A 46,647-nucleotide genomic window follows, 5' to 3' on the forward strand; every position below is an offset into this window, starting at 1 on the left:
CTAATTATACCAGGAACACGGCCCCCGAGCGCATTGCTCAAATTTGATGGTGCTGCTTTTCTAAGTTCCTTCATGTTAATATTGGAAATGGCTCCTACCACATTGGCTCTTTTCTGAATACCATAACCCACCACCTGGATTTCTGCAAAAGCAGCCGCATCCTCCGTCAGGCTCACCTCCATTCTGGCCAGTCCGTTAAGTCTTACTTTTTTTGTCACAAAACCCACATACGAAAAAATCAGCATCACTTTCGCATCCGGAACCTGGAGGGTAAATGTACCGTCTAAACCGGCAATTGTGCCAATGCTGCTGTGCTCCACCCTTATCGTTGCGCCAGGCAGGGCCGCACCTTTATCATCACTCACCGTTCCCTGTAATTGGATCTCCGATCCGGCAGCAGCTGTTTCAGGCAATACGACAATGTCATCCTCTTTTTTAAGCAGGATATTGTTTTCAACGATCTTAAAGGTATAAGGCAGGTTTTTGAAGCATTCCTTCAGCGTTACCTCAATCGGCGCATTTTTTACCTGTATATCAATCTTTATCCTGGTCAGCTCTTTATCTGTATACAAAAACACATAACCCGTTTGCTTTTCAATCGTCTGAAATATTTTTCCCAGTGCTGCATTTTTCTGGTTCAGCGTAATCTGACCGTATCCTTTGATACTGATATGAATAAAAGCTATGGTTATCAATAACGTTATTAATTTCATAACCAGGGAGAGAATATTTTAGTTAATCACTATGGTCTTTTTACCTTTATGAAATCTAGAATCTATTATTTTATAATCAATTTTAAAATAGCTCAACATTTCAAGCACCTTCGATATATTTACATTTCTATGCATTTTTCCGGAAAATGCAGTTTCAGAATCAGTTCCTTTATATTCCACATCTACATCATACCATCTTGAAATCTGTCGCATCACCGTTTTCACATCAGCATCTTTAAAGTAAAAATAGCCATTTTTCCAGGCAATGGCCTCTTCAACATCAACATTGGCCACATGGATCATACCCTTTGCCGTTACAGCCTGCTGTCCTGGCATAATTGTACTTACATTTTTACCTGCAAAAACCTTAACTCTGCCTTCCAGCAAAGTAGTATTTACGGACACTTCATCTGCGTAGGCCATCACATTAAAATGAGTACCCAATACCCGCACATTGGTTTCTCCGGCCTTTACAATAAAAGGGCTAGCTGCATTTGCTTTTACTTCAAAATAAGCTTCCCCTGTAATCTCCACATTTCTTTCTTTATTCGCAAATGACGTAGGAAACTTTATAGATGAAACGGCGTTTAGCCAAACGCCGGTACCATCCGGAAGAATGACATGATATTGCCCACCTTTTGGTGTGCTCACTGTATTGTAGGTAACGGCAGTTTTAGTACCAGGTCCATTTTTCAGCACATCATACTTCAACTGGCCATTGCCTGTTTTACTTACCGATGTATTGCCCTCACTAGCAAGTATGCCTTTTTTTGCCTGGTCTAAAATAATAGTCGAACCATCAGCCAGCGTCAGTACTGCTCTATCACCGCCGGGCATCACATCAGTAATCGTTTGCTGTTTACCTAAAGGTGCCGGGCTAAACTTCGAAATATAAAAGTAGAAGCCTGCAGCCATTAAAATGAACACTGCAGCAGCAGAACTGATCCAGATTCTTAATGGCGATTTCCGGGCTGGCTCAGCTAAACCAGCCTGCTTCAAAACACCATCCCATATTTCATTTTTTGCCCCACTTACATCTTTAACTTCCGGTAATTGCTGCAAATCTGACTCTTTAGCATACCATCGTTCTACAATTGCTCTTTCTTCCGGAGTACATAAATTTGCTGTATACCTGTCAAATAACTCCTGCGCTTCTTTCCTATTCATTAATCATTAAGTCGTGTAGTAATAAATAACAGTTAACATGTGCCCAGGTAGTAGATGGTTTTAAAATAAATTCGGAACAATATACGAATTGTATTTACGTTTACGTCGCCGGTACGAAATTCATAACCAATATGAATTCCCATAAGCATTGCTATCTTTGCTTACTAAGAAATCCAGACACTACAAGTCTCTGGATTTTTATTGCAAGATGAATATTGCTAAATAATCAGGGGATGTTATTAAAATCCCACAAATGAAATTGATAAGCTGGATTACCACTATCTCCTGTCACTGGATTTTGAGCTTCAATACCTACTAAAGCTACAAGATCCCCATTGTCATCGATGATCTGCATAAGTGCAGAAGGATGAAGATTTCTTGGATAACAAGGGAATTCAGAAGCGGTAGACAAGCAGGCACAGTTGTTAGTATAAGCCAATTGTCTAGAGTCATTATTGCTAGATAAATGATATATAATACCGGTTGCTCCGGGATGAGGAGTTGAACTGCAGGCAGACGGTGTACATGCAGTTGAACCCATATCCCAAACATGCAAGCTGTTTGTTGGAGTTGGTCAAGAAGGACTAGTAAATGATTGAAGATTAAGAGAAGTTTTAGCCCATCCATTGAATCCTGTTCCAGCTGTTATAACAGGCGTTGCTGTTCCTGTAGCACCGCTTGCCGCTACCCTTTTACTGGTAGTACTTTTAAAGGTTGGAATAGTAAGGGCCTGAGCAAAGGTGTAAATTTCACCCATATTTTTATAAGTACTCCATGAAGCATTGCTTCCATAGCCACGACCATGGGTAAGTGTGTAACTGGATGTTATTAGCGAAGCCCTTGCAATGGTTGGTGTTGGGTTGGTTATTGTCCAACTCTCAGTTGCTATAGCGCCAGTAGTCCAGGAAATATCCAGACGGCCATTGGTTACATTATATACGTATGTACCTGACCAGCTTCTATATGGATTTACACTTCCTCCAACAATCCAGCCGGTCGGCGACCATGTGGGGCAGGTTTTGGTCACTCCATCAAAAGTGCACCTATGAGAATTAAAAGCTGTTTTACCAAATTTAACGTCGCTTTGCCAGTTATACAACGTTGCATTTACAGTACCTGCTGACGCATTAAATTCAAGATTCACTATTCGTTCCCATGTATAACCGTTTGTATCAAAGTTGCCATTTACCCAGGTAAACCTTGCTTTACCACCAGGCAACGGTTGAGCGGAAGCAATTTCAGCTACCTTTCCGGAAACGTCAGATGGGATTAGGTCTCTATGTGATTCTTTGTCTTGCTCACAGGAAGACAGGGATAAAACAACTACCGTTAAGCACATCACAACTAAACTGAATACAGAAGAAGAAGATCTGCGAGGCTGAATATCTACTTTGCGATAAGCATATGATTTTAAAATTAGTTTTTTCATTTGGTTTATATTAATCTATTTAATTGTTTCTTATCCATTATTGATCTGCATCATAAATGAAGCATGCAATACTTCTCAAAAAGTAATAAAGTGGTTTGCTATGGTTATTGGTAAGTCCATTACCGTACCCTACTTGCCTTGTCATATCCTGGATGGCCAGGTGATAAATAATCTCCTCTATACGCGTACTTGTACACCCATTTTGGCAAGCAAAAGTTAGCAGCAACAGTATTTGCTCCATACCCGTCAAATGACCCTTGCGCTTCTTTCCTATTCATTAATCTTAAGCTATGTATTAATAAAACAGTTAATCTACTACCCTGGTAGTAGGTGGTTTTAAAATAGATTTGAAACCAGCACGCGAATTGTATTAACGTTTACGTTGCCGGCAGTAAAATCATAAGCAATATGAGTTTCCATTACCTTTGCTATCTTTGCCTTAATTACACGAAATACCTAGCATGGACGAAAAGATTATATTTTCGATGGCAGGGGTAAATAAGATTTACCCACCACAGAAACAAGTTTTAAAGAACATTTATCTTTCCTTTTTTTACGGCGCCAAAATTGGCGTAATCGGCTTAAACGGATCCGGTAAATCTTCTCTTTTAAAAATTATAGCCGGGTTGGATAAATCCTTCCAGGGAGAAGTTGTTTTCTCTCCAGGTTATACCGTTGGCTATCTGGCCCAGGAACCAGAACTGGATGAAAATAAAACTGTAAGGGAGGTTGTAGAAGAAGGCGTTGCCGAAATAACAGCGATCCTGAAAGAATATGAGGAAGTCAATGAAGCATTCGGCTTAGAAGAAAATTATTCCGATCCCGATAAGATGGATAAATTAATGGCCCGCCAGGGCGAACTGCAAGATAAAATAGATGCAGTGAACGCCTGGGAGTTAGATGCCAAACTGGAACGTGCCATGGACGCATTACGCTGCCCGGACCCTGAAACCAAAATTGCGGTATTATCAGGAGGTGAACGCCGCCGTGTGGCCATGTGCCGCCTGCTGCTCCAGGAACCGGATGTATTATTACTGGATGAGCCTACCAACCACCTGGATGCAGAAAGCATCGACTGGCTGGAACAATTCCTGAAAAATTATAAAGGAACTGTTATTGCAGTAACACACGACAGGTACTTCCTGGATAATGTTGCCGGATGGATCCTTGAGCTCGACAGAGGCGAAGGCATTCCCTGGAAAGGAAATTACTCTTCCTGGTTAGACCAAAAAGCCAAGCGCCTGGCCCAGGAAGAAAAAACAGAAAGCAAACGCCAGAAAACGCTGGAACGTGAACTGGAATGGGTACGTATGGCACCAAAAGCCAGACATGCAAAGTCTAAGGCCCGTTTATCCAATTACGACAAGCTGGCTTCAGAAGACTCCAAAGAAAGGGAAGACAAACTGGAACTGTTTATCCCTGCAGGTCCAAGACTGGGTAACGTCGTAATCGAAGCCAATAATGTAACCAAAGCCTATGGCGATAAGATCTTGTTTGAAAACCTGAGCTTTTCTTTGCCTCCTGCAGGTATCGTAGGTATCATTGGTCCAAATGGTGCCGGTAAAACTACCTTATTCAGATTAATTACCGAACAGGAAACTCCCGATAGCGGCACTTTCCGCGTGGGTGAAACAGTTGCATTGGGCTATGTAGACCAGATGCACAACGATCTTGACCCCAATAAAACTGTTTATGAGAACATCACAGACGGACTTGATAATATCCAGTTGGGCAACAAAGCGGTAAACGGCAGAGCTTACGTATCCAAGTTCAATTTCAATGGTGGCGACCAACAGAAAAAAGTAGGAATATTATCCGGTGGAGAGCGTAACCGCGTACACCTGGCCATTACCTTAAAAAGGGGGGCAAATGTATTACTGCTGGATGAGCCTACCAATGATATCGATGTAAATACATTACGTTCGCTGGAAGAAGCACTGGAAAACTTTGGTGGCTGTGCAGTAGTAATTAGTCACGACCGCTGGTTCTTAGACCGTATCTGTACACACATTCTCGCTTTTGAGGGTGAATCACAGGTTTACTTTTTTGAAGGAAACTACAGCGATTATGAGGAGAACCGCAAGAAACGTCTGGGCGATGTAACCCCACATCGCATCAGGTATAAAAAACTGGTATAATACCATACCATTACTATTAAAAAGGGCTTGCCAATTAAATTTAGCAAGCCCTTTTTGATCCTTATGTCTTTAGTCTCTTAAAGCATCAGTCTATTTTCAAATGAATCCCCTCTCCTTTTATCAATTTGTTCAGCAAACGGATCAGATCATTCAGGCTATACCTTAACAAGGTATAAACATTTAACCTAAAAATAGCAGTATCTGTCATTTCCGGTTTGTTTTTAAGCAGTTCTTTAATTTTGATCTGATTTTTCAGTCTTCTGGCTTCTGCCAGATGAAATGACAGAAAATAAGAAAGGCCAATTGGCTTTTCGGCCCATATTTGGGTAACGGCTTCCTGTATTCTGATAAATTCACACTCCAAAAATACGAGCTGCTCATTATCTATCTCAAATATTAAATCCCTTTGCATGTCAATCAACAACACGCCAATACGTACAAGGTGATTTTCGACAACAGGGCTGTTTTGGTTACTCATTTTTTTTGTTTGGCACTAATATAACATCCTTTTTCATCTGTTTTTTTATTGTTATTTCATTTGTGATGAAGCTATTGTGATCTTATAATTTTTTAACATAATTTTATACCATTTGGTTCATTTTTCTGCCTCTTTTTTCATCATTTTTTTGACAAATGATTAATAATAGAATAATCATCAAGGAATTGGATAACGCTTAACTATCCTTCCCCTACATTCAGCAGTTCATCATAGCTTATCCCATACAACCTTGCTACCTTATTTAACATACTTTCCGTAGGATAAATAAAATCAGTTTCAATTTTATTGTACGTCCCTGCCGCAGTCTTCAGCAATGCAGCCGTTTCTTCTACGGAAGTGCCTGCCTGCTCCCTTAACATCCTGAACTTTTCGCCCAGGGTCAGTTTCATAAAATCCATAATGCGCAGTATTTGATTAAAATGCTCTAATTACCCAGATTTTTACCCAGGCCCCGCAAAGGTACTTAAAATTTTAAGTAATCTATATAATGTTTTTTAAACTATAGCTTCCTGTACTTAAAGCTAAAACTCCCATGCTCCTGATAAGTGTATGTCCTTCTAATCTTACTGTAAACTATAGGGGCATCCAGCTGCACCCTCATAAAATTCAGCGTGTCAAACAAAGCACGTCTCGAAATGTTCAAATGTTCGGCTAAACAGTCAGGACTGCCCGTTGCTTTCTGCCTGATTAAGGCGTCAATGGTAATTACCCGATTTAAATCTACTTTCATAGCATTCATATTAAGCGTTAAAAACTGTTACTCATTTCAAACATTGGCAGGTACATGGCCACCAGGATAAACCCTACCACCAGCCCTAAAAAAATAATGATCAATGGCTCTATCAGTTTACTCAGGGTATTGGTCTGGTGCTCTATCTCGTCTACATATTGCCCGGCTATACTTTCAAAAAAATAATCCAGTTTATTGATCTCCTCACCAACTTTGATCAGCTGCACCAGCTTGGGCGGATAAATGCTGAAATCGCTTAAGCATTCATGCAATGCCCTGCCTTCCATTATGCCCTGCTCTACTTTCTTTAAAGAAACCTCAAGGGGGTAAAACACAATAGTCTGTCCGGCCATGGCAATGGCCCTGAGCAAGGGGATCCTGGTGCTCACCAGCAAACGCATGGTATTGCAAAACCTGGCCAGGTAAATCTTTTTCACAAGTTCGCCCAGCACCGGTATCTTCAACACCAGATCAGAGGTAACCCGTCTAAACAACAACCCGTTCCTGTTGCGGTAAACCAGGTAAGCCAGCAACGCCAGCAGCAAGAAACCAGGAATAAAAAAGCGTTCCACAAAAGCAGAAAAAGAGATCACTACCTGGGTAATCCAGGGCAGTTTGCCCCCAAAGCGCTTAAACACATCACTAAACATAGGTACTACAAAACGCAGCATAAAAAATACCGCTCCGGCCGAAGTGCCCAGTACGATCAGCGGATAAGTAAGCGCCCCCACAATCTTTCTGTGCTGGGCAATCTTACGGCGATAGTATACCGCCAGGTCTTTCATCACTTCGGCCAGGTTGCCCGTCTCTTCCCCTATCTGTATACTAAAAAAATCATAGTCCGAAAACTTGCCCGAACTTTGCACCGCCAAAGCCATGGATTGCCCCGCAATAACCTTCTCCTTAATCTGCCTGATGAGCTCCGTATGTTTATCTTTTGTCCCCTTAATATGTTCCAGCGTCATCAGGTCCAGGCTGTTTTTCAAATCAATGCCCGATTGCAGCAACGTGCTCAATTCAAAAAAGAAACCGTCCTTCTTCTTGTCCGATAACCTGCCCGAACCAATACTGATGTCTTTGGAAAGCATTTCGCCCAAGGAAAAACCAGGTTTGGGCACTTCCTTTTTCAAGGTCTTACTGCGCTGCTGATATTTTGAAATGTCTACCCTGACCATAATTTATTTTTTTAGTTGAAATAGCTCCTCTGCCGAATACTGCTTCTTCACCTGGAACAAGGCCGGCTCATCCGCATGGCTGAAACTGAAAACCAAAAGGTCAGCTAAACCCGATTCCTGTACCTGCCCCTCAAAACTTCCCTGTACCTTTAAATCTTTTAGCTTAAAAGTATCCAACAGTATAGCCTTACGCAGTACCCGGTCCTTTCCCAGTTCATAGCTTATCAGCAGCCCCCCTTTCAGATCCTCCAGTAGCAATTCTCCTTCTGAAAGCTCCAGGCTGGCAGCCCTTTCCACATCTTTAGCCATCACCTTTTTAAACTGCACCAGTTCTGCCTGCACCAGGTTGGTTTTGCTGTAGCCCTCTTGCAGGCGCATAAAAATGGAACTGGCATAGTAGGCCATGCCAATAACTATAGTAGCCAGCAGCATGCTCAACACCAGCTCAAACAGGGTAAAAGCCTTAACCTTACTGCCCATCGTCCCTCCTGATCATACGTCTCAACTCCGATAATTTAGTGCCCGACAGATCGTAACACTGCAGCTGCATCAGCAGCAGCCCCGGGTATCGTTCAACAGGTTTATAACCCAGCTCAAAATGCAGTTCCCCTCTTTGTAATACCTGGTCTTCAAACACACCGGCACTGATCAGGCTGTCGGCTACAAAACCCTGTTCCAGGCTGGCACGCAGTTTTACGTCCGAATACGTGCTCAGCATCACCTGGCTATACAGACTTATGCCAGCTGCAAAACTCAACAGCAGGATCAGCACAGCAACAATGGTTTCTATGATGGATGAGCCGTTCAATTTTCTTCCCCTTACCATAGCCAGCACAATACTTTATTCTGATCGGCCTGGCCGTTAAACAATTTCGAGCTCAGGTAATACCCTGAACGTGCAGGCCTGTTCAGCTGCACATCGATCAGGTAGTTTTCATACAGCGAGCTGCTGGTCCTGGCCATAAAACGGATCAGTTCAACAGAACCTTGAACAGCAGCGCCTTTAGCCAGGTTCAAATATCCTTTTACATAGATCTCGCCTTTAACCACTGAACCTTCGCCAAGGGCAATCACGGGCATCAGCTGACTCCGCTCCTTTTCGTAGGCAAACAAAACCCCTTCAACCTTACAGTCTTTGCCAATGTCTATCCTTACCTGAAATTTTGCCGTATCATTTTTTAATACCAGCAATGCCGAAGGATAGTCAAGCTGCACCCTATTACCCACCCGGATAGAATCGCTGGCAAATACCTGCAGCTTTCCTTTAAAGCCATCTTTGATCTGTACATAAGGCGCTACCAGGATCACCTGGTCTAAACTGGTACTTTCATCAATCACAATAGCGCTGTCTGCAAAGATCATCACCTTGCCCCTGGCCTTATAACCTGAAAGCGCGGCATGCGCCTCCCCCATATAAACCCTTTTTACCTGTGCATAAAAAGAGTTTAACGTACTGTCCTTATCCGGCCCATTCATTTCTTCGGCCGGCAGCTCCTTATGGTCCAGCACAGCCAGTAAATCAACAGCCTGTTGCAAAAAACCTCCATCAGGTTCCGGCAGTAACCGCCCACTGTCTTTTATGCTGCCATAAACCAGGGTTTTATCGGCATAAGTTGCATTTTCAACATAAGCGGCCTTTATGCCCGATTTGGGCAGGTATGCTGTTCCCCTGATCAAAGATTTACCACTGATGGACAGCGGTCTGTCCTCGTCGCACAGGTACAGCACCTTTAATGTGTCCTTTACCCCGGCGCCAATTAAAAAAGCCTTTTGTAAGGTATCCCTGCCTATCCAGGCCTTCACCAGCCCCATTTCATAAATCCCCCAGGCTTGTTTATCCAGCAATACACTGTCATCGTCCAGGCCATATAAACTCATTTTTGCCAAAGTATCTGTATTAAAATCGGCCTGCAGCACTACGGTCAATCCCGATTCCAGGTTTTGCTCCAGCTTATCCCTGCGTTCCAGCTTCTTATTTTCCATCCTGTAGGTATAGCCGATCAGCAATACCGATCCGCAGACCAGCACAATCAGCATCGATAAGATCAAAGAAATGTATAACGCAGAAGACCGGATCATTTCTTTTTCCCTTTCAGCATTTTCTTTAAACGCACCAACAGGCTTGTCCCTTTTTTCTTTTCCAGCAGCTTCCCATTGTTGTACCTTACTTTTTCTTTTAGCTTACCTAAGCTGTCATACCGCAGGGTAGGGCCATTTTTTAAGCCCCTATACCAGTGCTGCGTTTCCAGCAAAGTCCCGTCAGGCTGCCACATCAGCCATTTCCCGTTTTTCAGTCCATAGGCATACTCCCCTTTTTCCTTCAATTGTTTGTTTACTGCATAATAAGCTATGTATTGCCCATGCAGCAGTTTACCCGAATAATCACCCTGACTACTGTGTATCAATCCTTTACCATACCAGGCATACACTTTATTACTGGCCGTAAATATCTTATCCTCCGCATTTGCCAGTTCTGCATAAATAAAACCATCGGCAGTACTTACCCTTACCTTACGGCCAAGGTTACCAATCAGGCTCAGCTCCTGTGGTTTACAGGCCGAAAATACCAGCAAGCCAATTGTTAAAATTCTGTTTACCTTCATCATTTATTTATCCTTATAAAACTCGTTTTACCTTTATACTTCACTTTAACAGAATCGCTGCTGATGCTGATCAGTTGCAGCTCATCGATCAGCCCGCCCTCTTCCAGCATCAGTTCCCTGCCATTCTGGTTCATAATGGCCACCTTTTTCCTGTTCCCTGCATTCCATACATAGCCCAGGTATCTGGTGTTTACCGGCTTAAGCATTGGCGCTGCAGGCACCGGCCTGATGGGCTGCACCGTTTCTGTTGCAACCTGAGCAACAGAAACGGCAGACTGCTGACCTTCGGTTTCCAGTTCTTTAAAGGGATCAGCATAGCCCAGCTGCAACTGAAAAGTATCCGGCTGCAACACAGGCACATGGGTTTTTATTGTACCCCCGGTAATATTTAACGCCGGCAAAAGCGCTTTATCTGTTCCAACTGCAGCATAAACCCGCATAATGATGATGCCCCAGATGCAGATCACCAAAAACCCCAGTAAATACAGCAATGCCTTTTTGTGCTTCATACCTTACTGAATGCTAAAGTTCATTTCATCACTCAAGGCCCCCTCATTACCTGCCTCATCAACCGCCGAAACACGCCAGTAAACCTTTTCACCCGGTTCGCCCAGGTTAAACACATAGCTGGTACCACTCACCAACGCCGGGAAACCGGAACTGTATACCGTCTTATCATTTTTAAACACATATAACTTATACTTTTTAGCCGTGGCTACAGCCGTCCATTGCAGTGTAACCGGCTTAGTTACCACAAGCCCGTTTGCAGGGCCAACAATCGTTACTTTGCCCGGGGGGCTAATGTCATAACTGAGGTTGAATATGTCCGACCATTTCGATTGCACCGTAGCGTTTTCTGCCCTTACCCGCCATTTAAACAAGCCCTCTTTCGGAAAAGTAAAGCTGTAAGAAAGACCGGCCGAGGTACCATTGTAAACCATTTTTGCCTCATCCCCAAAATTCTCCGTATCAATCTGCAACCGATACTGTTCCGCACCAAACAGGGCATTCCATTTCAGCTGCACCGTTTCCTGGTTACTCAGGTAACCGCTTCCCGGCAAACTGAGTATCACCTTCTGCTCTTCAACAGAAGATTCATGGATGATAAAGCCAGCACTGGTATAAGCGGTATGGCTGCTCCCGTTTTCAGCCCTTACCCGCCACTGGTACCGGCCGGGGTCAAGCGTTAAGCTGATCTTGTTTAAACCATTCATCAGCGTATCTGCAACCATCGAACTCGCACCGGCAAAATCTGGCGTTACCAGCTGCAGCCGGTAATACAGTGCATCCTCAACCGGTTCCCACCAAAAACCTACCTGGTACTTTCCAGATTCAGCGCCATCTGCAGGGGCCAGCAATACTACCTTACGTTTTTCCAGCGAAGGTTCTATGAAATCTTTACAGGACATGACCATCCCCATCAAAAGCATGATCAGCAGCATGGGCGCAGCAGCGCAAAATTTTGTTCTTCTCTTCATATACATTTAATCTTTGTCCGGCAGTGCCAGTAGTTCTACATTCAGCAGCAGTTGCTTTTCCCTGGGCTTTTTCACATAAGTGATCCCGCTCAGCATGCCTATATTTTTTAAATAACTCAACTCATGCAGCAGCTGCTGCAGGTTTCCAAATTCGCCGTTAAACCCCATAGCCTGCCTGTAAAACTGCTGCTGGTTGTACAACACCGTTTTCACTGGTGGATAGGCATTTATCGTACAGGCATATTTCTGCGCCAAACCTGCTGCGCTGTTCCATAAGGTATTTTTCCAGGCCAGGGTATCCACTCTAAAGCGCCGGTATAGCTCATCCACTTTTTTAATGCGTGCCAGGGTATAAACCGGGCTCACGCTCAGCCGATCTGTACCCAGGCCCTGCTCCTTCAGTAAAGTATACGTCCGGTAGCTTTCCCAGGTCCTTTTAAAAGCCAGCTGGTAACTGGCCAGCAGCAGCAAAAGCATCAGAGGTATCACCAGCTTTAGTACCAGGGTATAATCCAGGGTCTTATTCTTCATGGGCTTTCAGTTGAACGGCGATGGCAAAAGATCCGCTGCCATCATCGGGGTTAATCGCATAATTCAATATTTTACAGCCTTCCACCCAGTCTTTCGCCCTGATGGCAAAAATCCAGTTGTTCAGCATGCTGGCATCCCTGCAGGCCCCTCTCACCTTTACCTGCCTGTTCTGGTACACCATTTCATGCCTGGCCCTGCTCAACTCCTCATCGGCTGGGTTAATGCTAAATTCCTGCAAACTCATTTTAGCTGGCATACAGGCCATCAGTGCATCGCACAGGTAAGCATAATTTAAGCCACCAGTCCAGCCGGCAGCCTTAATCAATTCCGTTTTTTTACCGATCTCCTTTTCCTGGCCTCTCAATTTTCCTATTTCTGCAGTACTGCTGTTACTGGCAGCCGAAAGCAGCTTAACCTGCTCGCTGTAATAGCTGTACCCTACAAAATTCAGCAGCAGCAAAACCATTAACACCAGTCCGGCCAGCAGGCCTATCCCTTTTAGTTTTGCCCTGGCAAAAGCCTGCGCCCGGTTAACCCTCAGCTGCTCCACCGCTACATAGGTTCCTTCCGTTCCGCCCAGCAGCACCTGAAAAGCCGCGGCGTAGGCAGGCAACAATTCCTCTTCCAGCTGCCCCTCTTTCAGTTCCATCGCATCATCCAATACAAAAGCATCCAAACTGAGCGACAACACCATAAATCCCTGTTCCCTGAAAGCGGCCATCAGCTCATCGGCCTCATTACGCCTGATGGCCGAGATAAATGAATACTCCTCATTGCTATAATGCTGCAGATAAAAATGATCCGGATTCGCATTCGGCAATACCTGGTTCAGCACCTGCGGGTCCAGGCCCTGTACCTTATCAATTTTTTTAGTGATGATGCCCTTTCCCGTCAGCACAATTGCAAGCGGACCAGGCTTAAAATTTTTGGCAAAGTGCACTACACTTTTCAGGCCTTTGTCCTGGTGCTCAAAAGCCAGCTGCGCTTTGCTTAGCTTAAGGGTACAGGCATGTATCAGCTTTTGCCCATCCTTCTCCGTATGTACCTGCACACCGGTAAGGGTGCTCAGCCTCATTAAATCCTGTATCATGGCCTTCAGCATATTATTGATAAATTATGGTCGGTTTAATAAAGACCAGCGTTACTACCTTCGATTTCGTTTGCTCCCTGCTGCTAAATATCCATTTCAGGACCGGTATACGCGACAGCAGGGGTACGCCACTTCCACTATCCGATTTTTCCGACCTTTCCATACCACCCAGTACAATCATATCCTCGTTATGTGCTCGGATAATCGACTCAAACTTACTGGTCGATGTCGGTGGCGGTGCATTTGCGGGCGGCGTACCAATAAAGTCAGATATCTCTACCTTAATCTTTAGGGTCACCTGGTCATCACCCGAAACCACGGGACTAATGCCAATGGCCAGGTTGGCATCCACCTTGTTAAACTGTTCGGTAAATACCGTTTGGGTATTAACCGATGAAAACACGTTCTGCGTTTTGGTCACGTAATACCGGGTGGTGCCTATACTTAAATTGGCCGTATGACCATTCAGGGTGGCCAGTTTGGGCACCTGCCTGATCTCGATATTGTTGTTGGCTTCCAGTGCATTTAGTTTCACGTAAAAGTTGGGGGTTACCTTCCCGATATTAAATACACTGTTGGAGCCAATTTTTCCGAGCAGGTTATTGATAGAACCTGCCCCAAGTGTCATGTCCACACCCGACAGCACAGTACCCCTGGTCCGCACCACCGAATCTGCCAGTCCGGCTTCTATGCCGGTCTTGGTGGTATGCCCTTTCCTGATATCCAGCAGGGTCACTTCAATCAGCACCATCGGCACCAGTTTATCCAGCTCCCTGATGTAGGTCTCAATTTCCGCAAGTTGCGGGGCCGAACCGGAAAGCAGCAAGGTGTTCTGCTCCTTAAACTCCTTAATGTCCACCCCCTTTTTCCATTCCATAGGGATCATGTTCATGATCGTATCTACAGACCGGTACTGCAATTGCAGTACTTTGTTCTTGCGCAGCCCCTCCAGTTTCCTGTCGCCAATCAGGTACACCCCATTATCCACTTTATAGGTATAGTCCGTTCCGTTAAACATCGCCGTCAAAAAATTATCGAAGGTAATGTTGTTCACCTTGGTGCTGATGTTCCCTTTCAGTTCCGAATACAGGAAAAAGTTGATATTCGTCTCGTTAGCGGCCGATTTCACCAGGTCTATGATCGGGATATTGATGGCATCAATGGTCAGCAGCTTACCACTTTTAATGTTCTTATCGCTTTTTCCTGAAACATTAAACGTGCCCTTAGCAGCCCCGGCCCCGGCGGTTGGTTTCAGGTTCTTCCTGATGTCAGTGTCCTTATCTGCATTGATAAAAACTTCTTCCCCTTCCTCCAGGGCCTGAAAAACATATACATTGTCGCTGGTCCTCGTCAGCTTCAGCTCATTGGCAAAGGCCAGTTTTTCCAGGGCCGTCTCCAGTGGGGCCTCGTTAAAAAAGCCGCTCACCAGTTTGCTGTTTAAACTTACCGGCACCACAATGTTTTTTCCCGAAAGCTGGCTGATCTTACGGGCCACCAGCACCAGGCTGTCGCTGCTGAGTTCCATCGATAGGGTATTTGCAGCCGCATTGTATTTCAGGGCAATTACTTTTGGCACATAAGGGGCTTTGATCACCGGCGGGTTATAGGGCCCAACCGTAATGATAGAACCGATCACGTTCACTTCCAGGCTATAATTTTTGGCCAGGAAAAGCAGCACATTCAAGGCATTCTCATTGGTAAAATTGTTCGACACCTTGATGTTTAGCATCGGATCTACATTGATGTTGAGCTGATTGGCCTGGGCCACCGCCCTTAAAAACTCCTGAATGGAGGCACCCGACAGCCCCAGCTGCACCTTTTGCTTTAAGCCAGGTACAAAGGCCGAAAGTCCCACCAGTTTTTTCTCCAGGGTTTCCATCCGCTCCTGCTGACTTTGTTGTCCAAAAACCGGTTTCTGTGCCAATAACGATACACACAAAAACAACAGCACGAATAAGGGTTTAAAAATCGATTTCTTCATGTTAATTATACAATAGCGGGTAAACTTCTTCTAATGAGGTATGGCCATGGGCAAACAGCGCAAAAGCATTTTCACCAATGGTATAAATTCCCCGTTCCTTTAATAAGGCCTCAGGCTGCTGGTTACCTGCCTTGATCTGGAAGGCCAGCTCCTGGTCCAGCGGGATCACTTCATATACTGCCTTACGGCCTTTATAACCGGTAAAATAGCACTGGTCGCAGCCCTTTGCCATCCAATGCACATCCACCTTTTCGGGCGGGTTAAAACTTTTAGGGTACAGGCTGTGTTCCATGCTGTTTTGGGTTTTACAATGCGGACAAAGCAGGCGCACCAGGCGCTGCGCTACCGAGGTGTTCAGCGTATTGGCCACCAAAAAAGGTGGAATGCCCATATCCATCAAACGCGATATGGTGCCCCAGGCCGAGTTGGTATGGATGGTAGAAAGCACCAGGTGGCCCGTTAATGCAGCGCGTATGGCCATATTGGCCGTTTCCGGATCGCGGATCTCCCCAACCATGATCACATCCGGGTCCTGCCTTAAAAAAGTGCGGAGTGCCGCAGCAAAGGTCAGGCCTATGTTCTCTTTCAGCTGTACCTGGTTAATGCCGTCCAGCGTATATTCAATGGGATCTTCAATGGTCAGGATGTTCCTGGTGTTCTTGTTCAGCAGTTTCAATGTAGCATACAGGGTGGTGGTTTTACCAGAGCCTGTTGGCCCGCTGATCAGTACAATGCCATTGGGCCTTTTTACCCCTTCCAGGTAATTGTTCAGATCCCCTTCAGCAAAGCCAAGGGTATACAGGTCTATATTGGTGGCATCATTGTTCAATAAGCGGAGCACCACCTTTTCGCCATAAAGCGTGGGCAGCACCGATACCCTGATGTCAAACTGGTGCTGGGCAGTCTTAAAGTTGATCCTGCCATCCTGCGGCAGTCTTTTCTCTGCAATGTCCAGGTTAGCCAGAATCTTGATCCGGTTAATGATGGCCGGGTATTCCAGGCGGCTCAACAGGTAACGCTCAATCAACATCCCGTCAATCCGGATCCGCACCCTGCATTTTTCTTCGTAAGTTTCAATATGGATGTCACTGCTTTTTAAACGCTTGGCCTCAGCAATCAGGTTTTCCAGGAAATCATCAGAAGCATGGTCATGCGTCAGGTTGCCGATGCTGGTCTGCTGCTCTTCCCTGATGTAATACTGGTTCAGCAGCCTGGCCATTACCAGCGGGTCAAGCGTTTGCAAAACAATGGTTCTGCCCAGTAAAACCTCCAGCTCATCTGTTAAGGCGGCCACATCTGCCCCCTCCTCACAATACAGGCATAAGGTATCCGCCAGCAGTTCTTCCGGAAAAATCCTGTAATACCAGGCCTGTTCCATGGTCAGCTCATGGATCAATGCAGGGTTTACGCTCAGTTCCTGTTTAACCTCTTTCATAAACATTTGATAAAAGATCAGGTAAAAAATCGCCATTGCCCGGTGCTGTTTTCCAGATCCAGGAAGCCAGCAGAAGCAGGATCAAAACAAAGCCCTGCAACCCCGCTAGTGGGATTGTAAAATTTGCAGGCCTGCGCAAAAGCAGGTATGCCCCGGTACCCATACAGATCAGCAACAGGCTGAACAGGTAGAACAGAAAGAAATCGACCGGCGAAAAGAAAAGGGCCAGGCACAACAGGAACAGGATGTCGCCCATACCCAGATGCCGCCGGGTAAGGTTTACCATGCTCCCCTGCTTTAAAGAAAACCAAGCGGTCAGCAGTACCAGTACAAAGGCAACAAAGCCAATGTTCAGCAAGCAGTTTTGCAGGCTTAACGAGGGGTTAAGCAACAACAGAACGATAGCCAGTACGGGAAACAGGTACCAGGAAATGGCCCGGAATTTCATATCCTGGATGCCCATCACCAATAAGATCAGCAGCAGTAAGAGCCTTATCAAAATTATACTAAACATCAGTCCTGCACGGTTTCCCTTAAATTCTTGTCCTGGTCAATCTCCCATACATTAAATAACCCGTCGCCGTCAAAATCGACCACGGCTGTGGCACGGATCACGAAGGTGTTGCCCGTGGCCGAAACCACTTCCAGGCGGTAATTGGCCTTGCCATCCTTGCCGTCTGTACTCAGCTTTTCCTGGATGTAACCAATCTCGGCCAGATCGGTTGAATATTTGGACTTCTCATAAAAGAAGGTCTTTTCCAGCTGATGGGCATGCTGCAGCTGCATTTTGGCCTCTGTGTTTTTTGCCTTGGTAATTAAGGGCATCAGGTTGGGCAGAACCAACAGGATCAGGATTCCGATGATCACCAGTACCACCAGGATCTCCGTAAGGGTATAGGCTTTTAGTTTGGTACTTCTCATTTATATGGTTTCAAATAACAGGTGCTACATGCATCCTGGTACCGACCAATATAAAACAGCAAAGGGCAACCAGTTTGCCCCGCAACATTTATTTGAAAATAATTTTTAAAACGATTTTTTGAAGAAAAAACAGGCTTTAAGATATCATTAAGCAGTTTTTTTAATTAGGCAGACAAAAAAATGGAGCTTAACCCAAAAAATGCGGGGCTAAAAAACTGCCCCGGGTATTCTTGATTTGGAGGTACAAGCTGTAAAAGTTTGAATATTTTTTTCTGCGGCATTGGTACAAAACATAAAGTTGATTTAAAGTTTTGAGCCGATTAAAAGTATTAATCGGCTCAAATGTACAATTGGTAATATCAGGATTGGCTAGAGTTCAGCTATTCAACAGAATCGATGTCCCTTATTATTTACTCATTATAGATGCATTTAGATTTTTATTCATTCTATTTTAAAGAAATTATATCTAATTTCGATTGGCAATTTCTATTATTATTCCTTCTCCTAAGATGTCTTTTACCTCCTTAAAATAGAATCTTTCACCTACACTAATAGAATTATTTAGAAGCTCTTCTAGAAAGGATATTTGTACATCTGCGGTATCACCGGGAAAAAACGCATCTCTATCAAGGAGTTGAATTTGACCAGATGTATAATATTCGTCACTACCAAAACTGAATAATGGTCTATACCCACTTTTGAATGGAGTCTTACGACTCTTTTCGTAATTATATAAAGTGATCGTCGCCTTAACTATTATCTTAACCATAGACTCAAATTTAAGGGGGTTGGCTTTAATAAGTTTAACTGTTCAGGATTTATTGATATTGCATTCATACCATGTGCTGTAGCGATATTAGATTACTTTAATGGCAATTATGACGATTTATTATAACTTGGGCAATGTAGAAAAACCATTTTGATTGACCCCTCGACACCAGATTAAAACCTTATTCTAACTAATTGATTATAAAAACCAATGGGGTCATTCAGTTTTGGTGAGAAGGGGTCAACGCGATGTGGTTTGTGCAGTTAGATCATTAAAATGCTATTGGATTCTCATTACCCAAAGATTTAATAATATTAGATATTCTTTTTAGGTCATAGGAAATAGCTTCATCTGGAGATGCAATCAATCGCTTTATTTCGTTGAGATCATCCGATAGCTGGCCAAGAGTTAATTTTTTTGGTTCTTCATATGCATTATAAAGATCCTCAGCGGGAATATCCCAATAAAAATCATTATTTATCTCTAAAACATCTCCTACATTTTCTCGAAGTTGTGAAAACAATAAGATTAAAATTTTTTCTAGGTCATCAATTTTTACTTTCATCTGATCAGTTTCCATCGATTATCTTGTTAATGTTATTTTGAAAGGTAGAAATTTCATGCTTCAAGTGATTAATACGTGAATTTATGATTTTTTGTCGTACTGCATCACTTGGTGCATTTTTTAAAATACCTTGATTATCAAATTTAAATGGATCGGCAATATACTTCTGCAACTTATCTTCATGTGATGATATCTGCTTCTCAAACGATGAAATAGCTTTTAATTCTGACTTTGTTAGCGTGCTTATTTCTTTACCAGCAGCTTCAAGTCCTTCCCCTACCAATTTTCTTAAAGCAGGCCCTAATACTTTCTCAGTAACCTTGCTCGCTATTTTACCTCCAAACGCATCTAATAATCCTGCACCAACACCAGCCGCAACGATCGTGTTATCCTGCTTAACTGAACCTTTCGATATTTGAGATATCGCTCCTACAGCAGGAATGTACTCTAACTTATCAAGTCTTTCTTCAATCGCTTTATTATTAGCAGCAACCCTACCAAGCCTTTCCTGTCCTTCCGCTTTTTCAATCGCCTCTTCTTTTGTTTTAGGCTGTGAAGTACCAATCCCAAAAAAGTCCATTGCGCTTTTAAGCCATCCAGGAGGATCACCTGCGTACATCCCATCAACATCGATGAAACGTATCGGATTATTTAATGCATAACTGTAGTGGCTATTTCTTCTGGAAATCTCACTTAATGGATCTACGGTATTGAAACGCCCAATCACAGGATCATAGAACCTTGCCCCGTAATCGAGCTGTCCCAGCTCACTTTGCAACTCCTTGCCATTGTAAAGATATTTATTCACTCCTGCACTTGCAACTCTTTGTTTACCAAAAGCGTAATAATCGTCACTTTGTAAACGTTCCAGCAAACCACTTGATGGGTGTTGATAGAACGTATACCGTACATTACCCAAATGGTCTGTCAGGTTATACTCATAGCTGTAGGTACCACCATTGTTCCTTGCTTTACCCTCCTCGGTCATGATGAACTCTATCGCCCCTCCGGTGTATTGTACCCCATCCACATAATCTGAAGGGGCCTCCATGTTACTCACCTTCTTCAGTTTCCTGCCCATTGCATCATAGGTATAGGTAATGCTCAGTCCCGATCCATTAACAGTGATGGGTAAGTTCAGGTGGTTATAGGTTAAGTTTACACCGGTACGCCCATCGGTAACCGCATTCCCATTCCCATCATAGGCATAACTCCCGGCAGCCAGCCCGCCACCTGAGATGCTCTTCAGCCTGTTGCCTTCGTAAATATAGCTGCCCGCTCCTGCTCCATCCCTGTTCAGGGTACTGATGTTGCCCATCACATCATAACTCAGCACTTCACTCATCGATATCGCCCCGGTACTTACCCCGCTCAGTAAGCGGTTCAGCTTATCGTATCCATAATTGTAAATGCTAGGATAGGTATAGCCAGTGCCCCATTCCTGGCTCGTAATATTGCCATTGTACTGTGGAGTACCCAGGGTGTCATAGCCCAGCCTTATGCTGAACTCGCCGGAAATGCTCCGCTTCAGCCAGCCCCGCTCGTTATAGGCATAATCCGTATGCTGCAAAAAGGTATTCCCATCTGTACTGTGCAGCCATTTTTTGCTCAGTTGCCCCAGCTCATTGTAGTCCAGCTTGCTCAGCACCACTTCAGGCTGACCGTTAATGGATTCCATGGTCGCCTTCTTCCTTCCCATATGGTCGTATTCATGCCGGATGGCAATAGTAGTGGCTGGGCCCGAGCCCCCGCTATGGGTACGGGTACTGGCAGTCAATTCACCAGCGAAGTTCCAGGTATTGTCCGTAAGGTCTGTACCGCCCAAATGGTTCTCTGCTGCTGTTTTGAGCACCCGCCCATCTTTGTCATAATAGTTCACACTCAGGTAACGGGTACTGCTGTTCACCTGGTAAACAAAACTGCCTGTCTGCAGTCCTTTTACCCTGGAGGCCGACATCTGGGTAACCCCGTCAGGCTGGGGAAAGCTATTGCCCGGAAAATTGTAATCGTCGTAGTAATTGATCGTATGGTACCAGGCAATGTTGTTCTGAGGGAATGAACAGTTGTCATAATCGGTACCGCTACCCAGCCTGTTTTCCCAAAGTACGCTCTGGCTGTTCAATGTACCGGCCAGGCTGCTCCTGGAAGCCCCATCTCCGTATACACCGGTAATTACTACCCTGCCCAAAGCATCGTATTTGGTAAACAGCCACTGGTTAGCTACCCTTTGCAATGAATCCTGGCTCAGCACCAGCTGGTCCAGTTTGTTGTACACCATGTATTCCCAGTCCTTGCCCGGAAGCTTCTTTTCAATCAGCCTTTTACGCCCATCGTAACGGTACTGGTAACAGAACTGGTCCTGCAGTGTCTGGGAAGGCAGGGCCAGGGCATCCGGGTTTGCACCTGGTGGCAGCACAAAACTTAAGTTCCCCAGGTCATCATACACATAATAGGTGCTTAGGGTTTCAATCGCATTATTTTTATAATTAAATACACGCTTCAGCACTATCCTGTCCTCTTTGTCCTTATATTCTTCTGTAGTGCCTGCCTTGCCATCGATACTTTCCCAGTTCTCGTCCTTGCTGATGCTCAGGTACAGTTCATTGGCAGTGTAATAACCTGTTCCGCTGAGTATCCGTTTGTGTTCTTCTCCGGGGGTTGCAGAGGGTACAGCCTGATACAACCGTACTGCATAGTCTGTACTGTTGTTGGAGCCGTACTCCATTTTCTGGGTATGACCGGCACTAAGCTGCCAGCTGGCACCGGGGGATCCCCGTTCCAGTACCCGGTTTAAAGGAGAGGGTTCAAACCTGCTCTCTGAAAAGGCTGTGTTTGTAATCGTGGCCACACCTGCCGGGGGGCTGTTGTAAAAACCTGCCTGACTGGTTATTGCAGAAGGCTTAAAGCTGCCATTGGCACCTGTAACAGTAGAGTAAGGCAGGTATTTGAACTGCTCCCGGCCAAAGGCATCATAGTCAACAGGCTGCACCACATCCTTAAAGCCGGGACTGCCCTGTACCGTCACCGTTTGCAAAGGCCTGCCCAATCCATCAAAATACTGTACGGTCTGGTTTACCTCGCAGGTACTCAGTGTGGCATTGATGTTCCCTTCATTTACCCCTTCTTTTTTAAATACCTTGGTACTGATGTAATTCTGGTCTGCACTTGGGGTACTTACCAGGTCCACACATTGCTGGAAACTCGCCCCGGTAAAGATCCTTACATTCTTGCCCGCAGGGATGTAAAATCCATCCGTCAGCGTTATACTACCGGTAGCTTTAATTTCAGTCTGGTTGCTGTAAGTGTTCAGCGTAAGGTGCTGGGCGTTTGAACTGGTAAAACCTGCCACTAAACAAACAGCGATATATTTCCATGCCCTTTGGGGCGTTAAATTCTGATATAATTTCATGATACGGAGCATTAAGGTTTATAATGATAATCGTAAGATTTGACAATGTTCCCATCCTGGTCTTTGATATACTTTAACCGCTGGAAATTATCGTATTCATAATAGGTGGTCATACCTTTGGCATCGGTAGCGCTGGTTAAGCCAAGCAACAGTTCATAGGTGTAACTGCTCATCTGGCTATCTTTAGGATAAAGCCGCACCTCATCAAGTTGTAAGGCCCCGGTTAAAGTAACAGTATTGGTTCCTGTAATTTCTACTACATAATTTGTCCATCCTTTATAAGTCCTGACCGCAGTTGCCAGATGTCCGCTGATGTTTTCTCCTCCCGTTCCTTTAGCCCAGTAGCTCAATACATATACTTTGCCCGTGTTTAGTCCGGTCTTGCTAACCGGAGTGCCAGAAGTGAGGCCGTAACTTTTATAACCTGTTACCGCATAGGCATCTGCTATTGGTATACCCGAATAATTCCAGTTCCCGGTCCCTGTTGATTCAAAAGAAGTGAAGGCAATATCATTAAAAGAAGCATTGGTGACCTGTGCAATCGGATACAAATCTTCATGATCCCAGATATAAGCAGTAGCAGCAGCATTTGATTTCTTCTGTTGCAGGATATTATTTCTATAGAGAGAATACTGGTCTACAATCACGTCGGCCTCATATCCTGCATTTCTTGTAAATGAACCATTGCCAATACTAATTCCGGTATAATCGGAAATCCCTGCTAATGGCAGGTTCATCGTAAACACGCTATCAACAAGTGGCCTATCAGGCAGGTAAGAATAATAATTTGCCCCAATCAGTTTTTTGGCCGAACTTCCTTGCTGTTGCTCTGCAAACCGCTCAATTACAGGACTGATAAAGTTTATGTCCTGAAGGTGTTTAATACCCTGGGCTTTTAAATTTAATGGTGTATTAACGGTGTAATCTAATGGATACCTGGTTTGAAGTATGGTTTTTCTGCCATCACTTGCAGTAGTTGTAACAGTAGAGGCCTGCAGATTTCGGGCATTGTAGGTAAAATCTTTAATTGTTTCCACATAGTTCGCCCCATTGTAAATCCTTTCTTTGCTTTTGCTGAGATATACGAAATCTGCATAAGTAGGATGTACAGCAATCCCGGCGTACACTGCACCAAGAAAGACCATATCTTCACCCGGGAGCTCAATAATCTGATCTGTCACGGTATGGATAAACTCACCTCTTATGCCTTCAAATACTTTTCTATTGACACCTAAAAGCTGTGTATTGTATTCATTGATAGTTTCCGATAGCAACTGAGTTTGTGTGCCGCTCTTCACATATACCTTTTTACCCAATTCCAATCCACGCAGCCATTGCTTACTCACCGGAAGATAGGAATGTCGTTCGCCAAGCTCGTCATCATATTCAGAATAATTGGTAAAGTTATATTGAGTATAGCCATTGCTATCATCCAGCCCATTATATTCCTGGACATAGCTATATCCTACACTTTTTCCATGTTCACTTACCAAAGGATAGTTGGAGTTTGATGTACGTTTTAAATACGTTGAAAACCTTCCCTCCTCACTTACTGCAGACGAAAATAAAGGGAAGCTAAAATACCTTGGATAAAAATGGGTTTGTCCACTGGTTAGCGTTGGGCTGGCTGGCTGCATATACTTATAGGTTTTGATAACCGGGGTTTCCCCTATTACGGGAACACTTGTTAATTTCTTTAACCTTAAACCACCCACATAAGTATTGGTATTGCCCATATCTGTAGGTGGGAGACAATTAATCCAGGATAAACTAACCCTGGCTTCAGCATAAGTTTCTGAAAAAGGATTTTCAGTATAATCGACAATAAACTTATAATCACCGTTGGGCAGGTAAAATGTTTTAGGCATAGTTGTACTACTGCTCTTATCTCCCCCTATCTGAAAGAAGATGTGTTCTTCTTCAGTGTCCAGATTTATGACTTTAACAAGTGCCGAGATTCCGGGGAAACCAAATGCAGTAATTAAACCATAATCCAGTCCGGTTACATTCATGGTCAGGTAAACTCCCGGCTGATTAAGGTTCTGGCTGCAAACAGATGAGTATACACTAAATTGCTTTTCCAGGTAATTCTCTCCACCCGAAAACAGCGAGAAAGCATTGTTTTCAGAAAGCGCAGGCAGGGGTGCCTGAGAACTGACCGCCGTATTACTTTCAAAATCAAACAGGGTATATCCGCCTGTAGGATATGTTATTTTTTCAAGTACACATGCTTTTGCATAAGAAGGTTGCACGTCCCTGTTGCCACCGGGCAAATAAACCGGAGTGCCCTGTACAACGATGCTATAGGGAGGATAAAGGTGCTGGTTACCTGTGGCACCATTGTAAAATCCCCAATGGTCTTGAGCCTTTGAAAACCGTGATGGAAGTGTCTGACCGTTATATTCAAAACGATGCTTAAGCCCACCATTAGCCTCTCCGGGGTTTTCGTCTATTCCGGTAAGCTTTAACCGCTTAAACCCTGATTCCTCAACGCTGCCGCAATCTGTCCCGGTGTATCCGGCAGGAACAAAATAATCGTAATTTAGTTTGAATTCTTTAATATTCTTACCATCGTTATTTCTTATAAGTATGCCGGTAAGTGCATCATTTCCGGGCAGGTCACATCTGGACAATCCATAATCAAATAAAATCGTTCCCGATTCCGTACTAATGGTGTTTAGCCTTTTGAGGTGCAGGGTTGCATTTTGCCTGGAAACAGGGCTGTAATCTGGCAAACTTGCAAACAGTGGTGTATACGTTTCTGAGCTTAGGGTTGACTGACTGGTGATCAGGTCGCTATAGGAAAAATAAACCGTTTGCTTGCTTACCGGATCGTAAATAGATTTAATGTACCAGCTTGTAGTTACCGTAACAACAGGGTTAGGTGTTTGATCTGTTTCCCTCAAACTATATTCCTTTTCTTCAAAAAGGTATTCTATACCGTTTTCGTCGGTCAGGGTAAAACTGCTGTTACTGGCCTGAGCGTAAAACTCGATCTTTATTTTTGAATAAGGTATACTATAAAATTTATGGTCTTGCTGGTTGTACATAAACTTACCAGACATATTCCCAAAATTGAAATAATAGATATCGGGCTCACCGTCTATTCTGCCTGCCACAATCCTTTTCGACCTTTTATAATATTCCTCCGGATCAGTGGTGGCCATATTAATCAATTGCCGTGATGTAAAAGTGGGATTGATAAAACTTTCCCCATTTAAATATTCAACTTCATCGGGCAATCCCATCACAGTCCTTGTAATAACCCCACCGGCATTTAGCGCCCAGCCTAATCCCACTGATGACGCAATTTCCTCTACTTTGATCCCACCTGCATGATAGGATACTCCAATGGGAATTTTGATCCTGCCCGCAGTTAATTCATAAAAAGGAATGTTAATACTCGGAACACCGGTATAATACCCTACCGGATATTCTCCATATTTTCCCAATGCAGCAGCATCAGGTGGTACCTGCGTTACCTTATACAATTCCTGTACACCCGGGTTTTGTGCCTGCAGCCTGGTGCAAAAAACACAACTTAGTATCATTACAATTTTTGAAATGTATTTCATCTTCATATTGAAAGAATTACGGTTTTATAATCAGCTACCTACTAGGATAAATTAACAACCAGGCAATACTAAAAAAAGAGAGTGCAGCCACAAGATTAAACAACTTCCCGATCCGGAAAATACCATATTTGAAATTGGATCGGTCACCAAAACCTTTACGTCATTGTTACTAGCCAAAGAAGTGGTAGCCGGCCGCATGAAACTTGATGACCCCATTAACTTTTACCTTCCGGATGATATACCAGGTTTAACCTATCAGGGCCATCCCATTACACTGAAACAACTGGCCAACCATACTTCTGGCTTTCCGCGCCTTCCTGCAAATATCTTTAAGGGAAAAGTAGATCCCCAGGATCCTTACAAGCACTATCTGGCCGACTCGCTATATGCTTTTTTAAAGCATTACAAGCCTTCCGTAATGCCTGGAACGGTATTTTCTTACTCCAACTATGGTGCAGGGGTTTTAGGCACACTGCTGGAACGCAAACAACAGCATAGCTTTGAACAGCTTATAGTTACCGAGATTTGCAAACCATTGGGTATGGACCACACCACTGTTAGCCTGAATGGCCCTGCTCAAAAGAACTTTGCCCAGGGCTACAATGAAAAGGGCCAGCCAACTGCTCCCTGGGACCTTGCTTCCCTAAAAGGCTCCGGTGCCATACGCTCTACCTTAAATGATATGATCATTTACACCCGTGTACAGCTAGGGATAAACAGTCCGCTGAAAAAAGCAGTCCTGCTTAGCCACCAGCCAACTTTTAAGGGTAAAGAACAAAGTATGGGATTGGGCTGGCGCATCAGTACTACAGGCAAAAGCACTTACTTGCACCACTCAGGCGGCACCGGTGGCTTCCGTTCTTTTGTAGGCTTTAACCCTGCCAAACAGTTCGGCGTAGTGATACTTTCCAATGCTGCAGAAGAAGTATCAGCCATTGGTGAAGCCTTTTTGAAGAAATAAAGCAGCCATCAAAAAACCTTGTTCCAATACTTGAAACAAGGTTTTTTATTTTCATCTTCTGGTTTTGCCCAGGCAGCACCGAAATTTGCGGGGCTAAAAAGTGTACCACACTCCGCCCATCGGTTACTTCAATACACTTAGCGCTTGTCCCACCATACTTTGGAAAGAAACGAATCCCCGTTAGACAAACGGCCTACCGCAATATTGTAATTACTGGTATTCAGCTGAGACTCCCGGGTAGAGTAAATTGCCCTTCGTGGAATTTGCCCGTTGGTAGAACCCAGGTTACTGCCGGGAGTTAAAACAGGTAAACCGTTTCTTCTCCATTCTGCAAAGGCTTCATAGTTTCTGCCGAAAAGATGGATCCACTTCTGGGTCATGATCCTGTCCAGCTTCTGTGCATCGTCAAGTCCTGTAAACGAAAGCACTGCAGTATCATAAGTTGGAGGAACAGTATTGATGTTGTATGGAGGTAGTTGCAACGCAGCAGCCACCCCTGCTTTAAAGAAGCCTTCGGCGGCTGTAGTTTGCGCACCCCAACCCAGCAATGCCGCTTCCGCTTTGAAAAAGCAGACTTCTGAATAAGTTAGGGAGTAAACCGGAATAGCCGCAAAACTCTGGCTAAACCAGGTACTGAGCGAGGCGGTTGAATAATTATTTCTGATTACCTGCGACAATTGTGCATCAGTTAATGCTACACCAAGGCCTACATAATCTGGTGCCCCCCCGTTTACATTGTTTACAGTTAACTGTGCCAGCAAGGGCAGGCGCGGATCGCTATAGGTTTTCAGCTTGGTTACCAAAGCAGCGGCAAGGTACCTCAGATCAGAACTTCCGGTAAGGAACTGACGTAGCATAGGATTGGTGTTTACCGGCTGTGCATTGTTAAAAGTAGGCACCGCAGCATTATCCGCATTGGAGGCAAACAAGAGGGCTGGTTTTGCCATCGCCGATTCGACAGTAGTTCTGGCCAGTGTAGGGTTTGCATAACGTAACCTCAAACCCAACCGCAGCTTTAAAGAATTTGCATATTTCCGCCAGGAATTGACTGTGGTAGCGCCTTTATAAAAGAAATCTGCCGAGCCATAATTCTCGTCGGTATCGTTCAGGTTGTTCATCGCCACATCCAGATCAGCAATAAGTGAGGTATAGATGCTTTCCTGGGTATCAAACGCCGGTGTAACGTTAATGGCCGTTGCATCTTTGGAAACCTGTGAATAAGGAATATCGCCAAAAAGATCGGTAAGGCGTTGCCAGATGCTGATTTCATAGATCCGCGCAATGGCCAGCTTTGTTCTTCCAGAAGGGTCATTTTCCTTCCCTGCCAGTTCCAGGCGGATTTGCCGGAGATCACGGATCAGGCTGTAATGCTGTTCCCAGATTACATCTTCCGATGATTCGATGTACCTGGACACGGGAACCACTGCCCCTCCGGCCCAATGCTGCACCCATGAACCAAATTTATTATTGGGCAGCTCGCCACCCTCGGCAAAAGTACCGTCCTTCTGTACCCTGGAGAACAACAGTGCCGGATCGATGGAGGTAATGGAAGTGGGTGGGGTATTCAGCTTTTCAAAATCTTTGGTACAGGAGCTAAAACCAATGGCAATTGCTAAACTGTACAGGCTTATTTTGATGATATTTTTCGTTTTCATAATTTTTAATGCTAATGGTCAGGTTAAAATCCAATACTCAGGTTAAATCCGATGTTTCTAAGCATAGGCAAGGAGGTAGACTCGATACCAATGGAAGAATTGGAGGTGTTAAAAGAGGCCGACTCTGGCGAGAACCCATCTGTTTTACGCTGAAAGTAAAACAGGTTACGTCCGTAAACACCAATTGACGCATTGCGGATTTTATTGCGTGGTAAAAATTTGGTGGGGATTTGGTAACGCAGGCTCAATTCACGCATGGCGATATAGCTGCCGTCGTTCAGCATCTCTTCTGATACCATTACCTCTTTATCACTGGCCACTACGTTCCAGTAGTCCTGTGCCTTTACGGTTTTGGTATTGGCCACTCCTGTACCGCTCCAGCTGCCATCGGCATTTTTTACGGCCACTACACCTGTTGCCAGGTAAGAACCATCCCTGCCTGCCAGCGTTTTCTTTGTGGTTCCGTAAATGATCTCTTCGCGGTTACTCTGAGAGAAGATCATCCCGCCCTGGCGGATATCTACCAAAGCATTTAAAGTGATACCCTTATAGGTAAAAGAATTGAAAAACCCGCCCAGCCAGTCTGGCTGCGCATTGCCAATGGTTTCCTGTACCCGGCTGGTAGTGGTTAGAGGCAGGCCGGTATTCGGATCAATCAAACGGTTGCCGTTCTCATCCTTTAACCAGGCAAACTGGGTGCCGATCAGCTGTCCGAAAGGCTTGCCCACTTCGGCAACCACGTTGATCCCCCTATCCGATCCCAATAAAAAGGTTTCTACACCAGGGTAAAGTGACATTACCTTATTAGCGTTTTTGTTGTAGTTAAAAGTAGTTTTCCAGGTAAAGCCCGAAGCCGTTTTTATTGGTGTAGCATTTAAAGAAAGTTCTATACCCCGGTTGCGGATTTCGCCCGCATTGATCCGCATTACGGTAAACAAGCTGGAAGGTGATACAGGTACATCCAGGATCTGGTCTCTGGTAGAGGCCTGGTAAAGGGTGAAGCCCATACCTACACGGCCCGACCACAATTCCAGGTCTGCACCAACTTCTATGGAAGTAGTGAGTTCATTGGTCAGGTTCTTGTCCGGAATGATCGTGGTAAAGGAGCCCAGCGGAACACCACCATGGGTAAACTGGTCTAAGCTATAGGTACCCGTTAACTGGTAAGGGTTTCCGGAGCTGCCCGCTTGTGCCCAGGAACCCCTAATTTTGAGGTAATTGACTACACTTTTTTTAAAATTAAGGGCTTCTGAAGCGATAAAACTTGCACTTACTGAAGGGTAGAAAAAGGAATTGTTCTCTTTTGAAAGTGTAGAAGACCAGTCGTTACGGGCCGAAAGGTCCAGGTACAGGAAGTCTTTATAGGAAACCTGTCCGGAACTGTATACGGAATTGATTTCTGACTCTGTTAAACCGAAGATATAGGAGTTGGTGAGGGTATTGTTGATCACATACAGGTCTGGAACAATGAACTGGCTGCCCGAGTTACCCGTTTGGCGCAGGTAACGGCTCAAATGACTGGCACCTACATTCAGGGTAAAACCCAACCCGTTTTCCAGCTTAAAATTGCTGTTTAACAGGGCATCGTAGTTATCTTCCCTTACCCGGATAACCGTTTCGCTCATGTCGCCTTTGCGGTTCAGACTCTGATAGGTATTTACTGCACGGTAGCGCAGGCGCTGGTCGGTATAAAAATCAGTACCTCCTGTAGCGGTCAGTTTTAACCAGGGTGTAAAATCGTACGACAGCCTGAGTAATCCGATGACGCGGTCCCTGCGGTCGGTATTTTTAGTTTCGTTGATGGTCCAGTACGGATTGGCTGTGGAACTGTTTGTAGCATAGGTTTTTTCCAGACCGGCAAAAACATTGGTATAGCCCAGTTGTTTCGCCACATCATTTGCGGTCCATTTGTATTGTGCCATGATATCCATAGGGATACTCCTTGGCTGGCTGATCAGCAGGTAGGCCGGGTTATCAGAGGCATCTGACAAGGTGGGCCTGTTTGTTCCGTCCTGCATAATGTAGTTCAGCTTGGCATCGAGGTTAAATTTATCGGTAATTTTAGCCTGAGTACGGAGGTTAAAATTATTCCTGTTGATCACATTGGTAGGTACATAGCCATCGATATAAGTATTGGCATAAGACAACCTGTAGTTTACCTTTTCATTGCCGCCCTCTACACTCAGGTTATTGGTGTATTGTTTTTCGGTCTGAAAAAACGCAGAATAGGTATCTGGCTGCGGGGTAAGAGAAAGCAGGTTTCCCCATTGATCTTCGTAGCTCTGGCCCTCCATTTTTGGCCCCCAGCTGGAACGGGTAAGGCGGTCTCTGCCGGCACTCATTTTCGGAGTACCCTGAATGCCTCCGGCAATAGCCTGGGCCATCGTAATGATAGTTCCGTCTGCCCTTCTTAAGTGTGTAAAATTGCCGTTTAGCCCTTGTGCATATTCATTTTGGAAATCGGGGGCAATTAATGTATTGCCCAAAGAAAAATCGCTGTTGAACTGGATATTCATCCCTTTCCCTGCCGTTCCGGCTTTGGTAGTAATCAGAATTACACCATTGCTTCCCCGCTGTCCGTACAAGGCTGCTGCATTTGGCCCTTTCAGTACCGAAATGGTGGCGATATCATCGGGGTTGATGTTAGAAATACCATCCCCATAATCGGTACCTCCGGTGCTGGTAGCCGAGCCTATGGTCTGATTATCGATGGGCACCCCATCTACTACATACAGGGGCTGGCTGTTCCCGATCAGTGAGTTGTTGCCCCGGATGATCACTTTGGACGAGCCTCCCGATCCGGAAGCGGCCCTGCTTACCTGTACGCCAGAAACTTTTCCGGATAAGGTATTGGCCACATTGGCTTCTGCACCCTGTGTAAGTTCATTTCCTTTTAATTCGGACATGCTGTAGCCCAGCGCCCTTTTGTTACGCTTAATGCCCAGGGCGGTGACAACCACTTCGCCCAAGGCAGCGGCATCTTCATCCAATACCACCGCAATGGATATTTTATCCGAAAGGCTGATGGTATAATCCGTCATCACTTTTGGCTTATACCCCACTGAGGTAATGGTTATGGTATAATTGTTGCCTGCCGGTATTCCGCCGATGGAGAAAATGCCCTGGGCATTGGTACTGGTGCCGGCCCTGAAATTTGTGGTCTTGTTTTCTATTTTTACAGAAACTCCAGGAAGCAAAGTTCCCTGGGCATCCTTTACGATTCCTGTTGCTGTTGCACCTGTTTGTGCAAACCCTGCGCCATTACAGCAGAGCAAAAAACAACAACAAATTACGATCCTGTGAAAAACTTGCCTGGTTTTTAATAAAAATTGGTCCATAGTTTAGTTGGTTAGTTGAATGAATTGTTTAATTATGGGTCTGATTGCTTTTCAGGATATAGGTACTATCCCTTCTTTCTATATTTAAGTGGTTCAATAGTGCAATTTCATTTAATACAAGGGCTACAGTATGGGCATTGCGCTTAAAGGAGCCGGTAAAATACATGCCCGCCACCTGAGCCCTATCAAATTCTATGACAGCAGAAAAATCGCGTTGTAAAACGCGGAAGATTTTCTCCAGTGACTGGTTACGGAAAGAGACTTCAGTTGCGCTGAGCTCCGTTTGCCCTTTTGGCGCAATGAGTTTATGACCCGGGTCTTGCAGATCGGCTTTTTTAATCAGGGTAAGTGCAAAATTTGTTTTGTTGATCAGCAGTTTATTTCCGGGAAGCAGATAAGTTTTTTTCATGCCATTGGCACTTGTACTGCTATCGGCGCTAACCACTACCTTGCCACTGTGTAGCAGCACGCTCACCTTATTACCCTCTTCTTGCGAAGAAATGGTAAAATCTGTGCCCAATGCAGTAGTTACTGTACCACCTGCATATACATTAAAAGGACGCGTTTTATCTGCAGCTACTTTAAATCTTGCTATACCTTTCAGCTTAAAATCCCTCTTTTGTTTACTAAGCTGCTCCAGATAGCGGATTTCACCTCCAGGCTTTAAATAAATGATGGAGCCATCGGCAATGTTCAGCTTCATGTCTTCCTTGCCGTAATTGATCTTAACCAGGGTATAAGCTGTTGCGGGCTTGTTTTGCAACTGGACAGGTTTATTTGTACCCATGCCAAACCACCATCCCAGGCCCAGGATCAGTAGCAGGGATGCTGCAACTGAAAGTATCCGGATTAAAGCGGTTCTGCTCCGCTTGATTTCTGCCTGTTTAAAAATTGCCTGCAGCAACGTTTCCTTTTTATCAGCAGGCATTACGGACAGCGTTTCCATATCCAGCCATAGTTGTTCCGGAAACAGTTCATCCAGCTTTTGGGGATTTGCTTCCAGATATTTAACTACGTCCAGGGCTTCTTCTTCCGTACATTGGTTCCGAAAAAACCTTTCCAAAAGTGTATTATCCATATTCATATACTGATAATACGCCCGGGACCGGGGTATCCCCCAATGGGATTTTATTTTTTTAGCAGAAATACTTAATACAAAGCCAGCAAGATCATCAATAGCGTAAAGCGACGAAGATATTTTAGGGCCAGGCCAATATGGTTTTCGACGGTTTTTGGTGAAATACCCAGCTTTTCGGCAATCTGCTGATGGGAGAGGTGCTCGCGACGGCTCATCAGGAATACCTGTTTCCTGATGGCGGGCATAGCTTCTATTGCCCTGTTAATTAAATCCAGGATTTCTTTGTTTTCGAAATTATCTTCCGTAAAATTTTCGGCTTTCTGCTGCTGTAGTTTATCAGCATAGCGTCGGGCACGTGCCGCCTTTCTCAGTTCATCAATAAAAATAGTTCTCGACATCCGGAACAGCTGAACGTTAAGCGGATACTCTGTTGAAAGACTTGTCCTTTTTTCCCACAGGCGAACAAAAACCTGCTGTACAACCTCATCAGCAATTTCTTCAGATCCACATTGCCGGAATATAAAAGTATATATTTTTTCACTCCACAAGTGATATGCCTGCTCAAACGATTTTACGCTGCCATTTTTTATGGAAAGGACTTCGTTCATTAAATGGAGATTAATAAGGCCACAAGCATAATTTGCAACTTATTCTGTCAACAAAGAAATTTGTTTCTAATTTATTTCCATAATAAACAAAAGAGGGATGGTTTCTGGTTTAGCAAATGTCTATTCGGATAGTTGTTTTTAAGGTCTGACATAGGGGAGTTTCTTCATCAATCAAGTTGGCAAACTTGACCCTGTTAACGCGCACAATTCCGCCATCCAACCAACTTCCGAAAATAATAGAAAAAATATCAGGCATAACAAATTACTTTTAATTGGGAAAACCATTTTGATTAACCACCTCTTCGCTAATTAAATCTCTATTATAAATAAATGACTACAAAAAAGCAGGCAGATTTTTTTGGGGACCAAAAAATGAACCTGTCTGTAAACCCACATCCAGATTGCCATATTTGGAAAGGGCTGCAGCATCAGGCGCCGGGGGGATATAAACCGGCAATTTATTATAGTTAGTTTGTGCCTTAACAACAGACAGGCAACTAAAAATGAATAATAGAATACAATAATGCTTTTTCATTGGTATATAATTTATAATGTCATTACTCGTTAAAATTTACCCCCAATACTAAAAAAAGAGAGTGCAGCCACACTGCACTCTTTTTTTTTTGAAAATAATTTTGAAAAAGATTTTCGGGATTCAAAAACACACTTTAACACCCAATAAAGCCATGTTTATTGCAACACAGCAAGGCAAGTTTCAGCAATTTCCACAAAAAAGCCGGGGCGATTTTTTGCCCCGGTCAGATTTTTTCTTCCTGAAAAATGGTTTTGTTACCTATCCCCGTGTTTAAACAGCCAATGTTAAAATGGCAATTTCTTTGATCAGGTCTGGTAAAAGATACCAGGCTAAAATCAGTGGGGAGAAGTATTTTTTCAATGCCTCATCTATAGCCTCTGTAACAATTTCTTTATTATTGGCGCGGAATTTAAAATCGCATCGCCCTTTTTCCGTATAAACGTAACTTTGCCTGACATTGTCAAAGCATATAGGTGCTTCGCAATCCTGTCGCATTTTTTTGATGATGTACTTCACTTGCCGCGGTGAAATATTCAGTTTTTCGGCAAGAACCTCAACAGGTCCGGTGTTTCTAATGCAGATTAACTCATTTAGTCTTTGATAAAGCGGTAAATTCATGTAGCGTTTAATTTAGTAACGTGAACAATTATTGCACTTAGTTAAATACTTTTTTTTTAAAAACGTAACTCTTTATACGAAATGCAGGCTTGCAGGGACATAAAGCCATCTTGCCGATACGAAAAGAAAATATGTACCATTAGTGAATGGTATATATTTAGAGTTAATTTTTGACTATTTATTCTCGATTTACTAAATAATGATCTACACATGTATTATAATTGACGACAAACGCCACTTTACAACATTACTGGAAGAATATATTGCTGAGCTACCTGAACTGGAACTGATCAAAACATTCCACGATCCGACAAGGGCCATTGCCGAACTTACAGCAGAGCACTTTATAGCAGATATCATTTTCCTGGACATTCATATGCCACATATCAGTGGTATAGAACTTGCACCTCATTTAAAAAAGAAATGCAAATTCCTGGTATTCATTACCGCACACGCACAGTATGCCGTAAATGCCTTTGATCTGGAAGCCGATGATTTTTTGTATAAACCATTTAAAATAGAAAGACTTCAGCAGTCGATAAAAAAAATAACAGGTCATACAACTCCTGCAGTGCAGGAAAATACAGACAACGATTTTTTCTTTATAAAAATATCAGGTACGCAATCTAAATACCTTAAGTTTTTATACAGTGAGGTCATTGCATTTGAAAGCGACAAAAATTACATCAGAATTTATACCCCCAACGATTGCTACAGAATTTATCTGGGCATCAACGAAGTTGAAAAAAAGCTTGCCGGCCGAAATGACTTCATAAAAGTACACCGATCCTTTATCATCTCAAAAGCCTACATTGAACTGGTAGAGAACAATATGGTGGTCATGAAAAACAGCAATGTCCAGGTTGTCATAGGCAAGCAGTACAAGGCCTCATTTTTTGCTTATCTGGAAAGTCACAAGTTTTAATAAAATCACATCCTAAAGGCTCCGCTCTCCATTTGCGCAGCACGCTGCAACAGCTGCTGACGGGTCTGCTCCAATTGCTTAATTTCATTTGCCGGTAGCTTTGAACGGCAATTTTTTAAAGTGATCTCTATCAGTTTAGCCTTGGCCCGTTCACAACTTGCCTGGCTGGTATTTACCACGGTCTGGCTCGAACATTTTTTATATTCAGGCGATGATTTCCATTCACTTTCCGATACTTTACTGCAAGCATCAGCTCCCCCGATCTGCGCGCTGCTATTGTTACTTCCACCACTTGCCTGACTACCTGCAGTAGCTGTATTGTTTTGAATTGCAAACTGCAGACCGGTATTGATATTCGAAATAAATGTCTGGTTAAGCGATCTGTAGGTTTCATTTAAAGAATTGGAAACGGTTGCTTTGTCCGAAACCGTACGATCTAAGATCGCATCCAGGCGCGTATCCATCTCATTTTTATCCTGCAACAGCATTTCCAGATCCGAAGGGTGGATCAGGTACTGGGATACCTGGCTTAAAAATATATTTTCCTCATTTTTCAGATCCTCCGCCCTTTTTTGCAGCATCGTTGTGATGCGGTTTATCCTGTCCATGTTTTTATTTTGCCCAGTCTTAAGGATCATATTCGTAAACAGGCCACCAATAGCACCTGAAACATCGCTACCTGTTAATGAATTAATTGCATTTTGCTGCTCGTTTGCTTGCTTTACACCTGCAATTCCACCTTCTATTTCAATCAGTTTAACACCCAGGTTCAAACTAATATTAACCAGTTCAGCTTTTTTGGCCTTAATTAAATTGTATCCGCTTCTTAACCGCAACAGATTGGCATATACCTGATTGGAACTTATATTTTTCTGGCTGAGGGCATTTGCAGATTTGATTTCATTGCACAACGTTTCATCGTTTAAAAACTGGTTTACCAACGAGGTAAGCGCTACTGGAAAGGTAGTGGCAAAAACAAAATGTTCGGTAAGCTTTGGTCGCGACATCTTGCCATGTTCGCCTTCAAAGAATATGGCCTGACCATAGGTTTTCAGGACTTTTCCGGAAACATCTTTTACCACCAGCTGGTACAGGGAATGGGAAGGAAATTTAGCCGCCGTTTTGGCCTGCATCCAGGTATTGCTCTGTACATATTGAAAATCCAGTACCAGGTCATCGTAAAAAAGAGAATCTGTATCATAGGCTGAATTTGCCAGGTCTGAAAAAACTACCTTTACTGCCCCTTTCTTTTCCAGGACTTTGCTCACTTCCGATTTATACAGCGCATTCATCTTATCGTATGCAGCCCTTGAGTTTGATTTCAGGTTATACAATTCGGGATATTCGATATCAAACCTATTGTAAATGTAATTTTCCCTGTCCAGATGAAACTGCACCCCTGATTCTCTGGGGGTAAATTGGACAATGATCCTGTTAAAACCATTTAAGGTATTATTGCTGTTGGCAAAAAATGCCGGAAACTCTTTTTGATCAAACCGGTCAAGAAAGAAATACCCGTCGTAATCAAGTCCCATAGGAGAAGGAATGACATCTGCTTTATCAAAAACATACCGTCCGTCCTGATTAAAATCGGGAAACTTTTTTTGAAAATCATCTCTGGGAACGTATGTTCCTTTGATGTTACAACTCTTGATGTGAACTGCCGGTACTTCAGGCAGTTTATGCTGTGCATATGCTGTAGCTACAGACAAACCTGTTAAAACGATACAGATCGAAATAAATTTCATCTTTTTAGTTATAATAATTGTCAGCTAAATTAGGTCGGCCTGCCATCCACATCAATAGCCATAAATAGCTATTGATGTGGTCATTATTATTTTTTAAAAAATAGCGTTATATTTGATATACTACATTAATCTCCATATTGTTAAAGTATCATGAACATTGCGCGTCCGCTCAATTTTACTTTCAAAGGGCATCTGCAAAACATCTACTACACCAATGATGCCATTGATGAACAGCACATTAAGGGGCTTATGTCCAGATTTGAGCAGATGAGCATGGCTATGAACAACATCACACCTTTGCTTTTTGTGATTGATTATACCAAATCCCAGTACCTGGTCATGACAGATAGTTGTCGGATCATCACAGGGCACCATCCTCAGCAATTGCTGGAAGGTGGCATGCCCTTTCTGATTGATATCTATCAGAAAGATGACTTCAGGATTTATAATGAAAACGTGTTTACGGCGAATGCCAATTTTTTAAAATTGCAGCCCCAGTCTGAACACCACAAATTTGTTTTTTCGTATAATTTCAGGGTAAGAAACAGCGAAGAAAAATATATCCCTATTTTTCAGCGGGGAAGCTATATAACTTCCAGAGAAACAGGTTTACCGCTCTACAGTTTGGGCATGGTTACAGACATCAGCCCTTTTAAGAAAGACAGGCAAATTTACCACAGCATAGAAAAAATAGAAGAAAGCAATGGAATCATCACCAAACAGATCATTGATGAGAACTACTTTTTCCCCTATGCAGAAGATAAACTGCTATCGCACCATGAAAGAGATATCCTGTGTTATATGGCCGACGGGCTGAGCAGCAAGCAGATTGCTTCCAGGTTCAACATCAGCGAAAATACGGTAGCCAACCACCGGAAGAACATGCTAAAAAAAACAAACACGAAAAATGTTGCCGAACTGGTAAGCTTTGCCTGCAAAACTCAGCTGATATAAACTATTGAAACGATCGGGTAGGATTATCCCTGTTTAAACACTTTCTCTAACAGGGCCTTTGTTTTCCTGATCCCCTCATCTTCCGTTTCTCCTGCCCCTGAATACTCAATTCCTACTATTCCATTCCATTTTGCGGCTTTAATGATCCTGAACATGCGGCTGTAATCGATGTCGCTTTCTTCACCATCAGCATTAAATTTCATCGTTTTAGCACTTACCCCCTTGGCAAAAGGCATCATTTCTTCCACGCCCAGGTACCGGTCATATTCCTTTCCGTTTCCCAGGGCAAAGTTCCCAAAGTCGGGCAAGGTTCCACAATAAGAGCTGTTTACCCCTTTGATTACATCCGTCAGCCACTTGCCATCGGAAGAATAACCACCGTGGTTCTCTACAATAACATTGATCCTGTTCTTTTTACCGTATTCGGTTAACCTGCCCAGACCATCAATGGCCGCAGCTTTTACTTCCGCTGCTGTTCCCTTGCCCCCAGCATTTACACGGATGGTTTTACAACCCAGAAATTTGGCTGCATCTACCCATTTATAGTGGTTCTCTACCGCAGTTAGCCTTGCTTTATCGTCGGTATCGCCCAGGTTACCTTCCCGGTCTACCATAATCAGGTGGTTCTGGATCCCTTCAGAATCAGTCCGGTTTTTGAGTTCTTTCAGGTAAGCCGGGTCTTTATCTTTCTTATCAAAAAATATACTTACATATTCTACAATGTGAATACCAAAATCCCTTTTCGCTTTCAGCGGAAAATCAAGGTTGTCCAGTTTTTTGGCAAACAAGGTATTGTGCAGCGACCATTGGGCCAGGGAAATGAGATAAGGCTCCTTTTTAAAAGCACTTAAAGCTTCCAATGGCAGCAACGAAGCAAGCCCTGCCCCTGCCGTTAACATTCCTAAATCTTTAATAAAACTTCTGCGGTCTTTTGTTTCCATAATGTGTATTTATAGGTGTGTATTTTTATCTAAATGTGTATTGTACACGTAAGAATTCTAAACATTTAAGTAAGTATATGGGTAAACTAACAGAAAATATACCTTCGGTTTATTTTCCCTTCTTATTAAAAAACCCATTAAAAAATAACAGCTGGTACTTAACCGCATTGTTCCAGTATTGCCCATTGTGCGCACCTGGCCTGATGATAAAATCATGCGGGATATTGCTGTACTGCAACGCTTCATGAAGTTTCATATTTACCTCGTAAAAGAAATCCTCTTTGCCGCAATCGATGATCAGTGCCAGGCGGTTGGGCACCAGCAAATGGATCATATTAACGATGGTATTGTCTTTCCAGCGTTGCGGGAACTTATCATAATCGCCCAACCTTTTGGCGATATTCCAGTTCAGGGGAAAAGAGGTAAAATCCACCCCGCCACTCATACTACCGGCTGCTCCAAAAGTATCCTGATGCCTGAAAGAAAGGTATAAGGCACCATGTCCTCCCATGCTTAGGCCCGCAATAGCGCGTCCCTTACGGTCTTTTATCGTTTTATAGTTCTTATCTATCCAGTTTACCAGTTCAGTGGCCACATAAGTCTCATATTTCCATTCCGGATCTACCGGACTGTCAAAATACCAGCTGGTTACATTACCATCCGGGCAAACAATGAGGGTTTGGTATTGGTCGGCATATTGACCCAGTTCGGGCGCAATATTGATCCAGTTGGCATAATTGCCACCCGCACCGTGCAATAAGTATACAACAGGATAGGTTTTACCTTCAGCGTAGCTATCTGGTGTAATGACAACAGCTTTAATGTTTTTCTTCATCGATGCACTGTAGGTCTGCACCGTATCTACCTTAGCGGCAAAAGTTAGCTGTATACCAAACAGCAGCATCACGCCAGCAAGAAAAAGTGATCTTCTCATTTTTTGAACGATTATTTATTTACCCATATACAGGCTGCACCTACCAATGCAGCATTTTCCCACATTTCGGTTTGCCTGATCTTTACTTTTTTATTTACCACCAGCTGCTCCAGCTTAGGCATAAAATGGGCCCAGGTCCGGGCAATGTTGCCACCAATAACCAATACTTCAGGATCCTCATCTGCTATAAAATCATTGATAAAACTACCCAGGTTTGTAGCAAACTCGTCAAATATCTGATTCTTTGTTTCCGGCGCTGCAACATTCAGCAATTCTTCTACATTCTTTACATCTGCTCCGGTAAGCTCATGGTAACGTTTTAAGAACCACCTGGTAGAAATGTATTCTTCGGCATTTTGCTCCAGGAATGGCAGGGCCGCACGGTTTACGTCTTTTGGCGCTCCCTTACAATTACTGGCCGATCCCAAACCTGTGCCTAAAGTAATGCCAATAGCCTTTTTTACATCAGAAGCAGCACCAGCAGCCAGCTCACCCCGTAAAAAAGCCTCTGCATCATTGATAAAAATGATGTTTTCCAGGGGCAGGTTTAAATGCCGGGATAAGGCTTCGCCTATATCTATACCATATAAAGCATCGTATTTCTGCACACCTTTAAACAAAGCAATGCCGCTTTGGTAATCAAAAGGGCCAGGCATGGCAATGCCTATTTTCATCTGTCCTGCCGGAAAGCCATTTACAAGCGGTAAAATCCCCTCAACCCAGGAATTTAGAATAATTTCAGCACTTTCTTTGGGTGCTACACGCTGGCGTACCAGACTTTCTTCAATAACGTGATAGGTAGATGAATCAATATGCGCTGCAGTAATGTGTGAGCCGCCTATGTCAACCCCAATAAAGGGCAGGGAACTGTTTAAGGTCATGGATTCTGTTTAAAAATTTGGTTCTGTTTCTCAAATAAAGCTAATTAAACTGCTTTATTAAAATGTTTTACCAATTTTTTAAAATTTTGAACTCCGTTCTCCTGTTTATCTGATGCTTCGCTTCTGTACATTTTACCGTAACTGGACGCTCACACACAAGGTAGACCGGCACACTGTTGCCGGAGCAGATGGGGTTATTCCCCCTCATTTTTAAAATAGAGTTTATTGCTGCGTTAAAACCGAATTAATAACTTAACCGTAATAACACAGATAGGCTACATCTGTATCACATATAATGTCAAAAGAAGCACCGGCTGCCACATTAAATTTATCCTGGGCATGGTAGGCCTTATATCCGCTATCGTCTAATTTAACCTTCATTACACCTGCCACTATAACCATTTCTTCCGGTGAAGAGGTTGAAAAGGTATAGTTACCTTTTTTCATTACACCAAGTGTTGCCTTACCTTTTTCTGTTTGCAGGCCAAGGCTTTGAACTTTACCTTCAAAATATACATTGTGGGATATCGGCAGATCTGTAGTTGAATTACTCATTGTTTAAATGTTAAATTATTTCAGGCGCAAAATAACCATTGCCCAGTACACATCGAAATTAAATTTAAGAAAAAGCCGCTGTGAAAATAATTCACAGCGGTTACTAAAATTTCAATCTCTTACTTGCTCAGGTTTAACCTTAAGTTCAACTCAAAACTGCCATTGGTATAGCTGCTTAAAGCCGAAGTCTGCGTGGTATAAGTTCCGCTGATCAGGTATTTCTTTTTAAAATCCATGCCCAAACCAAAGGTGCCGTTTTCTGTACTGTGGTACATGGCCAGCAAAAACGCCTGCTTATTGGCAATGCCAAACTGTGCCCCTGCATCCCAGATGTTGTCAAAACCTTTTACACCCCGGTAAGCCACTTTAGGCTCTACATCCATGCCTTCAGCGCCTTCGCTGATCTGGATCTTATAACTTATTGCTGTATAAAAAGTAGCTACATCGGCCAGTTTGATCACATCCTTTTTCAGTACACTTTTCAGGTTGGGCACAGCTGCCTGGATGTTCAGTTTATCTGAAGTATAGGCTAGCCCAAAATCGCCATCCAGGTAGGTTTTACGGTCGTTATACTGTCCTACTGTCGGATCAGCCGGGTTGCCATAAATGTCGGCATTTTCCAGGCGCTGGCTCATAAAGCCCAGCGATACCCCGAAATGCAGCTGATGGTTGTTGTCGTTCAGTTTGAGGTGATAGGCATAACTGCCCACTACCCTGGTCTGGCGCTGCAGGCCGGCACTTTCGTTGTTTACCGTAAGGCCCAGACCAACCTTGTTAAAACCATAATCGGCGGTAAGGTTCTGGGTCAATGGCGATCCGGGTACATTGCTCCAGAGCTTACGGTAAGCACCATTCAGTTTTAAACCTTGTCCGGCTCCGGCAAAGGCTGGGTTAATTAAATACTGGTTGGTGTAATATTGAGAGGACAGTGGATTCAACTGAGCTTTGCTTTGCTTAATATTCATAAAAAAAACAGCCAATAAAGCAAATAAAAGCACTTTCAATCTTTGCCGATCTATAATTGGTTTATTCATATTGATTTCAAAAGTTATTAAACTAAAAACAGGAAACATAAAGTACGATTAAAACGATCGGATTGCCCTCACACCTAGTGCCCAGTCCTTTGGAGCCCAACTCTGATTGCCATTTGAGAAATCTTCATACCAACCATTATAGCCATCATTATTGTATTCGGTTGAACTAATATACCATCCAGCTGGATTAAATCCTCCTACTAGTGCTCGATTAATAAATAACTGATGCAACTCATCCTTGCTAGGTAAATACCAATCGCTGTACCCATTAATAGTTACTCCTCTGCAGAGCCTAGCTGCTACTAATGGTATGGGCTCGGTGGCCATAATATCTATTGTATTTTGAAGCCCTGTACCTACTGCAGTTCCATCAGCACCTGGAATTACCAGATTTTCAGTACCCCACCTCGCATTAGCCTGGTCACTAATTGCAGCAATGAAGCCATGTAGTACATTAACATTATAACCAAGATCACCTGGGGATAAGAGGTACGCTACTTTTCCACCCTGGTAGCTATCACCAACGGCAATAGTAGCAGATGTTGTAAAACTTACTTCAGTTCCATAACCTGTACCAACACTGTTTACAGCGTAAGCTCTCACATAGTACATAGTTCCTAAAGTTAATCCAGTAAGGCCGCTATTAAAACTTCCCACACCAGTACCATCAGTTGTCTTAGTATTTAAAGTAATTGTTGGACCGGGGTTAGTACTCCAACAAACCCCTTTAGATGTTATGACAGCCCCACCATCATTGGTAACATTTCCTCCGGAAGCCGCAGCACCATAGGTTATTGATGTTATTGCAGTAGTTGACACATTGGGCAAGGTTGCAGCTAATACGATCTGTCCATTTTTATTCACACCTGTGGGGCTTCCAATTGCACCATTTTTATTAACATAGATAGTGCCTGTATTTGTAATTTCCCCATTTTTACTTAACCCCTGCGCAAAGGATTGATAACAGCTAAAGATATATAGAAATATAAATAAAATTCGTTTCATACTTATATCAGATATTAGTAGTAATAGTCCATTTGTACCCTATCCCCAGCAACAAGAGCATATGAACCATTACTTGCAGGAACATATATTAATGTGGTTCCACTTACAGAATAAGCGGTATTGCTTATCCTGATTCCATTTACGTACATTTTCACTTTGCTGTTTGCTGCTTTGCTTTGCGTTAATGTAAAACTTGTTTGTGCGGCTGTAGCAGTAAATTCATCGGCTACTTCTCTTATGTTCGCTGAAATGGCAGCTCCGGAAATCGCTATACCTAAACCCGCTGTAATCACACTACCATCAGCTGCCAGTATCTGGGCCCCTGTTCCGCCGGTTTTAACAATTGTATTACCTGTTATTGCACCACTTGAGGTCAGACTGGTTAACGTTCCTACGGAAGTAATTGCAGGTTGAGCAGCTGTAGTTACCGTAGCCGAACTACCAGTAATGTCGCCAGATGTTAAGGCTAGGATGCCTGTAGTAGTTGGCAATGTTAAAGTACCTGTATTGGTGATGGTTGAAATAACAGGTGCAGTTAAGGTTTTGTTGGTTAGCGTTTCTGTTCCTGTAAGTGTAGCCAATGTTCCTGTAACCGGCAAAGTAACTGTTGTAGCTGCTGTTGAGGTTAATGTAGTAGCGAATGCCCCAGTAGTAGTCAGATTACCCCCTAATGTAATCGTTTTACCAGTATTGGCAATACCCGTTCCGCCATTTGCACCAAGTACCACACCGGTTACATTGGCAGCATTACCAGTTGTATTGCCAGATGGGGTTAAATAATCCGTACCTGCAACTGCCAATGAAGTAACTCCAGAACCATTCGCTTTTAAGATGCCGTTTATGCTTCCTGCCCCTCCTTTAGCCGACGGCACAACATTATTATAAGTGGTAACATTACCTACACTGGTTACATCTCCTGTTGAATTGGCATTAGTGGTTACAGTACTGGCTAAAGTTGCTGTAGCTACATTACCAGTAGTAAGTGCCAATGTACCTGTAGTGGTTGGTAAGGTCAGCGTACCTGTATTGGTAATGGTTGAAATAACAGGTGCAGTTAAGGTTTTGTTGGTTAGCGTTTCTGTTCCTGTAAGCGTAGCCAATGTTCCTGTAACCGGCAAAGTAACTGTTGTAGCTGCTGTTGAGGTTAATGTAGTAGCGAATGCCCCAGTAGTAGTCAGATTACCCCCTAATATAATCGTTTTACCAGTATTGGCAATACCCGTTCCACCATTTGCACCAAGTACCACACCGGTTACATTGGCAGCATTACCTGCAGCTATCTCTGAAGATACAAAAGCAGTGGTTGCAATTTGAGTATTATTTGTACCTGCACCTGCAGTTGGGGCCAATGGTATTCCTGTAAGTATTGGCGAAGCGAGGTCTGCTTTTAATGCCAGTGCAGTTGTTGAAGCCGATGTAGTTAAATAGGTGTTGTTATCTATAGTACCATTTGCTTTTAAAAATTCGGTTGCCAAACCACCCGACTTAACAATTGTATTACCTGTTATTACACCAGCCGAAGTAATAGCTCCACTGGTATTTACCAAGGTTACACTGGTATTACCTAATTGAATTTGATTGGCAGTAGTAACTTTAGCCAGATAACCTATAGCTGTCGCATTGGTTATTGAAGGACTGGCTGAATTCTGATCCGTTTCTGCACCAAGGAAGGTATTATTACTACCAGTATTTGTCATCCCAGCCTTATAGCCGACACTCGTACTTCTAGAGATAGCCCCCCCTGATAAAAGGGCACTTCGACCTACTGCCGTATTAAATGAGCCAGTAGTATTAGCCAGGGCTGCAGTTCCAATAGCAACATTCTCTGTTCCAGTTGAATTTGCTGATAAAGCCGAGACACCTATTCCTAAGTTTGTATTGCCAGTGGTATTGCCAGAAAGCGCACCTTGACCAATAGCAATAACATTCTGACCGGTTGTATTATTAGTTAATACTGAGGTTCCCAAAGCAAGGTTACCTGTTGTAATTGAACCATTTCCTTTTCCAATGATAATACCATTAACCGTAATATCTGCACTGAAACTTTTTGCTCCTGCAATAGTTTGTGCGGTGGTTAGATTAACAAAACCCGTACTTGTACTTGAGTTAAGCTCATCAACGGCTGTTTTAACGAAAGCTGTAGTAGCAATCTGGCTGTCATTTACTGTTGCCGCTGCTGTGGGGGCTGTAGGTGTCCCGGTAAGTATTGGAGATGCTAAATCTGCTTTTAAATTAAGGGAAGTTTGTGCTGCTGTCGATACAGGTTTATCTGCATCAGTGGTATCATCAACATTCCCCAGGCCCACCATTGTTTTGGTAATACCAGTAACCGTACCGGTAAAGGCTGGCGAAGCCAATGGTGCTTTTAAAGCCAGGGCCGATTGGGTAGCCGACTGTTTAGCGTAGGGACTTAGCATCCCAGCAGTATCGGCAATGTTTACTTTCAATGCAATCGCAGATTGCGAAACAGACTGTTTGGCATAAGGACTCAACATTGCAGCGGTATCTGTATAATTTACTTTCAGGTTCAATGCAGTTTGTGCTGCTGTTGATACAGGTTTATCTGCATCAGCGGTATCATCAACATTCCCCAGGCCCACCATTGTTTTGGTAATACCAGTAACCGTACCGGTAAAGGCTGGCGAAGCCAATGGTGCTTTTAAAGCCAG

Annotated in this window: 42 protein-coding genes; 4 read left to right on the forward strand and 38 right to left on the reverse strand. The window is 43.6% G+C overall.

Annotation, left to right across the window (positions count from 1 at the left end; genetic code table 11):
* The 4 genes from HDC92_RS22685 to HDC92_RS22700 all read right to left on the reverse strand — a co-directional run.
* Window positions 1-713 (reverse strand): carboxypeptidase-like regulatory domain-containing protein (locus tag HDC92_RS22685; protein ID WP_183877218.1); only part of this gene is annotated, 713 nt, incomplete at its 3' end.
* An 18-nt stretch (window positions 714-731) separates the two neighbouring features.
* Window positions 732-1,880 (reverse strand): FecR family protein, encoded by a 1,149-nt coding sequence (locus HDC92_RS22690; protein ID WP_183877219.1) that lies wholly within the window; start codon window positions 1,878-1,880, stop codon window positions 732-734.
* A 226-nt stretch (window positions 1,881-2,106) separates the two neighbouring features.
* The gene (locus HDC92_RS22695) at window positions 2,107-2,421 is read right to left on the reverse strand and encodes a hypothetical protein (protein WP_183877220.1); all 315 of its coding nucleotides are present in this window, start codon (window positions 2,419-2,421) and stop codon (window positions 2,107-2,109) included.
* Between the two features lie 33 nt (window positions 2,422-2,454).
* Window positions 2,455-3,309: a hypothetical protein gene (locus HDC92_RS22700; protein WP_183877221.1), complete on the reverse strand. Its 855-nt coding sequence runs from the start codon at window positions 3,307-3,309 to the stop codon at window positions 2,455-2,457.
* Window positions 3,310-3,770: 461 nt separating this feature from the next.
* Here HDC92_RS22700 and ettA point away from each other — a divergent pair, with 461 nt between their 5' ends.
* The gene (ettA, locus tag HDC92_RS22705) at window positions 3,771-5,447 is read left to right on the forward strand and encodes an energy-dependent translational throttle protein EttA (RefSeq protein WP_012781279.1); all 1,677 of its coding nucleotides are present in this window, start codon (window positions 3,771-3,773) and stop codon (window positions 5,445-5,447) included.
* 85 nt (window positions 5,448-5,532) lie between these two features.
* On the opposite strand, the gene HDC92_RS22710 is transcribed toward ettA, so the two are convergent.
* From HDC92_RS22710 to HDC92_RS22805, 20 genes are all read right to left on the reverse strand, one after another.
* Window positions 5,533-5,925 (reverse strand): hypothetical protein, encoded by a 393-nt coding sequence (locus HDC92_RS22710; protein WP_183877222.1) that lies wholly within the window; start codon window positions 5,923-5,925, stop codon window positions 5,533-5,535.
* A 200-nt stretch (window positions 5,926-6,125) separates the two neighbouring features.
* A complete protein-coding gene (locus tag HDC92_RS22715) occupies window positions 6,126-6,344 on the reverse strand; it encodes a helix-turn-helix domain-containing protein (RefSeq protein ID WP_012781277.1) in 219 nt (72 codons plus the stop codon).
* Between the two features lie 101 nt (window positions 6,345-6,445).
* Window positions 6,446-6,676 carry a hypothetical protein gene (locus tag HDC92_RS22720; protein ID WP_183877223.1) on the reverse strand — a complete coding sequence of 77 codons (231 nt, stop codon included), beginning with the start codon at window positions 6,674-6,676 and terminating at the stop codon, window positions 6,446-6,448.
* Between the two features lie 17 nt (window positions 6,677-6,693).
* A complete protein-coding gene (locus HDC92_RS22725; protein ID WP_183877224.1) occupies window positions 6,694-7,851 on the reverse strand; it encodes a type II secretion system F family protein in 1,158 nt (385 codons plus the stop codon).
* A 3-nt stretch (window positions 7,852-7,854) separates the two neighbouring features.
* A complete protein-coding gene (locus HDC92_RS22730; protein WP_183877225.1) occupies window positions 7,855-8,331 on the reverse strand; it encodes a type II secretion system protein J in 477 nt (158 codons plus the stop codon).
* Entirely contained in the window at window positions 8,321-8,677 is a 357-nt protein-coding gene (locus tag HDC92_RS22735; protein WP_183877226.1) for a hypothetical protein, read from the reverse strand. Before HDC92_RS22735 ends, HDC92_RS22730 begins: the two co-directional genes overlap by 11 nt.
* On the reverse strand, window positions 8,671-9,930 hold the full coding sequence (locus HDC92_RS22740) for a hypothetical protein (RefSeq protein ID WP_183877227.1): 1,260 nt from the start codon (window positions 9,928-9,930) through the stop codon (window positions 8,671-8,673). The genes HDC92_RS22735 and HDC92_RS22740 overlap by 7 nt, the downstream gene beginning before the upstream one ends.
* Window positions 9,927-10,457 carry a toxin-antitoxin system YwqK family antitoxin gene (locus HDC92_RS22745; RefSeq protein WP_183877228.1) on the reverse strand — a complete coding sequence of 177 codons (531 nt, stop codon included), beginning with the start codon at window positions 10,455-10,457 and terminating at the stop codon, window positions 9,927-9,929. Before HDC92_RS22745 ends, HDC92_RS22740 begins: the two co-directional genes overlap by 4 nt.
* A complete protein-coding gene (locus tag HDC92_RS22750; RefSeq protein ID WP_183877229.1) occupies window positions 10,454-10,963 on the reverse strand; it encodes a hypothetical protein in 510 nt (169 codons plus the stop codon). The genes HDC92_RS22745 and HDC92_RS22750 overlap by 4 nt, the downstream gene beginning before the upstream one ends.
* 3 nt (window positions 10,964-10,966) lie before the next feature.
* Complete coding sequence (locus HDC92_RS22755) at window positions 10,967-11,932, reverse strand: hypothetical protein (protein WP_183877230.1); 966 nt, start codon at window positions 11,930-11,932, stop codon at window positions 10,967-10,969.
* 6 nt (window positions 11,933-11,938) lie between these two features.
* Entirely contained in the window at window positions 11,939-12,463 is a 525-nt protein-coding gene (locus tag HDC92_RS22760; RefSeq protein ID WP_183877231.1) for a hypothetical protein, read from the reverse strand.
* Window positions 12,453-13,553: a hypothetical protein gene (locus HDC92_RS22765; RefSeq protein WP_183877232.1), complete on the reverse strand. Its 1,101-nt coding sequence runs from the start codon at window positions 13,551-13,553 to the stop codon at window positions 12,453-12,455. The genes HDC92_RS22760 and HDC92_RS22765 overlap by 11 nt, the downstream gene beginning before the upstream one ends.
* Before the next feature lie 13 nt (window positions 13,554-13,566).
* Window positions 13,567-15,534 carry a type II secretion system protein GspD gene (locus tag HDC92_RS22770; RefSeq protein ID WP_183877233.1) on the reverse strand — a complete coding sequence of 656 codons (1,968 nt, stop codon included), beginning with the start codon at window positions 15,532-15,534 and terminating at the stop codon, window positions 13,567-13,569.
* 1 nt (window position 15,535) lies between these two features.
* Window positions 15,536-16,969, reverse strand: coding sequence for a GspE/PulE family protein (locus HDC92_RS22775; RefSeq protein ID WP_183877234.1), 1,434 nt, complete (start codon window positions 16,967-16,969; stop codon window positions 15,536-15,538).
* On the reverse strand, window positions 16,956-17,468 hold the full coding sequence (locus tag HDC92_RS22780; protein ID WP_183877235.1) for a hypothetical protein: 513 nt from the start codon (window positions 17,466-17,468) through the stop codon (window positions 16,956-16,958). Before HDC92_RS22780 ends, HDC92_RS22775 begins: the two co-directional genes overlap by 14 nt.
* Before the next feature lie 14 nt (window positions 17,469-17,482).
* Complete coding sequence (locus HDC92_RS22785; protein WP_012781262.1) at window positions 17,483-17,890, reverse strand: type IV pilin protein; 408 nt, start codon at window positions 17,888-17,890, stop codon at window positions 17,483-17,485.
* Window positions 17,891-18,356: 466 nt separating this feature from the next.
* Entirely contained in the window at window positions 18,357-18,659 is a 303-nt protein-coding gene (locus tag HDC92_RS22790; RefSeq protein ID WP_183877236.1) for a hypothetical protein, read from the reverse strand.
* Window positions 18,660-18,930: 271 nt separating this feature from the next.
* Window positions 18,931-19,239, reverse strand: coding sequence for a hypothetical protein (locus HDC92_RS22795; RefSeq protein ID WP_221271005.1), 309 nt, complete (start codon window positions 19,237-19,239; stop codon window positions 18,931-18,933).
* Complete coding sequence (locus HDC92_RS22800; RefSeq protein ID WP_255484652.1) at window positions 19,229-22,633, reverse strand: DUF6443 domain-containing protein; 3,405 nt, start codon at window positions 22,631-22,633, stop codon at window positions 19,229-19,231. The genes HDC92_RS22795 and HDC92_RS22800 overlap by 11 nt, the downstream gene beginning before the upstream one ends.
* A gap of 11 nt (window positions 22,634-22,644) precedes the next feature.
* Entirely contained in the window at window positions 22,645-26,214 is a 3,570-nt protein-coding gene (locus tag HDC92_RS22805; protein WP_183877237.1) for a hypothetical protein, read from the reverse strand.
* A 118-nt stretch (window positions 26,215-26,332) separates the two neighbouring features.
* Here HDC92_RS22805 and HDC92_RS22810 point away from each other — a divergent pair, with 118 nt between their 5' ends.
* Window positions 26,333-27,169: a serine hydrolase domain-containing protein gene (locus HDC92_RS22810; protein ID WP_317618111.1), complete on the forward strand. Its 837-nt coding sequence runs from the start codon at window positions 26,333-26,335 to the stop codon at window positions 27,167-27,169.
* Window positions 27,170-27,306: 137 nt separating this feature from the next.
* Here the strand turns inward: HDC92_RS22810 and HDC92_RS22815 are convergent, their stop codons facing one another.
* The 6 genes from HDC92_RS22815 to HDC92_RS22840 all read right to left on the reverse strand — a co-directional run bounded on the left by HDC92_RS22815 (window position 27,307) and on the right by HDC92_RS22840 (window position 35,001).
* Window positions 27,307-28,824, reverse strand: a complete 1,518-nt coding sequence (locus tag HDC92_RS22815) for a SusD/RagB family nutrient-binding outer membrane lipoprotein (RefSeq protein WP_183877238.1) — start codon at window positions 28,822-28,824, stop codon at window positions 27,307-27,309.
* A 23-nt stretch (window positions 28,825-28,847) separates the two neighbouring features.
* Window positions 28,848-32,162 (reverse strand): SusC/RagA family TonB-linked outer membrane protein, encoded by a 3,315-nt coding sequence (locus HDC92_RS22820; protein WP_183877239.1) that lies wholly within the window; start codon window positions 32,160-32,162, stop codon window positions 28,848-28,850.
* Between the two features lie 28 nt (window positions 32,163-32,190).
* Window positions 32,191-33,240, reverse strand: coding sequence for a FecR family protein (locus HDC92_RS22825; RefSeq protein ID WP_183877240.1), 1,050 nt, complete (start codon window positions 33,238-33,240; stop codon window positions 32,191-32,193).
* A 71-nt stretch (window positions 33,241-33,311) separates the two neighbouring features.
* Entirely contained in the window at window positions 33,312-33,848 is a 537-nt protein-coding gene (locus tag HDC92_RS22830; RefSeq protein WP_183877241.1) for an RNA polymerase sigma-70 factor, read from the reverse strand.
* 334 nt (window positions 33,849-34,182) lie between these two features.
* Window positions 34,183-34,383: a hypothetical protein gene (locus HDC92_RS22835; RefSeq protein WP_183877242.1), complete on the reverse strand. Its 201-nt coding sequence runs from the start codon at window positions 34,381-34,383 to the stop codon at window positions 34,183-34,185.
* 270 nt (window positions 34,384-34,653) lie between these two features.
* Window positions 34,654-35,001 carry a helix-turn-helix domain-containing protein gene (locus HDC92_RS22840; protein WP_183877243.1) on the reverse strand — a complete coding sequence of 116 codons (348 nt, stop codon included), beginning with the start codon at window positions 34,999-35,001 and terminating at the stop codon, window positions 34,654-34,656.
* Window positions 35,002-35,200: 199 nt separating this feature from the next.
* Between HDC92_RS22840 and HDC92_RS22845 the strand changes: the two genes are divergently transcribed.
* Entirely contained in the window at window positions 35,201-35,926 is a 726-nt protein-coding gene (locus HDC92_RS22845) for a LytR/AlgR family response regulator transcription factor (protein WP_183877244.1), read from the forward strand.
* A gap of 5 nt (window positions 35,927-35,931) precedes the next feature.
* Here HDC92_RS22845 and HDC92_RS22850 read toward each other — a convergent pair whose 3' ends face one another.
* Window positions 35,932-37,674, reverse strand: coding sequence for a hypothetical protein (locus HDC92_RS22850; RefSeq protein ID WP_183877245.1), 1,743 nt, complete (start codon window positions 37,672-37,674; stop codon window positions 35,932-35,934).
* Between the two features lie 150 nt (window positions 37,675-37,824).
* On the opposite strand from HDC92_RS22850, the gene HDC92_RS22855 reads away from it, so the two are divergent.
* Window positions 37,825-38,628, forward strand: a complete 804-nt coding sequence (locus HDC92_RS22855) for a response regulator transcription factor (RefSeq protein WP_012781209.1) — start codon at window positions 37,825-37,827, stop codon at window positions 38,626-38,628.
* Window positions 38,629-38,651: 23 nt separating this feature from the next.
* On the opposite strand, the gene HDC92_RS22860 is transcribed toward HDC92_RS22855, so the two are convergent.
* The 7 genes from HDC92_RS22860 to HDC92_RS22890 form a co-directional block, all read right to left on the reverse strand.
* A complete protein-coding gene (locus HDC92_RS22860) occupies window positions 38,652-39,569 on the reverse strand; it encodes a sugar phosphate isomerase/epimerase family protein (RefSeq protein ID WP_183877246.1) in 918 nt (305 codons plus the stop codon).
* A gap of 109 nt (window positions 39,570-39,678) precedes the next feature.
* Window positions 39,679-40,503, reverse strand: a complete 825-nt coding sequence (locus HDC92_RS22865) for an alpha/beta hydrolase (protein WP_183877247.1) — start codon at window positions 40,501-40,503, stop codon at window positions 39,679-39,681.
* Window positions 40,504-40,514: 11 nt separating this feature from the next.
* Window positions 40,515-41,384, reverse strand: a complete 870-nt coding sequence (locus HDC92_RS22870; RefSeq protein ID WP_183877248.1) for an ROK family protein — start codon at window positions 41,382-41,384, stop codon at window positions 40,515-40,517.
* 252 nt (window positions 41,385-41,636) lie between these two features.
* A complete protein-coding gene (locus HDC92_RS22875) occupies window positions 41,637-41,939 on the reverse strand; it encodes a pyrimidine/purine nucleoside phosphorylase (RefSeq protein ID WP_183877249.1) in 303 nt (100 codons plus the stop codon).
* 119 nt (window positions 41,940-42,058) lie between these two features.
* The gene (locus HDC92_RS22880; protein ID WP_317618110.1) at window positions 42,059-43,012 is read right to left on the reverse strand and encodes a type IX secretion system membrane protein PorP/SprF; all 954 of its coding nucleotides are present in this window, start codon (window positions 43,010-43,012) and stop codon (window positions 42,059-42,061) included.
* 9 nt (window positions 43,013-43,021) lie between these two features.
* Window positions 43,022-43,978 carry a DUF1566 domain-containing protein gene (locus tag HDC92_RS22885; RefSeq protein WP_183877251.1) on the reverse strand — a complete coding sequence of 319 codons (957 nt, stop codon included), beginning with the start codon at window positions 43,976-43,978 and terminating at the stop codon, window positions 43,022-43,024.
* A gap of 14 nt (window positions 43,979-43,992) precedes the next feature.
* Window positions 43,993-46,647: beta strand repeat-containing protein (locus tag HDC92_RS22890; protein WP_183877252.1), on the reverse strand; the 2,655-nt coding region annotated here is incomplete at its 5' end.

This window comes from Pedobacter sp. AK017, assembly GCF_014200825.1.
In the GTDB taxonomy this organism is placed as follows: Bacteria; Bacteroidota; Bacteroidia; order Sphingobacteriales; family Sphingobacteriaceae; genus Pedobacter; species Pedobacter heparinus.

Excerpts from the sequence above, each read along its gene's own strand:
- HDC92_RS22690 (WP_183877219.1), bottom strand. The coding sequence starts at position 1,880 with ATGAATAGGAAAGAAGCGCAGGAGTTATTTGACAGGTATACAGCAAAT.
- HDC92_RS22695 (WP_183877220.1), bottom strand. The coding sequence starts at position 2,421 with ATGGGTTCAACTGCATGTACACCGTCTGCCTGCAGTTCAACTCCTCAT.
- HDC92_RS22700 (WP_183877221.1), bottom strand. The coding sequence starts at position 3,309 with ATGAAAAAACTAATTTTAAAATCATATGCTTATCGCAAAGTAGATATT.
- ettA (WP_012781279.1), top strand. The coding sequence starts at position 3,771 with ATGGACGAAAAGATTATATTTTCGATGGCAGGGGTAAATAAGATTTAC.
- HDC92_RS22710 (WP_183877222.1), bottom strand. The coding sequence starts at position 5,925 with ATGAGTAACCAAAACAGCCCTGTTGTCGAAAATCACCTTGTACGTATT.
- HDC92_RS22715 (WP_012781277.1), bottom strand. The coding sequence starts at position 6,344 with ATGGATTTTATGAAACTGACCCTGGGCGAAAAGTTCAGGATGTTAAGG.
- HDC92_RS22720 (WP_183877223.1), bottom strand. The coding sequence starts at position 6,676 with ATGAAAGTAGATTTAAATCGGGTAATTACCATTGACGCCTTAATCAGG.
- HDC92_RS22725 (WP_183877224.1), bottom strand. The coding sequence starts at position 7,851 with ATGGTCAGGGTAGACATTTCAAAATATCAGCAGCGCAGTAAGACCTTG.
- HDC92_RS22730 (WP_183877225.1), bottom strand. The coding sequence starts at position 8,331 with ATGGGCAGTAAGGTTAAGGCTTTTACCCTGTTTGAGCTGGTGTTGAGC.
- HDC92_RS22735 (WP_183877226.1), bottom strand. The coding sequence starts at position 8,677 with ATGGTAAGGGGAAGAAAATTGAACGGCTCATCCATCATAGAAACCATT.
- HDC92_RS22740 (WP_183877227.1), bottom strand. The coding sequence starts at position 9,930 with ATGATCCGGTCTTCTGCGTTATACATTTCTTTGATCTTATCGATGCTG.
- HDC92_RS22745 (WP_183877228.1), bottom strand. The coding sequence starts at position 10,457 with ATGATGAAGGTAAACAGAATTTTAACAATTGGCTTGCTGGTATTTTCG.
- HDC92_RS22750 (WP_183877229.1), bottom strand. The coding sequence starts at position 10,963 with ATGAAGCACAAAAAGGCATTGCTGTATTTACTGGGGTTTTTGGTGATC.
- HDC92_RS22755 (WP_183877230.1), bottom strand. The coding sequence starts at position 11,932 with ATGAAGAGAAGAACAAAATTTTGCGCTGCTGCGCCCATGCTGCTGATC.
- HDC92_RS22760 (WP_183877231.1), bottom strand. The coding sequence starts at position 12,463 with ATGAAGAATAAGACCCTGGATTATACCCTGGTACTAAAGCTGGTGATA.
- HDC92_RS22765 (WP_183877232.1), bottom strand. The coding sequence starts at position 13,553 with ATGATACAGGATTTAATGAGGCTGAGCACCCTTACCGGTGTGCAGGTA.
- HDC92_RS22770 (WP_183877233.1), bottom strand. The coding sequence starts at position 15,534 with ATGAAGAAATCGATTTTTAAACCCTTATTCGTGCTGTTGTTTTTGTGT.
- HDC92_RS22775 (WP_183877234.1), bottom strand. The coding sequence starts at position 16,969 with ATGAAAGAGGTTAAACAGGAACTGAGCGTAAACCCTGCATTGATCCAT.
- HDC92_RS22785 (WP_012781262.1), bottom strand. The coding sequence starts at position 17,890 with ATGAGAAGTACCAAACTAAAAGCCTATACCCTTACGGAGATCCTGGTG.
- HDC92_RS22790 (WP_183877236.1), bottom strand. The coding sequence starts at position 18,659 with ATGGTTAAGATAATAGTTAAGGCGACGATCACTTTATATAATTACGAA.
- HDC92_RS22795 (WP_221271005.1), bottom strand. The coding sequence starts at position 19,239 with ATGGAAACTGATCAGATGAAAGTAAAAATTGATGACCTAGAAAAAATT.
- HDC92_RS22800 (WP_255484652.1), bottom strand. The coding sequence starts at position 22,633 with ATGAAATTATATCAGAATTTAACGCCCCAAAGGGCATGGAAATATATC.
- HDC92_RS22805 (WP_183877237.1), bottom strand. The coding sequence starts at position 26,214 with ATGAAGATGAAATACATTTCAAAAATTGTAATGATACTAAGTTGTGTT.
- HDC92_RS22815 (WP_183877238.1), bottom strand. The coding sequence starts at position 28,824 with ATGAAAACGAAAAATATCATCAAAATAAGCCTGTACAGTTTAGCAATT.
- HDC92_RS22820 (WP_183877239.1), bottom strand. The coding sequence starts at position 32,162 with ATGGACCAATTTTTATTAAAAACCAGGCAAGTTTTTCACAGGATCGTA.
- HDC92_RS22825 (WP_183877240.1), bottom strand. The coding sequence starts at position 33,240 with ATGGATAATACACTTTTGGAAAGGTTTTTTCGGAACCAATGTACGGAA.
- HDC92_RS22830 (WP_183877241.1), bottom strand. The coding sequence starts at position 33,848 with ATGAACGAAGTCCTTTCCATAAAAAATGGCAGCGTAAAATCGTTTGAG.
- HDC92_RS22835 (WP_183877242.1), bottom strand. The coding sequence starts at position 34,383 with ATGAAAAAGCATTATTGTATTCTATTATTCATTTTTAGTTGCCTGTCT.
- HDC92_RS22840 (WP_183877243.1), bottom strand. The coding sequence starts at position 35,001 with ATGAATTTACCGCTTTATCAAAGACTAAATGAGTTAATCTGCATTAGA.
- HDC92_RS22845 (WP_183877244.1), top strand. The coding sequence starts at position 35,201 with ATGATCTACACATGTATTATAATTGACGACAAACGCCACTTTACAACA.
- HDC92_RS22850 (WP_183877245.1), bottom strand. The coding sequence starts at position 37,674 with ATGAAATTTATTTCGATCTGTATCGTTTTAACAGGTTTGTCTGTAGCT.
- HDC92_RS22855 (WP_012781209.1), top strand. The coding sequence starts at position 37,825 with ATGAACATTGCGCGTCCGCTCAATTTTACTTTCAAAGGGCATCTGCAA.
- HDC92_RS22860 (WP_183877246.1), bottom strand. The coding sequence starts at position 39,569 with ATGGAAACAAAAGACCGCAGAAGTTTTATTAAAGATTTAGGAATGTTA.
- HDC92_RS22865 (WP_183877247.1), bottom strand. The coding sequence starts at position 40,503 with ATGAGAAGATCACTTTTTCTTGCTGGCGTGATGCTGCTGTTTGGTATA.
- HDC92_RS22870 (WP_183877248.1), bottom strand. The coding sequence starts at position 41,384 with ATGACCTTAAACAGTTCCCTGCCCTTTATTGGGGTTGACATAGGCGGC.
- HDC92_RS22875 (WP_183877249.1), bottom strand. The coding sequence starts at position 41,939 with ATGAGTAATTCAACTACAGATCTGCCGATATCCCACAATGTATATTTT.
- HDC92_RS22880 (WP_317618110.1), bottom strand. The coding sequence starts at position 43,012 with ATGTTTCCTGTTTTTAGTTTAATAACTTTTGAAATCAATATGAATAAA.
- HDC92_RS22885 (WP_183877251.1), bottom strand. The coding sequence starts at position 43,978 with ATGAAACGAATTTTATTTATATTTCTATATATCTTTAGCTGTTATCAA.